This window comes from Hyphomicrobium sp. 99 (assembly GCF_000384335.2).
Taxonomy (GTDB): Bacteria; Pseudomonadota; Alphaproteobacteria; order Rhizobiales; family Hyphomicrobiaceae; genus Hyphomicrobium_B.
Window position 1 is genome coordinate 173014 of record NZ_KQ031382.1, and the last position, 55647, is coordinate 228660.

60 protein-coding genes and 1 tRNA gene (2 of these 61 cut by a window edge) are annotated in these 55647 nt (G+C 60.6%); 20 read left to right on the forward strand and 41 right to left on the reverse strand.

Annotated features, from left to right (window positions below; translation table 11 throughout):
* The 3 genes from truB to pnp all read left to right on the forward strand — a co-directional run.
* A protein-coding gene (gene truB / locus G359_RS01080) for a tRNA pseudouridine(55) synthase TruB (protein WP_045834619.1) crosses the window boundary here: on the forward strand, positions 1-594 show its 3' portion. 330 nt of this gene lie to the left of the window's left edge; only the last 594 of its 924 coding nucleotides appear in the window; the start codon falls outside the window, past its left edge; it ends in the stop codon at positions 592-594.
* A gap of 198 nt (positions 595-792) precedes the next feature.
* Entirely contained in the window at positions 793-1074 is a 282-nt protein-coding gene (gene rpsO, locus G359_RS01085; protein WP_045834620.1) for a 30S ribosomal protein S15, read from the forward strand.
* Positions 1075-1246: 172 nt separating this feature from the next.
* Positions 1247-3454: a polyribonucleotide nucleotidyltransferase gene (gene pnp / locus G359_RS01090; RefSeq protein ID WP_045834621.1), complete on the forward strand. Its 2208-nt coding sequence runs from the start codon at positions 1247-1249 to the stop codon at positions 3452-3454.
* A gap of 108 nt (positions 3455-3562) precedes the next feature.
* Here pnp and G359_RS01095 read toward each other — a convergent pair whose 3' ends face one another.
* The 5 genes from G359_RS01095 to fabA all read right to left on the reverse strand — a co-directional run bounded on the left by G359_RS01095 (position 3563) and on the right by fabA (position 7684).
* A complete protein-coding gene (locus G359_RS01095; RefSeq protein ID WP_045834622.1) occupies positions 3563-3823 on the reverse strand; it encodes a hypothetical protein in 261 nt (86 codons plus the stop codon).
* A 136-nt stretch (positions 3824-3959) separates the two neighbouring features.
* Entirely contained in the window at positions 3960-4805 is an 846-nt protein-coding gene (locus tag G359_RS01100) for a glutamate racemase (RefSeq protein ID WP_045834623.1), read from the reverse strand.
* Positions 4806-4855: 50 nt separating this feature from the next.
* Positions 4856-5725 carry an enoyl-ACP reductase FabI gene (gene fabI, locus G359_RS01105; protein WP_045834624.1) on the reverse strand — a complete coding sequence of 290 codons (870 nt, stop codon included), beginning with the start codon at positions 5723-5725 and terminating at the stop codon, positions 4856-4858.
* Between the two features lie 134 nt (positions 5726-5859).
* Positions 5860-7092, reverse strand: coding sequence for a beta-ketoacyl-ACP synthase I (fabB, locus tag G359_RS01110; protein WP_045837506.1), 1233 nt, complete (start codon positions 7090-7092; stop codon positions 5860-5862).
* A gap of 67 nt (positions 7093-7159) precedes the next feature.
* Positions 7160-7684, reverse strand: coding sequence for a 3-hydroxyacyl-[acyl-carrier-protein] dehydratase FabA (gene fabA / locus G359_RS01115; RefSeq protein WP_045837507.1), 525 nt, complete (start codon positions 7682-7684; stop codon positions 7160-7162).
* A 272-nt stretch (positions 7685-7956) separates the two neighbouring features.
* On the opposite strand from fabA, the gene irrA reads away from it, so the two are divergent.
* Positions 7957-8394 (forward strand): iron response transcriptional regulator IrrA, encoded by a 438-nt coding sequence (gene irrA, locus G359_RS01120; RefSeq protein WP_082073033.1) that lies wholly within the window; start codon positions 7957-7959, stop codon positions 8392-8394.
* Positions 8395-8431: 37 nt separating this feature from the next.
* Here the strand turns inward: irrA and G359_RS01125 are convergent, their stop codons facing one another.
* A complete protein-coding gene (locus G359_RS01125; protein ID WP_045834626.1) occupies positions 8432-9034 on the reverse strand; it encodes an SH3 domain-containing protein in 603 nt (200 codons plus the stop codon).
* A gap of 184 nt (positions 9035-9218) precedes the next feature.
* On the opposite strand from G359_RS01125, the gene G359_RS01130 reads away from it, so the two are divergent.
* On the forward strand, positions 9219-10217 hold the full coding sequence (locus G359_RS01130; RefSeq protein WP_045834627.1) for a 2-hydroxyacid dehydrogenase: 999 nt from the start codon (positions 9219-9221) through the stop codon (positions 10215-10217).
* 15 nt (positions 10218-10232) lie between these two features.
* Here G359_RS01130 and G359_RS01135 read toward each other — a convergent pair whose 3' ends face one another.
* From G359_RS01135 to coaBC, 4 genes are all read right to left on the reverse strand, one after another.
* A complete protein-coding gene (locus G359_RS01135) occupies positions 10233-11069 on the reverse strand; it encodes a HesA/MoeB/ThiF family protein (protein WP_045834628.1) in 837 nt (278 codons plus the stop codon).
* 30 nt (positions 11070-11099) lie between these two features.
* Entirely contained in the window at positions 11100-12101 is a 1002-nt protein-coding gene (cysK, locus tag G359_RS01140) for a cysteine synthase A (RefSeq protein WP_045834629.1), read from the reverse strand.
* Positions 12102-12251: 150 nt separating this feature from the next.
* Positions 12252-12782, reverse strand: a complete 531-nt coding sequence (dut, locus tag G359_RS01145; RefSeq protein WP_045834630.1) for a dUTP diphosphatase — start codon at positions 12780-12782, stop codon at positions 12252-12254.
* Positions 12783-12792: 10 nt separating this feature from the next.
* Entirely contained in the window at positions 12793-14052 is a 1260-nt protein-coding gene (gene coaBC, locus G359_RS01150; protein ID WP_371198984.1) for a bifunctional phosphopantothenoylcysteine decarboxylase/phosphopantothenate--cysteine ligase CoaBC, read from the reverse strand.
* 146 nt (positions 14053-14198) lie between these two features.
* Here coaBC and G359_RS01155 point away from each other — a divergent pair, with 146 nt between their 5' ends.
* The 3 genes from G359_RS01155 (at position 14199) to glpD (ending at position 18656) form a co-directional block, all read left to right on the forward strand.
* Positions 14199-14720, forward strand: coding sequence for a copper chaperone PCu(A)C (locus G359_RS01155; protein WP_045834631.1), 522 nt, complete (start codon positions 14199-14201; stop codon positions 14718-14720).
* A 420-nt stretch (positions 14721-15140) separates the two neighbouring features.
* Complete coding sequence (locus G359_RS01160) at positions 15141-17072, forward strand: sodium:solute symporter family transporter (protein ID WP_045834632.1); 1932 nt, start codon at positions 15141-15143, stop codon at positions 17070-17072.
* A gap of 69 nt (positions 17073-17141) precedes the next feature.
* Positions 17142-18656 (forward strand): glycerol-3-phosphate dehydrogenase, encoded by a 1515-nt coding sequence (gene glpD, locus G359_RS01165; RefSeq protein ID WP_371198985.1) that lies wholly within the window; start codon positions 17142-17144, stop codon positions 18654-18656.
* An 18-nt stretch (positions 18657-18674) separates the two neighbouring features.
* Here glpD and G359_RS01170 read toward each other — a convergent pair whose 3' ends face one another.
* The 3 genes from G359_RS01170 to G359_RS01180 all read right to left on the reverse strand — a co-directional run bounded on the left by G359_RS01170 (position 18675) and on the right by G359_RS01180 (position 21085).
* On the reverse strand, positions 18675-19190 hold the full coding sequence (locus G359_RS01170; RefSeq protein ID WP_045834634.1) for a hypothetical protein: 516 nt from the start codon (positions 19188-19190) through the stop codon (positions 18675-18677).
* A 302-nt stretch (positions 19191-19492) separates the two neighbouring features.
* Positions 19493-20701, reverse strand: coding sequence for a sensor histidine kinase (locus G359_RS01175; RefSeq protein WP_245279890.1), 1209 nt, complete (start codon positions 20699-20701; stop codon positions 19493-19495).
* A gap of 189 nt (positions 20702-20890) precedes the next feature.
* Positions 20891-21085, reverse strand: a complete 195-nt coding sequence (locus tag G359_RS01180) for a hypothetical protein (RefSeq protein WP_052699136.1) — start codon at positions 21083-21085, stop codon at positions 20891-20893.
* A gap of 304 nt (positions 21086-21389) precedes the next feature.
* On the opposite strand from G359_RS01180, the gene G359_RS01185 reads away from it, so the two are divergent.
* The 3 genes from G359_RS01185 (at position 21390) to G359_RS01195 (ending at position 22749) form a co-directional block, all read left to right on the forward strand.
* Positions 21390-21466: transfer RNA gene (locus tag G359_RS01185), tRNA-His, on the forward strand.
* A 245-nt stretch (positions 21467-21711) separates the two neighbouring features.
* On the forward strand, positions 21712-22434 hold the full coding sequence (locus G359_RS01190) for a hypothetical protein (protein ID WP_045834636.1): 723 nt from the start codon (positions 21712-21714) through the stop codon (positions 22432-22434).
* 48 nt (positions 22435-22482) lie between these two features.
* A complete protein-coding gene (locus tag G359_RS01195; RefSeq protein WP_197077514.1) occupies positions 22483-22749 on the forward strand; it encodes a hypothetical protein in 267 nt (88 codons plus the stop codon).
* A 44-nt stretch (positions 22750-22793) separates the two neighbouring features.
* Here G359_RS01195 and G359_RS01200 read toward each other — a convergent pair whose 3' ends face one another.
* The 20 genes from G359_RS01200 to G359_RS01295 form a co-directional block, all read right to left on the reverse strand.
* Positions 22794-23327 carry a response regulator transcription factor gene (locus G359_RS01200; RefSeq protein WP_045834637.1) on the reverse strand — a complete coding sequence of 178 codons (534 nt, stop codon included), beginning with the start codon at positions 23325-23327 and terminating at the stop codon, positions 22794-22796.
* Entirely contained in the window at positions 23317-24663 is a 1347-nt protein-coding gene (locus G359_RS01205) for an ATP-binding protein (RefSeq protein ID WP_045834638.1), read from the reverse strand. Before G359_RS01205 ends, G359_RS01200 begins: the two co-directional genes overlap by 11 nt.
* A 45-nt stretch (positions 24664-24708) precedes the next feature.
* On the reverse strand, positions 24709-25530 hold the full coding sequence (locus tag G359_RS01210) for an SURF1 family protein (protein WP_045834639.1): 822 nt from the start codon (positions 25528-25530) through the stop codon (positions 24709-24711).
* Complete coding sequence (gene cyoD / locus G359_RS01215) at positions 25527-25919, reverse strand: cytochrome o ubiquinol oxidase subunit IV (protein ID WP_045834640.1); 393 nt, start codon at positions 25917-25919, stop codon at positions 25527-25529. Before cyoD ends, G359_RS01210 begins: the two co-directional genes overlap by 4 nt.
* A complete protein-coding gene (gene cyoC, locus G359_RS01220) occupies positions 25916-26560 on the reverse strand; it encodes a cytochrome o ubiquinol oxidase subunit III (RefSeq protein WP_045834641.1) in 645 nt (214 codons plus the stop codon). Before cyoC ends, cyoD begins: the two co-directional genes overlap by 4 nt.
* Before the next feature lie 3 nt (positions 26561-26563).
* The gene (gene cyoB, locus G359_RS01225; protein WP_045834642.1) at positions 26564-28570 is read right to left on the reverse strand and encodes a cytochrome o ubiquinol oxidase subunit I; all 2007 of its coding nucleotides are present in this window, start codon (positions 28568-28570) and stop codon (positions 26564-26566) included.
* Positions 28571-28587: 17 nt separating this feature from the next.
* Entirely contained in the window at positions 28588-29730 is a 1143-nt protein-coding gene (cyoA, locus tag G359_RS01230; protein WP_045837511.1) for a ubiquinol oxidase subunit II, read from the reverse strand.
* A gap of 316 nt (positions 29731-30046) precedes the next feature.
* Positions 30047-30310 (reverse strand): hypothetical protein, encoded by a 264-nt coding sequence (locus G359_RS01235; protein WP_045834643.1) that lies wholly within the window; start codon positions 30308-30310, stop codon positions 30047-30049.
* A 230-nt stretch (positions 30311-30540) separates the two neighbouring features.
* Positions 30541-30939, reverse strand: coding sequence for a F0F1 ATP synthase subunit epsilon (locus tag G359_RS01240; RefSeq protein WP_045834644.1), 399 nt, complete (start codon positions 30937-30939; stop codon positions 30541-30543).
* 35 nt (positions 30940-30974) lie between these two features.
* A complete protein-coding gene (locus G359_RS01245) occupies positions 30975-31247 on the reverse strand; it encodes a hypothetical protein (protein ID WP_045834645.1) in 273 nt (90 codons plus the stop codon).
* A gap of 63 nt (positions 31248-31310) precedes the next feature.
* Positions 31311-32744 carry a F0F1 ATP synthase subunit beta gene (gene atpD, locus G359_RS01250; protein ID WP_045834646.1) on the reverse strand — a complete coding sequence of 478 codons (1434 nt, stop codon included), beginning with the start codon at positions 32742-32744 and terminating at the stop codon, positions 31311-31313.
* 21 nt (positions 32745-32765) lie between these two features.
* Entirely contained in the window at positions 32766-33170 is a 405-nt protein-coding gene (locus tag G359_RS01255; protein ID WP_045834647.1) for an organic hydroperoxide resistance protein, read from the reverse strand.
* Positions 33171-33185: 15 nt separating this feature from the next.
* Positions 33186-34073, reverse strand: coding sequence for a F0F1 ATP synthase subunit gamma (locus G359_RS01260; protein ID WP_045834648.1), 888 nt, complete (start codon positions 34071-34073; stop codon positions 33186-33188).
* Between the two features lie 25 nt (positions 34074-34098).
* Entirely contained in the window at positions 34099-35628 is a 1530-nt protein-coding gene (gene atpA, locus G359_RS01265) for a F0F1 ATP synthase subunit alpha (protein WP_045837512.1), read from the reverse strand.
* A gap of 102 nt (positions 35629-35730) precedes the next feature.
* A complete protein-coding gene (locus G359_RS01270; RefSeq protein ID WP_045837513.1) occupies positions 35731-36294 on the reverse strand; it encodes a F0F1 ATP synthase subunit delta in 564 nt (187 codons plus the stop codon).
* Positions 36295-36715: 421 nt separating this feature from the next.
* The gene (locus G359_RS01275) at positions 36716-37099 is read right to left on the reverse strand and encodes a YraN family protein (protein ID WP_045834649.1); all 384 of its coding nucleotides are present in this window, start codon (positions 37097-37099) and stop codon (positions 36716-36718) included.
* Positions 37096-38028, reverse strand: a complete 933-nt coding sequence (gene rsmI, locus G359_RS01280; RefSeq protein ID WP_082072753.1) for a 16S rRNA (cytidine(1402)-2'-O)-methyltransferase — start codon at positions 38026-38028, stop codon at positions 37096-37098. The genes G359_RS01275 and rsmI overlap by 4 nt, the downstream gene beginning before the upstream one ends.
* Before the next feature lie 197 nt (positions 38029-38225).
* Complete coding sequence (locus tag G359_RS01285; protein ID WP_245279891.1) at positions 38226-38636, reverse strand: hypothetical protein; 411 nt, start codon at positions 38634-38636, stop codon at positions 38226-38228.
* A gap of 218 nt (positions 38637-38854) precedes the next feature.
* The gene (gluQRS, locus tag G359_RS01290; protein ID WP_045834650.1) at positions 38855-39715 is read right to left on the reverse strand and encodes a tRNA glutamyl-Q(34) synthetase GluQRS; all 861 of its coding nucleotides are present in this window, start codon (positions 39713-39715) and stop codon (positions 38855-38857) included.
* Entirely contained in the window at positions 39715-40239 is a 525-nt protein-coding gene (locus G359_RS01295) for a hypothetical protein (RefSeq protein ID WP_156150638.1), read from the reverse strand. The genes gluQRS and G359_RS01295 overlap by 1 nt, the downstream gene beginning before the upstream one ends.
* A gap of 72 nt (positions 40240-40311) precedes the next feature.
* Between G359_RS01295 and G359_RS01300 the strand changes: the two genes are divergently transcribed.
* Together G359_RS01300 and G359_RS01305 are read left to right on the forward strand one after the other, a co-directional pair.
* On the forward strand, positions 40312-41007 hold the full coding sequence (locus G359_RS01300; RefSeq protein ID WP_052699137.1) for a DNA-3-methyladenine glycosylase family protein: 696 nt from the start codon (positions 40312-40314) through the stop codon (positions 41005-41007).
* 132 nt (positions 41008-41139) lie between these two features.
* The gene (locus tag G359_RS01305) at positions 41140-41700 is read left to right on the forward strand and encodes an HNH endonuclease (RefSeq protein WP_371198986.1); all 561 of its coding nucleotides are present in this window, start codon (positions 41140-41142) and stop codon (positions 41698-41700) included.
* A gap of 4 nt (positions 41701-41704) precedes the next feature.
* Here G359_RS01305 and G359_RS01310 read toward each other — a convergent pair whose 3' ends face one another.
* The 8 genes from G359_RS01310 to rph form a co-directional block, all read right to left on the reverse strand.
* Entirely contained in the window at positions 41705-41923 is a 219-nt protein-coding gene (locus tag G359_RS01310; protein ID WP_045837517.1) for a hypothetical protein, read from the reverse strand.
* 847 nt (positions 41924-42770) lie between these two features.
* Positions 42771-43313, reverse strand: a complete 543-nt coding sequence (locus G359_RS01320) for a disulfide bond formation protein B (RefSeq protein WP_045834654.1) — start codon at positions 43311-43313, stop codon at positions 42771-42773.
* 14 nt (positions 43314-43327) lie between these two features.
* Positions 43328-43909, reverse strand: coding sequence for a YqaA family protein (locus G359_RS01325; protein ID WP_045834655.1), 582 nt, complete (start codon positions 43907-43909; stop codon positions 43328-43330).
* A 9-nt stretch (positions 43910-43918) separates the two neighbouring features.
* The gene (gene hemW / locus G359_RS01330) at positions 43919-45217 is read right to left on the reverse strand and encodes a radical SAM family heme chaperone HemW (protein ID WP_045834656.1); all 1299 of its coding nucleotides are present in this window, start codon (positions 45215-45217) and stop codon (positions 43919-43921) included.
* A complete protein-coding gene (rdgB, locus tag G359_RS01335; RefSeq protein ID WP_245279892.1) occupies positions 45210-46091 on the reverse strand; it encodes an RdgB/HAM1 family non-canonical purine NTP pyrophosphatase in 882 nt (293 codons plus the stop codon). Before rdgB ends, hemW begins: the two co-directional genes overlap by 8 nt.
* Positions 46091-46525, reverse strand: a complete 435-nt coding sequence (locus G359_RS01340) for a VOC family protein (protein ID WP_045834658.1) — start codon at positions 46523-46525, stop codon at positions 46091-46093. The genes rdgB and G359_RS01340 overlap by 1 nt, the downstream gene beginning before the upstream one ends.
* Entirely contained in the window at positions 46510-46935 is a 426-nt protein-coding gene (locus G359_RS01345; protein ID WP_045834659.1) for an anthrone oxygenase family protein, read from the reverse strand. Before G359_RS01345 ends, G359_RS01340 begins: the two co-directional genes overlap by 16 nt.
* 21 nt (positions 46936-46956) lie before the next feature.
* The gene (gene rph / locus G359_RS01350) at positions 46957-47670 is read right to left on the reverse strand and encodes a ribonuclease PH (RefSeq protein WP_045834660.1); all 714 of its coding nucleotides are present in this window, start codon (positions 47668-47670) and stop codon (positions 46957-46959) included.
* A 154-nt stretch (positions 47671-47824) separates the two neighbouring features.
* Here rph and hrcA point away from each other — a divergent pair, with 154 nt between their 5' ends.
* The 7 genes from hrcA to G359_RS01385 all read left to right on the forward strand — a co-directional run.
* On the forward strand, positions 47825-48898 hold the full coding sequence (hrcA, locus tag G359_RS01355) for a heat-inducible transcriptional repressor HrcA (RefSeq protein ID WP_045834661.1): 1074 nt from the start codon (positions 47825-47827) through the stop codon (positions 48896-48898).
* Positions 48899-49026: 128 nt separating this feature from the next.
* Positions 49027-49671: a nucleotide exchange factor GrpE gene (grpE, locus tag G359_RS01360; RefSeq protein ID WP_045834662.1), complete on the forward strand. Its 645-nt coding sequence runs from the start codon at positions 49027-49029 to the stop codon at positions 49669-49671.
* 355 nt (positions 49672-50026) lie between these two features.
* Positions 50027-51955 carry a molecular chaperone DnaK gene (gene dnaK, locus G359_RS01365; RefSeq protein ID WP_045834663.1) on the forward strand — a complete coding sequence of 643 codons (1929 nt, stop codon included), beginning with the start codon at positions 50027-50029 and terminating at the stop codon, positions 51953-51955.
* A 160-nt stretch (positions 51956-52115) separates the two neighbouring features.
* Complete coding sequence (gene dnaJ, locus G359_RS01370; RefSeq protein ID WP_045834664.1) at positions 52116-53270, forward strand: molecular chaperone DnaJ; 1155 nt, start codon at positions 52116-52118, stop codon at positions 53268-53270.
* 109 nt (positions 53271-53379) lie between these two features.
* Positions 53380-53979: an NADPH-dependent FMN reductase gene (locus G359_RS01375; RefSeq protein WP_045834665.1), complete on the forward strand. Its 600-nt coding sequence runs from the start codon at positions 53380-53382 to the stop codon at positions 53977-53979.
* 8 nt (positions 53980-53987) lie between these two features.
* Positions 53988-54689: an orotidine-5'-phosphate decarboxylase gene (gene pyrF, locus G359_RS01380; RefSeq protein WP_045834666.1), complete on the forward strand. Its 702-nt coding sequence runs from the start codon at positions 53988-53990 to the stop codon at positions 54687-54689.
* A 171-nt stretch (positions 54690-54860) separates the two neighbouring features.
* Positions 54861-55647, forward strand: the 5' portion of a protein-coding gene (locus G359_RS01385) for a L,D-transpeptidase family protein (RefSeq protein ID WP_045834667.1). It continues 230 nt past the right edge of the window; the window shows 787 of its 1017 coding nt (coding positions 1-787); its start codon is at positions 54861-54863; its stop codon lies beyond the right edge, outside the window.

Below are 55647 nucleotides of genomic sequence, written 5' to 3' on the forward strand. Positions count from 1 at the left end.
TTGCCGCGCTTCCACGGCGAGATCATGCAGACGCCGCCCGCATACTCGGCGATCAAGATCGCCGGCGAGCGCGCCTACGATCTTGCGCGCAGCGGCGAGACGGTCGTGATCGAGCCGCGTCCCGTGTTCATCGAGAGCCTGTCTCTCGTCGACATGCCCGATGAGGCGACGAGCGTCTTCGAAGCCCGCTGCGGCAAAGGCACATATGTGCGCGCGCTCGCGCGTGACATGGGACGCATCCTGGGTTGCTACGGCCACGTGATCGCGCTTCGCCGCACACAGGTGGGCCCCTTCGACGAAAGCCGCGCTGTGGCGCTGGAGACGCTCCTTGCGGCAGCCGAGTCGGGCGATCCCGATGAGGTGGCGAAATACCTTTTGCCCGTCGAGTCGGCGCTCGCCGATTTGCCGGAGCTGCTCGTCTCGCAAAGCGACGCCGCGACCCTTGCACGGGGTCAGACCGTGTTGATCCGCGGTCGCGATGCTCCGGTTTTGACAGGGCCCGCCTATGCGACCTCCAAGGGCCGGCTTGTCGCGCTCGGCGAACTCGCCAAGGGCGCGCTTCACCCGACCCGCGTCTTCAATCTCGGCAGCTAAACGGCGATTCGCCTTAACGCTCTGAAGAGTAAGAAGTATTTCGCCTTGAATCTAAACTCGCCTTTGGCGGGCATTCGTGTATAAGTAGCCCGTCCGCGCGGGCCTCGGGTTTCCGCGCGGCTTTCGTTTGCGACCCAGCTGGACGACATCCCGGCTGGCGCCGCTTGATCCAAACTCCAAATCTGAAAGGAGAATTCGATGTCGCAGGTAGCACCGCACAGGCGTGTGGCGAAGACGGCCGTCATCAAAGACAGCGCAACCAAGGCCAACGACACTGGCTCGCCGGAAGTTCAGATCGCCGTGCTCACGCATCGCATCAACGAGCTGACCGAGCACTTCAAGCTGCACAAGAAAGACAACCACTCGCGCCGCGGCCTTCTCAAGATGGTCAGCCAGCGCCGGCAGTTGCTCGACTACGTGAAGGCCAAGGACAACGCTCGTTATCAGAAGATTATCGAGAAGAACGGCATCCGCCGTTAATTCGCGCGCTCATTTCAGCGCTTCAGTCAGGACAGGCCGATGGCCAGTCACACGAATCGATAAACAAGAAAAGCCGCCGGCGCTTGCCTAGCGCCGGCGCCAATAGCGCTCGCCCGGCATGAGGCCGGCGGGCTGACCGACCGAACAGAAAAGCGAAAACGAAAGATTGAACATGTTTGACATCCATCGCGTCGAAATTGATTGGGGTGGCCGAAAGCTGAAGCTCGAGACCGGCCACTATGCCCGCCAGGCGGATGCTGCCGTCATGGCGCAGTACGGCGACACCACAGTGCTCGCGACCGTCGTCGGCGCCCGCTCTGCCAAGCCCGGCATCGATTTCTTCCCGCTGACCGTGAATTATCAGGAACGCACGTACGCCGCCGGCAAGATCCCTGGCGGATATTTCAAGCGCGAAGGCCGTCCGAGCGAGAAAGAGACGCTGACGTCTCGCCTGATCGACCGTCCGATCCGCCCCTTGTTCGTCGATGGCTTCAAGAACGAGACGCAGGTTGTCGTAACCGTCCTCTCGCACGATCTCGAAAACGATCCCGACATCCTCGGCATGGTCGCGGCTTCCGCGGCGCTGACGCTTTCGGGCCTGCCGTTCCTCGGACCGATTGCTGGCGCGCGCGTCGGCCTCATCAACAACGAGTTCGTGCTGAACCCGATGGTCGATGAGATGAAGGACAGCAAGCTTGATCTCGTCGTCGCCGGCACGAATGACGCCGTGATGATGGTCGAATCGGAAGCCCAGGAATTGCCCGAGTCGCAGATGCTCGAAGCCGTCATGTTCGGCCACAAGCACATGCAGCCCGTCATCCAGGCGATCATCAAGCTCGCCGAGAAGGCCGCCAAGGAACCGTGGGATATCAAGATCCCCGACAAGGCGAAGTACGCTGCCGACGTCAAGAAAATCGCCGAGGCGACCCTCAAGGAAGCATTCTCGACGAAGGAAAAGGGCAAGCGCCAGGACCTCGTCTCTGCAGCCAAGAAGGCCATCAGCGAAGGCATCGCCATTCCGGCCGACAATCCCGACGAGAAGGTTCTTCTCAGCGACGCATTCAAGTCGCTCGAGATGGACATCATGCGTGGCGACGTCTTGAAGACGAAGCGGCGCATCGACGGACGCGACCTGAGAACGGTCCGTCCGATCCTCTCGGAAGTTCACGTCCTGCCGCGCACGCACGGCTCGGCCCTCTTCACGCGTGGCGAAACGCAGGCGCTCGTCGTCGCGACGCTCGGCACCGGTGAAGACGAGCAGTTCGTCGACAGCCTCGAAGGCACGAAGAAAGAGCGCTTCCTGCTGCATTACAACTTCCCGCCATACTCGGTCGGTGAAGTTGGCCGCATGGGTTCGCCCGGGCGCCGCGAAATCGGTCACGGGAAGCTCGCCTGGCGCGCGATCCATCCGATGCTGCCGTCGCAGGAAGAGTTCCCCTACACGCTCCGCGTCGTCTCTGAGATCACCGAGTCGAATGGTTCCTCGTCGATGGCGACGGTCTGCGGTTCCTCTCTCGCTCTGATGGACGCGGGCGTACCGTTGAAGTCGCCGGTCGCCGGTATCGCGATGGGTCTGATCAAGGAAGGCGACGAGTTCGTCGTGCTCTCCGACATCCTCGGCGATGAAGATCACCTCGGCGACATGGACTTCAAGGTGGCCGGCACCGACAAGGGTGTCACGTCGCTGCAGATGGACATCAAGATCACCGGCATCACCGAAGAGATCATGCGCATCGCTCTCGATCAGGCGCAGGAGGGTCGTCTCCACATCCTCGGCGAAATGTCGAAGGCGCTGACGGGTGCCCGCACCGAGCTCGGCGAGTACGCGCCGCGCATCGAAACGATCAAGATCCCGGTCGACAAGATCCGCGAAGTCATCGGCTCCGGCGGCTCTGTCATCCGCGAGATCGTTGCCGAATCCGGCGCCAAGATCGACATCGAGGACGACGGCACGGTGAAGATCGCGTCGGCAAATCGCGAGTCGATCGAAAAGGCACTCGCCCGCATCCGCGGTATCACGTCCGAGCCTGAGGTCGGCCAGATCTACAAGGGCAAGGTCGTGAAGATCATGGAGTTCGGCGCATTCGTGAACTTCTTCGGCTCGAAGGACGGCCTCGTTCACATTTCGCAGCTGTCCCAGGGACGTCCTGAGACCGTCGGCGAAGTCGTGAAGGAAGGTCAGGAAGTATACGTCAAGCTTCTGGGCTTCGATGATCGCGGCAAGACGCGCCTGTCGATGAAGATCGTCGATCAGACGACCGGCCAGGAAATTCCGCGCGCCGAAGGCGAGCCGGAAGAAGTCTTCGAAAGCCGTCCGCCACGCCGTGAGGGTAACCGCGGTGGTGATCGCTCGCGTGGCCCGCGTCGCGAACGCAACTAAGGCGTCGCACGTCAAGAATTGCGAAAGCCGCCGGATCATCGATCCGGCGGCTTTTTTTATTGGCACTCACATCAATCGCTCATCGCGTCTCGACCGAGACGAGTGCGATCAATACCACCAGCACTTGCCGTGCTTGCAGACATGGTTCGTGCATTGCACACGGCCGATGCCGGGAACATGCTTGTGGTAGCCGTGCAGTCCCTTGCGGCAGGTCCGGTGCCAGAAGTGCGCTTGTTCAATGCTGGACTGAGCTGTCCCGACGCCCTTCAGCGCGCCAAGAGATCCGCCCGTCGCGGCCATGCCCTGTGTCGCCGCGCACAACACGCCAGCCGCAATTGTCACCGCTACGAGCGAAAACTTTCGAGCCATTCGGCTACTCCTCTCCCCTGGAGGCAAAAGCCTCCTGCCAACTTCTAAGACGTGAAAGCTAGCAGGCGAGGATAAAGGCCGCCATCGGATCAGTTATGACAGAGGTGCTATCGTCGGCGCGCGTTGCAGCTAGGCGTCAGGCCTTGGCGAAGTGCGGAACATCAGGCCAGAAAACGCGAGCTTTTTCGCTCACCTCATCTGGATCTCCGGTCGTGAGCAACGTCAGCGTGCCGCCCTCACCGCCCGCCACATAATTCGCGCGGCGCGCGAGATAGTCTTCGAAACTGTCTGCCACCACCTCGGGCTGAGACAAAATCCGTGTGAACGGCGGGAGATATTTCCTGAAAAGAGGCTCGACGAGGGGAAAATGCGTGCAGCCGAGAATAGCCCGGTGCGGCGGCAGGTTGCCTGTCTGCAAGAGCAGGCTCTCGACGCCCTGCCGGACAAGAGCATCGAGCTCCGCCTCCGGACGTTTATTCTCAATTGCCCCTGCCAACTCCGAGCAGATCTGCTGAACGACAGTCACCTTCGGACAGCGCTTACGGATCTCTTCCGCATAGACGCCCGATGTGATTGTGCGCGTCGTACCGAACACGCCGATGGTATCGGTATTGTACTTCTGCGGATATTGCGGCGACGTCACTGCCCACGGTGTCTGCGTGGCTGCCTCAACCGTCGGCGCGACGATGCCGAGTACGTTATGCGCGCCAACCCACTTGCTCTCAGGCAGCCACTGCTGCTGCAGGCGCCGGAGCGCCACAGCCGTCGCCGTATTGCAGCCGAGGAGCGCGAGCTTCGCACCTCGGGCAAACAGCTCCTCGACGGAGCCACGCGTAAAATCGACGATGTCTTCCGAAGGCCTGTCGCCGTACGGCACGTGCGCGTGATCGGCGAGATAGACGAAATCGACGGCCTTGAATCGCTCGACGAGCGCGCGAAGGACGGTCAGCCCGCCGAGACCTGAATCAAATACCCCGATCATGAGCGGAGTGTTTGCGACGGCCGACGGCGAACGTCAACGGCCTCCAAATGTCACTCCGCAGCAGCCGACGGCGAGCGGCTCGCCGTCTTGGCTTCGCTGTCGTGCTCTTTCAGGCCTTCGAGCGACGGCATCGACACGGTGTTATAGCCGCAATCGACGAAATGAACTTCGCCGGTAACGGCGCCCGACATCGGCGACAACAGATAGAGCGCCGAGCCCGCGACCTCGTCCAGTGTGGGCGTGCGTTGCAGCGGCGAGTTATCGCGCTGGAAATTGAAGATCACGCGCGCGTCCGAAACGCCAGCGCCGGAAAGCGTGCGCATCGGACCAGCCGAGAGCGCGTTGACGCGAACGCCCTGCGGCCCGAGATCGGCAGCGAGATAACGAACGGAAGCTTCAAGCGCCGCTTTCGCAACGCCCATGACGTTGTAGGATGGTACCCAGCGCGTCGCGCCGCCATAGGACAGCGTGATGAGCGATCCGCCGTTCGGCATCAGTGCCGAAGCCCGCTTCGCAATTTCAGTGAACGAGAAGCACGAGATCACCATCGAGTTGATGAAGTTCTCGCGGGTCGTATCGGCGTAGCGTCCGGCAAGCTCTTTCGGATCGGAATAGGCGAGAGCGTGAACCACGAAGTCGAGGCCGCCCCACTCTTCCTTGATCCGCGCGAAGACATTGTCGACACTCGCAAGATCGAGAACGTTGCATTCCTCGATGATCTTCGAGCCGAGCGATTGCGCGAGAGGAAGCGCGCGGCGGCCGAATGCGCCACCCTGATAGGTGAATGCGAGTTCGGCACCTTGTCCTGCAAGAGCGCGCGCAATTCCCCAAGCGATCGACCGATCATTGGCGACCCCCATTACAAGACCGCGCTTACCCGCCATCAGAGGGCCTGGCTTTGCGATATCGAAGTCGGTCATAGGAAGCCTCGTTTTGTCACCAAAGGAACGCCCGCGAACGTCAAACCAGCCGGCGCCACGTTTATATACTCTCATCGCTCTCAACCGTCCGCCGCGTCGCAATTCCTAGCGGCGGCCAGGAAAGCTTTGGTTACTCAGGCATCATGCCGGCAGAAGATCAGAGTGGCATTAGTGCCGCCAAAACCGAAGCTGTTCGACATCACACAGTTAAGGTCTGCGTTGTCTATACGCTTGAGTGCGATTGGCATATCGGCGAACGCAGGGTCAAGTTCGTCAATGTTCGCACTCTCGCAGATGAAACCGTTATTCATCATCAGCAGCGAGAAAATCGCCTCTTGAACACCGATGGCGCCAAGCGAATGTCCCGTTAACGATTTGGTAGCCGAGATGACGGGCGCATTGGCTCCGAACACCGCACGAACGGCCTCGATCTCTTTCGCATCGCCGACTGGCGTGCCCGTCCCATGCGGATTGAGATAGTCGATCTTCGGCAAGCCCTTGCCGTCAAAACCCTTGAGAGCCAGACGCATGCAGCGCTCGGCGCCCTCGCCCGAGGGTGCAACCATATCGAAACCGTCGGATGTCGCGGCATAGCCCGTAAGCTCGCCGTAAATCTTGGCGCCACGGGCCTTCGCGTGCTCCAGTTCCTCGAGCACGACGACGCCTGCGCCGCCCGCGATAACGAAGCCATCGCGGTTCTTGTCGTAGGCGCGGCTCGCCCGCGCCGGAGTATCGTTAAAGTGGGTGGACATCGCGCCCATGGCATCGAAGAGGTTCGACAAAGTCCAGTCGAGCTCTTCGCAACCGCCGGCAAACATCACGTCCTGCTTGCCCCACTGGATCAACTCGGCCGCGTTGCCGATGCAGTGCGAGCTTGTCGCGCAAGCCGATGAAATCGAATAATTGACGCCTTTGATCTGGAAGGCCGTGGCAAGCGCCGCCGAGGGACCCGAGCACATGCCTTTCGGAACCTCGAACGGCCCGATTTTCTTTGGGCTACCGGATTCGAGCGTCACTTCGGCTGCTTCGACGATCGCGCGGGTCGAAGGGCCGCCCGAACCGACGATGATGCCGGTGCGCTCGTTGACGACATCGGTCGCCTCGAGGCCCGCATCGCGGATGGCTTGATCCATCGCGATCCAGTTCCAGCCGACACCAGGCCCCATGAAGCGCTTCGGCTTCCGGGGAACCATAGCCTCCCACTCGATGTGTGGGGCTCCGTGGACTTGGCATTTGAAGCCCAACTCAGCGTATTTCTCTGCGCGAGAAATGCCGGACTTTGCCTCTCTCAACGAAGCAAGAACTTCTTGGGTGTTGTTCCCGATCGAGGACACCACACCCATGCCAGTCACAACTACGCGCCGCATGCGCTCCTTCACTCCTGCGGTTCCTGCTGCCGCCCGCTTTGACAGCCGGGCCCTCTGCGCCAAACGCTTAAGGACCTTCGCTCGACTTGAGTAGGACCCTCAGGTCCTTGGCTGTGTATATCACCTCGCCATCGGCTTTCAGGACCCCGTCCGCCTCTGCGAGTTTCAGTTTCCGGGCGATGACCCGCTTAATGTCTATGACATATTCAAGCAGTTTTACGTCAGGCGTGACTTCGCGCGTGAATTTGACCTCGCCGACGCCGGAAGCCCGGCCCTGCCCCGTAAGGCCGAGCCAGCCCAGATAAAATCCCGTCAATTGCCAGAGCGCATCGAGGCCGAGGCAGCCGGGCATCACCGGATCGCCCTTGAAATGGCAGGCGAATAGCCAATCGAGGCGCTCGTTGCCTGCAACCTTAAGCTCGGCAACGATGAGGCCCTTGCCATGTGCACCGCCATTTTCGGAGATCTCCGAAATGCGATCGACCATTAACATTGGCGGCAGCGGCAATTGAGCATTGCCCGGACCGAACAGCTCGCCGCGCCCGCAGGCCAGCAAATCCTCAAACTCGAAGCTCGAACGGCGTTCCGCCACGGGTCCCCTCGCTTCATGGCTGACTATGCGGTGTTCGTTCACATTATGCTCCGGGTAGGTCAAGATAACGGGGTCGTAACACACGCATGCCGCTGCGCCTAGCAGGCTGGCCGCTGCGTGTAACAGGGCGTTGACCTGTCTTAAAGACCGATTCTCGCCGTAAGTTGCGGCTTTTAAGGCAAGTGACTATACTTATGTAACTGGCGCGTTTCGTAAGAGCTGATATCTTGTCGGTTCAAGGTGGGGACGCAAGCACGGTTCTGCAAACGGAAATGACTGAGAAATCTCCGCTAGGTACGGCAACAGAAGTGCCGATGACGACGTCCGAGATCCTGCGAAAGTCGGGTCTCCGGCCCACGCGTCAGCGTATGACGCTCGGTCGGCTTCTCTTTGAAGGCGGCGATCGCCACGTGACGGCAGAACAGCTTCATGCTGAAGTCGCGGGGCTTGGCGAGCATGTTTCGCTCGCGACCGTTTACAACACGCTCCACCAGTTCAAGCGCGCCGGCCTTCTGCGCGAACTGGCGATCGAAGGCTCAAAAGCCTACTTCGACACCAACACGTCCAACCACAATCACTTCCTGCTCGAGCCGAACGGCGAGCTGATGGATATCCCGGGCGATGCCATTACCGTCGCTGGGCTCCCCGAACCGCCCGAGGGCCTGAAAATCACGCACGTCGATGTTGTCGTGCGCCTGACGAAAGCTTGAGACCAAACGTCAAGCTCGCCAACGAGAGGCATCAGCCTCACTTGAACGTCTCGCCCTCGTAGACGCCCCACAGCTTCTTTTGCTCGATGTAGCCGCTGTATTGGTCAACCGTGACGCGGCACCAGCGTCCGTCGCACATGTGCAAGTCGGCGATGACGCCCGCTTCGACGTTCGCCACCACATTCGTGTGCTCGCTATCGCTTGCCATGATCGGCACCAGCGGCGGCGACGTCCCGGTCTTCCGTTCCCAAGGCAGAACGAGGCCTGTTCTCCGGCCTGACAGCAACGACTGCAGAACCCAGCCCGTGGCGCCTTCCGCGTCGCGAACCTGCCGCCAAGCTTCGAATTCCTTGATGACCTCGACCGGCAGACCGGCGCGCCGATAGATCCAGGAGGTCGGATAATCGGTCCCTGGCCCGTTCCGAAGGTTGACCCTGTCCGACTTGAGGCTGACGAAGCGCGGCACCGGCAAGCCGCTTCCAGTGAGCGCAGGCGCGTCATCGGCGACGGCAGCAGGCGCACCTGCAGGCAGAATCACCGCGATCGCGGCAGCTGCAAGAATGGCCCTGACGCTCGAAAGCGCCAGCCGCAGCCCCGCCCCCGGCCGGGCGCGTCTATGGTTTAGGATCGTTATTGTCATGGAAGCGGTCTCAAACCCCGCGCTCGGCAACAAAATCGGTTAGCGTGCCCTTATCTTAGGCGTCCGCAACTGATTTCAGGACTTTGTCTTCGCGAAGACCATCTGATAGACACGGGGCCGCACTTTCTCAAGCGGCGCCGCAAGGGACATGCGAACGCCGCGATTTTCTTGCAACGGGAAGCGAATGCCCACCCCTCATAAGAAACCTGTCGTCGTTGTCACCCGCAAACTCCCCGATGTCGTCGAGACTCGGATGTGCGAGCTTTTCGACACGCGTCTCAACATCGAAGACAAGCCACTCAATCAGGCTCAGCTGATCGAGGCTGTCAAAACCGCTGACGTGCTCGTGCCGACGGTCACCGATCGCATCGATCGCGCCGTACTGACGCAAGCCAGCCCCAAGCTTCGCCTCATCGCGAACTTCGGAACGGGTGTCGATAACGTCGATCTCGATACCGCGCGCAACCGCGGCATTCTGGTGACCAACACCCCCGGCGTGCTGACCGAAGACACCGCCGATATGACGATGGCGCTCATTCTCGCTGTGCCGCGCCGCCTCGCCGAAGGCGCAGCCTACATGCGCAATCCGGAAACGAAGTGGTCCGGCTGGTCGCCGACCTGGATGCTCGGCCACCGCATCTACGGCAAACGGCTCGGCATCATTGGCATGGGCCGCATCGGCCAGGCGGTCGCACACCGCGCCAAGGCGTTTGGCTTGCAGATCCACTACCACAACCGCCGTCGCGCGGCCGAAGAGGTGGAGGAGGAACTCGAGGCAACCTTCTGGGAAAGCCTCGATCAGATGCTGACGCGCGTCGACATTGTCTCGATCAACTGTCCGCACACGCCCGGAACCTATCACCTGTTGTCGGCGCGCCGGCTGAAGTTGCTGAAGCCGTCGGCTTACATCGTCAACACCGCGCGCGGCGAGGTCGTGGACGAGAACGAGCTGGTTCGCCTCCTCGAAGCCGGCGCGATCGCAGGCGCCGGTCTCGACGTGTTCGAGCACGAGCCGGCCGTCAATCCGCGGCTCTTGGCGTCCGAGCGCGTCGTCGCTCTGCCGCACATGAGTTCGGCGACGATCGAGGGCCGCATCGACATGGGCGAAAAGGTCATCATCAACATCAAGGCATTCGCCGACGGGCACGCACCGCCCGACCGCGTTCACCCGGCAATGCTCTGAGCAGAACTTTACGAACTATTCGGCAGCGCAAGCGGGGTTGGTAACCGCTTGCGCTGATTTGAGGTCCGTAATCGTCGGATTGCGCCCTGAGAGCGGATTGTCCGGATCCCAGGAGATTGTCACGACCTCGAATCGCGTCGCGAGCGCGTCATAGATCAGCAGGCGTCCCGCGAGACTTTCGCCGAGACCGAGAATTTCTTTCACGACTTCGGTCGCCTGCAATGTCCCGACGACACCGGCGACAGGGCCCAACACGCCGACCTCTTCGCAATTGGCGACAAGCCCTGCGGGAGGCGCTTCCGGAAAAACACAACGCAGCGTCGGGTAGGGATTTCCTTGCGCGTCGGTCGCGTGCGGCTTGAAGAGCGAGATATAGCCGTCGAACGATCCGAGCGCCGCATAGGCAAGCGGCCGCTTCGCGAAATAGCACGCGTCCGAGACGAGATAGCGCGTCGCGAAATTGTCCGAGCCATCCGCAACGATGTCGTAGCGCGAAATAATATCGAGGGCGTTCGTCGCGTCGATGCGCTCAGCGTACGTCTCGACGGTCACGAGCGGATTGATGCGAAGGATCGTATCCCGCGCACTCTCGACCTTCAGCCTGCCCGCATCTTCGGTGCGATGCGCGATCTGGCGCTGCAGGTTGTCGATCGAGACGCGATCGTCATCGATGATGCCGATCGTGCCGATGCCGGCCGCTGCCAAGTAGGTGACGACCGGCGAACCAAGTCCGCCGGCGCCAATAACGAGAACGCGTGCCGCCTTGAGCTTTTGCTGTCCGGGCGCTCCGACGTCACGCAGCACGAGGTGGCGCTTGTAGCGCTGAACCTCGTCTGCCGTGAGCGTAGCCATTGGACCTCAAAAGTTTAGGGCGTCGAAGCCTCAGCCCTTCGGCTGCGGATCGACGAAAAGTTCACTCGAATAATAACGCTCGGCCGACGAAGGCGCGAACGTGACGATCGTTTTACCCGCAAACTCGGGCCTTTCGGCGACGGAGATCGCAGCAGCCACGTTGGCGCCCGTCGAGATGCCGCCGGGAATGCCTTCGGCCTTCGCAACAGTGCGCGAAACCTCAAATGCGGTATCGCTCGCAACGGTCACAACCTCATCGATCAGACCGCGGTCGAGAATGCTCGGAATGAATCCCGCGCCGATGCCCTGAATTTTGTGGGGACCGCGCGGCTGGCCGGAGAGGATCGCGCTGGTCGTCGGTTCCACGGCAATCACCTTGAGCCCCGGAATACGCTTTTTCAGAGCGCGGCCGACGCCCGTCAACGTGCCGCCGGTGCCGACGCCGATCACGAGTGCATCCACCTTGCCGTTCGTGTCGTTGTAGATTTCTTCCGCCGTCGTCTTTTCGTGAACGAGCGGGTTGGCCGGATTGTCGAACTGGCCCGGGATCACGGCATCGGGAAGCGTCTTCGCAAGCTCTTCAGCGCGCGCGACGGCTGCCGGCATGCCGCCTGCTCCGGGCGTCAGTTCAAGTTCGGCGCCGAGGTGGCTCAAAATCTTGCGGCGTTCGATCGACATCGTCTCGGGCATGACGAGGATGAGGCGATAGCCACGCGCCGCCGCGACGAATGCGAGACCGATGCCGGTGTTGCCGGACGTTGGCTCGATCAGAACCGTCTTGCCGGGCTTGATGCGGCCTTCGGCTTCGAGCGCGTCGATCATCGCGACGCCGATGCGGTCCTTGACCGACGACAGCGGATTGAAGAATTCGAGCTTCAGCAAAATGTCGGCTTTGAGGTTCGCTGCCGCCTTGATGTTCTTTAGGCGGACGAGCGGCGTGTGCCCGATCGTTTCCGTGATGCTGTCATAAACGCGGCCGCGCCCCCAGCTCTTCGTGGCTTCGAGTGTTTTGATCTCAATAGTTTCTGCCATGACCTGTCCTGATCTGTCTCGTTATGACGCGCTCACCGAGCACAAACGTGAGACCGGTTCTCGCAGGTTCGAGAGGGACGCTCAAGAGGTGAGAAAGCGCATATCTCCCCATAAGCATTACACTTTTTATGATTTGCGCGCCCGTTGAAATCACGAACGAGATTTTGTTTGCTCTCCGGCCGGTCCTTTAGCAACCGCTTTCCTCTTCGCGGGGCGGTCATGGGATGGAGCCGCGCCAACGCCCGTAGAGCCGAAACCACCCGCGCCCCTTTTTGTTGCCTTGAGCTTTTTACTTTCGCGAAGTTTTACACGGGTTACCGGCGCGACGATCATTTGGGCGATGCGCTCGCCGCGCGCCACGGCAAACGGCTCCGTTCCGAGGTTGATCAAGATTACTGCAACCTCGCCGCGATAGTCGGCGTCGATCGTGCCAGGGCTATTGAGAACTGTAACGCCGTGCTTCACGGCGAGGCCTGATCGCGGACGAACCTGTGCCTCCGTCCCGCGCGGAAGCTCGAAGATCAACCCCGTCGGAATGAGCGCACGCGCGCCCGGCGCGATGGTAACAGGAGTACCCTCAGAGACAGCCGCCACAAGATCGAATCCTGCTGCGTCGGCCGTCTGATAATCTGGAAGCGGTAATCCCTCGGCATGCTCGAGACGCCTGACTTTGACCTTCATTCGGCGTCCTTCATTCCGCAGCCGTCCTTTTTGTGTGCAGCTGTTCCGCTGCGCGCTCCATAATTTTCCGCGCGACCGTGGCTTTGCTCATTTCGGGCCAGCTCTCGACACCGCTCGCAGTAATCAGATGCACCGTATTGTTCTCGCCGCCCATGACGCCCGACGAGGGCGAAACGTCATTGGCGACGATCCAATCGGCGCGCTTGGATTTCAGTTTCGACTTCGCATAGTCCAAAACATTCTGCGTTTCAGCCGCGAAACCGATGACGAGACGCGGCCGTTCCGGACCGGGCCGCGCGATCATTTTCAGGATATCCGGGTTTTCGGTGAGCGTTAGCGTCGGCGCACCCGTCTTATCGGTCTTCTTGATCTTCTCGGTTTGAATGGTCTCGACGCGCCAATCAGCAACGGCCGCCGCGAAGACGGCGATATCGGCCGGCAGCGCCGCCTTCACCGCCTCCAGCATTTCCGCCGCCGTCTTGATGCGAATGATGTCGACGCCGGCCGGTTCGGGAAGCGAAACCGGACCCGTGATCAGCGTCACCCGCGCACCGAGATCGGCCGCAGCGGTCGCGAGTTCGAAACCCTGCTTGCCCGACGAACGGTTCGCCAGATAGCGGATCGGATCGATGGGCTCGTGCGTCGGCCCGCTTGTGATGAGGACATGCCGGCCCTCGAGAACGCCGCCGTGTCGCGGCTGGCCCGGCTCAAAAACCCCCTCGATGGCCGCGACAAGTTCGGGAACTTCGACGAGGCGGCCGAGCCCAGCTTCGCCGCGCTCCGCCATTTCACCGGCGGCAGGCCCGATAAGCCGGATGCCGTCGGCCTTGAGCTGCTCAACGTTCCGGCGCGTCGCCGGATGATGCCACATCGCGGGGTTCATGGCAGGTGCGACGAGGACGGGCTTATCGGTGGCAAGCAGAACGGCGGTCGCGAGGTCGTCGGCGTGCCCGCCGGCCATTTTCGCGATGAGATCGGCCGTCGCGGGCGCAACGACGATCAGATCGCTGTCACGTGCCAGCCGGATGTGTCCGATCTCGCGTTCGTCGTCGAGATCGAAGAGGTTTGTCAGCACCCTTTCGTTGGTCAGTGCGCCAACGGAAAGCGGCGTCACGAAATGGTGGGCGGCCTTCGTCATCACAGCCCGGACGCTGTGCCCGCGCTCCCTCAGCCGCCGGATCAGCTCCAAGCACTTATAGGCCGCGATGCCGCCGCCGATGATCAGAAGGATACGCTTGGGCGATGACAATTCGTTAAGTCCCGTTTCCACTCGGTACACGCCTTGGCTCTTTAGCACATTCCCGGAAGCCTTAGGTTAAGTCCCGGCCAAGACCACAAATTTCAGCCCTTGGACCCATGCCATTTTCTGGGATCTGGCCTATATCCGCCCTGGAATGTCTCTCTGGAGGAACTGCCATGCGTCTGATAATCCCGGCCTTCGCCGTGCTGGCCGCGCTAGCGCCCGCCCTGGCCGACGCCCACGAAGTGACCGTCAAAGGCGTAACGGTTGCACATCCCTGGGCACGCGCCACGCCGGAAGGCGCAAAGGTCGGCTCGGCCTTCGCCGAGATCAAGACTGACAAGGATACCTCCGACCGGCTGATCAGCGTCTCGTCCCCCGTCGCCGGCCGGGCTGAAATTCATTCGATGACCATGGAGGGCGACGTCATGAAGATGCGCCGTCTCGACGGCATCGACCTGAAGCCCGGCGAATCCGTCGTCCTGAAGCCGATGGCCGATCACATGATGCTGTTCGATTTGAAAGAGCCGCTCAAGGAGGGCGATCTGGTGAAGCTCACGCTGACCTTCGCCAAGGCCGGCCCCATAGAGGTTGAAGGAACGATCGAACCGCCCGGCGCAAAGGGACCTCATGGGTTTGACTCGCAGCCGGTTGATGATTCTATGGGCGCCATGCACCATGAGATGCACCACGACTGAAATTAAAGCCCCAGCGCAGCTCCGTTGGCCCCTCGCGTGATCATCTTTCAGGCATACTGAAAGCGTAAATTATTTATGTCGCGCGGTGACTTGACGCAGAAGATTGTTTGGTACATGTTGCCGCCACTTGCGATGGCCGGGACCGGTCGCAAGACAAAAAAAACGAATAAAGGTCCAAGTCTAGGGACGATACCATCGGGGTGGTTCGGTAATTCGAGCCACCCCATTGCCGTTTTATGGCCGACCCTCACTCACGCTCATAAGCAATCCTAGAGTGGCCGAGATCGCCATCGGCGAACCGCTTTCCACGCTTCCTGAGTCGCGTCTTGGCAGTATTGCCTTGGCTGCCTTGATCGTAACGCCTTTCTGACGCCAATAGCGCGCTCAGGATCCTGTGTCGGGGACGCAGAGAGGGTGAAGATGAGTTTGGGGGATATTGCTGGCGCCAGCCGGCCTTCAGGTCGCCTGCTTCTGGCGAGCTTGCTGATTTGGCTGATCCTGTCGGTCGCGCTGCCGCTGTCGGCGCTGACGCTCAATTTTGTTCGTATCGGCGGTTTCCCACTCGGCTTCTGGATTGCCGCGCAAGGCGCAATCATCGGTCTCGTTGCGTTGGTCGCCTTCTACGCTTGGAGAGCTGGCGGTGTGCCGGTTCGCGAAGGCATTCGCCCTGCCCTCATATTCGCTGGCGAGATCGTCGGCGCCGTCGCGCTTCTTGGCTTCACCGGTTATATCGCAGCGATGGGCTATGACGGCTTGGCCCTGCCGCTCGGTCTCGTCGCCGGCGTCGCCCTGCTTGCGATCCTCGTAGCGCCGCGCTTCGTTCTCTACCCCGTGCAATCGATCAGCGGATTTTTTGCGATCCGTTACGGCGGAAGCCTGACGCGCCGCTTGGCATTCCTCATCGCATTGGCGGCGACAGGTCTGCTCCTGGCCGCCGACATCAGGGCAGGTTCGCTTGGCCTTCAGAGCCTCACCGGAATTCCCCTCCACCAAGCGATACTCGGCCTCGCGCTCGCAGTAGCCGCGACTTGGCTTGCAGGCACATTTCTCTCGCCAGCGAAAATGAGCGGCGGTCTCGGCTTCGTCGCCGTCTTCGTCGGATTGCTCGCGACGTTGATCGCGCTCGCGGTGTTTTCGACCGGCTCGCCCCTGCCGCACTTTTCGCTCGGGTCCGCGCTTGAAAGTCACGCCAACCTCAATCAGGCACTTGTCGTCAATCGCCTGTCGGACGTGAAATCGTTGACGCCGATGACGTCGCCGTTCCTGCAGCTATCGATGCGAAATTTTGCGGGGCTCTTGCTCGCGGTCGCGCTCGGCGTGGTCGCGGCTCCCCATCTTCTCGGGCGGCACGTGTCGCAATCGGCGGTCGCGCCGGGCGGCGCGGTGAAGCGCACGGCCCTGGCGCTCGTCGGCGTCGCGATCCTCATCGCCAGCCTTCCGCCGCTGGCGCTCTACAGCCGCATCGGCTTCGAAGAAGCGATGTCGAAAGGCATAGAAATTGCGGCTATCCCGCAATCCTTCGCCGAAGCGAGCGCGCGCGGCTGGGTGAAAGTTTGCGATCAGACGTCGCCCGCGACAGCCGATCTCGCCGCCGCCTGCGCCAAAGCCTCCGGACAGCGCGGCTTCCTGAGACTTCAGGATCTCGCATTCACGACGGACGGATTCGTCGTCGCGGCGCCGATGATTTCGGGTCTCGATCCCATGCTGGAATATCCGCTCTTGCTCGGCGTCATCCTGGCGTCGGTGCTCGTCGGCAATGCGCTTATATCGAGCATCGTCGTCGCAGACGGTGAGATCAGAACGAAGCGCGATGAGCGCGCGCCGGGCCTTGATTTTCGTTCGGTGTCGATCGGCGGAACTCTGCTCGTCGGAGCGGCTGTGTTGGCGCTCTATTCGGCCATAGGTACCGCGCTTCTCGCGGCGGAAGGCTTCGCATTATTGGCCGCCGGCATTTTCCCCTCGCTCGTTCTTGGCCTGCACTGGCGCCATATGAACGCCGCGGGCGCCATCGCCGCGATGCTTGTCGGAACGCTGATCACCGCTGCTTACCTGCTGGGCGTTCACCTGTGGCCAGTCGAGCTATTCAGTATCACCGGCGGCCTTTCCGATGCGCCGCCAATGGCGGCAAAGCGCTTCGCTGAACTCCAAGCCGCACTTGCTGCTGCGACGACACCCGAAGCGGAAGCGCTCGCCCGCTCAGCGCTCGTCAAGCACGTGACCACGATTGCAAACTGGGGCGGACTGAAGCCGGCCGCCATCACGCTCGTCGCGGTCCCCGCGAGCTTCGTTGCGGGTCTCTTGGTCAGCCTGCTGCTCCGGCCGCAGAAAAAGAAAGAAGAAGCGCCCGCCTGAAACCTTCGCGGGCGCGAACGAGTCGCCTAGAGTTGGACGCGGCACGACGTTCTGAAGCTGCACCAACGCATGGCGGCACCAACCATGGCGGACGAGATTTACGATCTCCTCGTGATCGGCGGCGGCATCAACGGTGCCGGTATCGCAGCCGATGCCGCGATGCGTGGACTGACTGTTTTCCTCGCCGAGGCGGATGACCTCGCGGGGGCAACGTCGTCGGCAAGCTCCAAGCTGATCCACGGCGGCCTCCGATACCTCGAGCATTTTGAATTCCGCCTCGTTCGTGAAGCCCTCGCCGAGCGCGAAGTCCTTCTTGCGAAGGCACCGCATATCATCCATCCGATGCGCTTCGTACTTCCGCAGGCGCCCGGCATGCGCAGCGAACTGATGATGCGCGCCGGACTGTTTCTCTACGATCATCTGGCGACCCGGAAATCCCTCGGCGCGTCGCACGCGATTGATCTGCGACGCGATCCGGCGGGCGCACCTCTGATGCCGGAATTGACGCGCGGCTTCACGTACTGGGACTGTGCCGTCGACGATTCCCGGCTTGTCGTTCTGAATGCAATTGCCGCGCGCGAAGCCGGAGCGAGCATCGAAACGCGAACGCCCGTCACCGGATTGAACATCGAAGATGGCTTCTGGACTGCAACACTCGGTAACGCGGGCCGTCGCGTTGCTGCTCGCGCCGTCATCAACGCTGCGGGACCGTGGGTTGCAAAAGTGGCAGCGCTTGCAAACAGCCCGCAACACATTCGACCTCCGACCGTGAGGCTCGTCAAAGGCAGCCACATCACCGTACCGCGCGTTGCAGGCGCCGATGACGCGTACACGTTCCAAAACAGCGACGGCCGGATCGTGTTCGCGTTGCCGTTCGAAGAAACGTTCACGATGATCGGCACGACGGAGGAAGCATTCGCCGGCGACCCGCGCCACGCAAACCCCTCGCGCGAAGAACAAGACTACTTGCTCGATGCCGCCAATCGCTTTTTTCGAAAGCCACTCACCCATCGCGACATTGTCTGGAGTTTCGCCGGCGTTCGTCCGCTCGATGAAGACGGCAGCGAAACCGCGTCTGCCGTGAGCCGCGATTACCGTCTCGAACTCGACGCAACCGATACGCCGCCGATACTTCACGTCGTCGGCGGAAAGATCACGACCTACCGCAAGCTCGCCGAAGCGGCGTTGAAATTTATGAACCCCTATTTTCCGAAAATGCAGCCCGGACGTACGCGAACGGTGCCTCTGCCGGGCGGCGATCTGGGCGGCCGGTCGTTCGATCAATGGTTTGAAGAATTCGCTCGGGAGAACTCAGGCTTCGAGACAGCTTTCCTTCGCCAGCTGGCACGCCGCCATGGCACGCGGGCCCGCAAGATCATCGACGGCGCCGCGTCCGAAAAAGACCTCGGCGAAAATTTCGGCGGCAGTCTAACCGAGCGCGAGGTCGCTTATCTCAAATCGGAAGAGTGGGCGGAAACTGCGACCGACGTTCTCTGGCGGCGAACCAAGGCAGGCTTGCATCTGAGAGCGGACGATATTGCGCGCGCCGCCGATCGCATCCAAGCCTGTCTCGACAAATCCTGACGAAAGAGCAGAAGCGCTTTACATCAAACGCCGGCGCGAAGCGCGAAGCGCGCACGTCGCGGGGCAAACGGAATCCGCACACAGCATCTGATTGGTGCTGCTGAGAGCATCCGCAAGCGCCAGCGCACCGTTCAATGTGTCGCCGATATCTTCCGAGCCGATCAGCGCCGAAACCGATGCCTTCAGCGCTTGCCGCTCGCCATGCTGACAGGCCGCGATGATCGAGATCGCCAGACACTCGTCACGGCAGAAACTGCGGCAGCCGGCCGGCGAGATTTCGATGTCGCGCTGCGCGTTCGCTTTCACTGCGCGAACGAACTTCGAGAGATCGAGAAGCAGCGTCTTCGCCTTTTCAGGCCCGAGCATGCCTGAAAACGTGTTCCAGGCATCTTCCCAGCACTTGATGTCGCCAGTCGACAAGCCCGCGAGCCAGCACCGGAAGCCAACGCCAACCAACCGCTCCGGAGCGCGCGCGGGAAGCGGCACGACCTTGGCCGAGCGGGCGACATGTCCGATGGATGCCGAATTAGCCATTGTTGCAGACCTCCGCTGGGACGCGCGCGATTGCGGCGAATGAGCTGAAGGACCAACGGGCGTAAGAGGAATTGGCGCTGCGGAGCGCCTGCAGAACAATAATCATTTCGACTCCAATAATCAGGGTTCAAGGCCCCGGTATCGGTTGGCGCCAAGCCAATGGCGCGGCCGTCGCGATGACGACCTGACTTGAGCTAGCGCGAGGATGGCCGCCCGGTCAACCATTTGTAAGCCGCTGGCTTCACATTAGAATTTTTATAATTTTCAACTGGCTACCGTCAGTGATCGGAGAGCCTGGCCGGTCACTCGAAGCGGCGCGTGAAGTCGCCGAAAATGATCAATGCCGCGGTCCCGCCCTCCGCCGCGCTCTCGATCTCGAACTCCGCACCCATATCGCGAACAAGCCGTTCGACGAGCGGCAGCCCGATGCCGGTGCTGTGAGCCCAGGGCGGCTGCAGCGATGCGGCGGAAGCCTTGTAGGATGGCGACTGCGTTCCGCTCATCCCGCGGCCGGTATCGCTCACGACGAGGAATACGCGGCCATCGCCGACATAACCGGTCGCGACGCGAACATCCCCGCCGCGCGGCGTGAACTTGATCGCATTCGTCAGCAGGTTCAGCAGGATTTGCCGAAGCGCCGTCGGATTGGCGACGACATGCGGACGCGCCCCGTCGCTCTCGAAGACGAGGTTCAATCCGCACGATTCCGCCAGCGCCTGCACGCTTGACACCGTCCGCTCTACGATCGCATTGAGATCGAGCGCGATGAGCCGCGCGACCGGTACGCTCGTCGTCCGCGTGCCGTCCGAAAGCAACGCCGTGATGACGTCGAGCGCGTGCGTCGCGCTTTCGTGAATATCGGCCGCGTAGCTCAGATACCGCTCGTTCTTCATCTCGCCGAGCCGCTCGTCACGCATGATCTCGGAAGCGGCAGCGATGGCCGTCAGCGGCGTCTTGAGTTCGTGCGCGAGCTTGGCGAGATGATCGGCATCCAGAACGATCATCGGCTTCGGCGCGGCGGCCTCGGCTTCGGCAACGCCCGCAGCGCCCAACGCTTGGATTTCGGCCCCGATAGCCGCATAAACCGGCGTCAAAGCGCGCGCATCAAACGACGGCGCTTCCGACGGCGCTTCACCCTCATCGACGTGAAGCAGCAGAACCTTCGAGCCCTTCTTGCCCGGCCTCGTGACGCGGCATGTCAAACGCTTCAGCCGGCCATTGCTCCAGAACACCAGCGTCTCGAAACCGCCTTTGCGGAAATCGTTCTCGCCCGCGATCTGACGCAGCCGTTCCAGCGCCGGCGTTTTGGGATCGATGGCGATTGGAAACGTCGCATAGGGAAAAAGCCCGAGAGCCGCAGCGCCCGATGCCGTCGCACCGAGAATTTCCGCCGCCTCCGGATCGATCGTGATGACCGCCTGCGAGCTGACAGCTTCCGTCGCGGGCGCGGCTTCGTGCGCCGCGAGATTGTCGCGGCGGCCGGGCATTGCGGGTTTAGCGGAGACCGCCATGGTCAAAAGCGCCCGTTCCATAGGCTCATGCGCAACGCATCACGATGATCTACGTGATTTGCGAGCCTTCAGAACGGCAAACGGGCGATTTTCCACTGTCTTACGCGGCGGCGCAGCACGCAGGAGGAGCACTACGCCCGGCGAATATCCCGGACCACAATCTCGGGTAGTGATAAAGCCGGGTTGCCCTTAGGCAGCCTTGCTCAGGACGGCCGCGCGAAGCTTTTCCGGGTCGCGCTCGCCGTGATCGGCCAGATCGAACAGCTTCTCGATAATATCGTCGTCGGCAATATTGAGCGACCGCGCATGAGCCTCATCGATGATGCTCTTGAGCAGCCGGTGCAGGTCTTTAAGCTCATCCGAGCTATATGGGCATAGCGTCATTGATCTCTGAATCCCCCCGGATACAGGTTGGTGAACATCCCCGCCACGCCCGTGAACGCAACCGAACCGCACGGGTTCCCCGCGTTGCGTCTACGATGTGAAGGACACCCAAAAACGGGTAAACTCAAGGCAAGCGCATACGTCGCTCTTGACCCTTGGCTCTCGCTGTGTTGGAACCAGCGTCGCGTGCGATCCCCTCGGGATCGACCGGCAATAGGGATTCTTCAAAGCGCGACGACGCGGTGATTTGCACGTGCAATGCCCCGCCAGATCGCACTAAAGTCATCCCAGGCCATTTTGGTATGCCGCCTTAGCTCAGTTGGTTAGAGCGCTAGATTGTGGATCTAGAGGTCCCCGGTTCAAATCTGGGAGGCGGTACCATTCCCATCCGACATCGTTGATGTGAATTCGGTGGCGCGTCGTTTTCGACGGCTAACCCATTTTACTTGCCCGCCATTCATCGTCCGTCGCCGCCGCTTTGCTGAGCACTGCAACATCGAATTCCGTGCACAAAACTTCCGAAGCGAGACTCAAAAGTTGAAACCGGCTAATGGTCATTCCGACCACTGACAATCAGAGCGCAGAAGCCGGGGGGCAACATGCGTCTAATTCCATCGATAACAGCATTGGCGCCAGTACTTTTTCTGGCCGCATGCGCTTCGCAGAAGATCCAACTTTCCGCAGCACCGGGCCAAGAGTCGATCGTCAGAGACGGAATTCCGTCTCTGATTTCGAAGAAAAAGAACTTGGTTATGCTACGGCCAAATAATCAGCTTTTGAAAGGCAATGCGCGACCAGCATTCACCGTAGCCGTGCGAAACCTCGAAAATAAACCCCAGACCTTAATGGAGGCGAATATAAACGCGCGCCAGACGGTCGATGGCAAACAAACTGCGCTGCGCGTCTATCGATACGACGAGCTGGTACGGGAAGAACAGACACGCCAAACTATACAAGCCGTCGGCGCGGTGCTCTCGGCCACCGCACGTGGGATCAATGCGGCCAATGCAGGTTACGTCAACACGACGGGAACCGTCCACGCGAATGGGAACTATGGAACTTACACGGCAACGACCTATGACCCGCTAAGGGCGCAAATCGCGCAGCAAAATGCGAATTACGAAACGCGCGAAGACATTGCTGCGCTTCAGGCGCAGGGCGAGCAAAATTTATCTCAGCTTCAGCAAACCATTCTGAAAGACAACACCGTGATGCCAGGAGAGTGGGTCGGAGGCACGATTGTGCTTGATCAACCGGCATATTCCGGCAGCGCACCCAAATCCTACGCAATCACCGTAGACTTTGCCGGAGAACAGCACGAGTTCTTGGTTTCACAAACCACAAACTAGACAGCCTTTTTCACTATCAAATTTCGAGGAGAATGAACGATGAAATGGATGCTTGCTGTTTCAGCAATTATTTTGCCGGTTTGTGCCGCGAACGCGGATGATTACGTACATGGCTACACTCGGAGCAATGGAACTTACGTCGAGCCCTATTACAAATCCTCACCAAACAATTCGACGTTCGACAACTATTCAACGAAGGGTAACGTGAACCCGTACACGGGCCAGGAAGGCACAAAGAATCCGTACGGTTCAACGAATTCGACTTATGGACTTTATGGTTCTCAGCAGCAGGGTTATGGCAGCAAACGCTGGTAGCAGATCGTGGCGGAGGGCTGCAGAATCTCTCCGCTTCTCCCCCCTCACTTCACCTGCCGCTTCTCCAACTTCCGCGCTAGCGTCCGCCGATGCATCCCAAGCCTTCTTGCGGCTTCTGAGATGTTGAAATCGGTATCCACCAGCGTCTGGTGAATGTGCTCCCACTCGAGCGTCTTGATCGATGTCGGCCGCTCGGTCAGCGCGATGCCGCTGTCGCCCTCGGCCTTGCCGAACGCTTCCTCGATGTCGTCCGAACTCGACGGCTTCACGAGGTAATGCCGCGCGCCGAGCTTGATCGCCTCGACCGCCGTCGCGATGCTCGCAAATCCCGTCAGCACGACGATCACCGTCGACGGATCGTGCGCGTGCAAAGCCTCGACGCACGCGAGACCGGATTCACCATTGAGTTTCAAATCGACGACCGCGTAGCCCGGCGTCCGCGCCTCTAAAATCGCGCTCAAGGCTTCTCTCCCAGGCGCAACATCGACAACGTAATCACGCCGCTCGAACGAGCGCCTCAACGTGTTCGCGAAGGCGGCATCGTCTTCGACGATCACGAGCGTGCGTTTAGTTTCCATGCGAACGTGCTCCCAGTGCCAAGGCAGCAAGCGGCAGCTTCAGCGTCACGGATGCGCCGCCGAGCGGACGATTGGCGGCCGAGACGCTCCCTCCAAGCTTTCGTACCACATTCACGACGAGGAAAAGCCCGAGCCCGCCGCCCGGCTTCCCCTTGCTCGATTGATAGGGCTTGCCGAACTGCGCCAGCATCTGCGGCTGGAAGCCCGGTCCCCGATCCGAAACGCGCATGACGAGCGTGTCGCCGTCGCGCTCGACGGTGACGCCGACCCAGGCGGGCGAAGAATCGTAAGCGTTGTCGAGCACGTTGAAGACGACCTGCTTCAGCGTCGAATCCGAGACGATCGGAAGATCCGCACCGAACGCATTGGTGAACTCCAACGACGACGGCGAGCGCGCGGCGCGCCACTCTTCGACAAGCTCGTTGACGAACGTATTGACCGTCGTCACGCGCGGCGCCTCTCCGCGCGCTTCACCAGCCGACAACAAAACACCAGTGAGGATCGACTTGCAGCGCTTCACCGCGGCCTGCATCTCCGCCACCTCTTGCAGCAGCTCGGGATTGGAAGCGATCGCCGGAACGCGCGGCCAATCTCCGAGAATGACCGAGAGCGACGCGAGCGGCGTCCCAAGCTCATGCGCCGCGCCCGACGCGAGAAGGCCCATCCGAACGATGTGGTCTTCCTCGACCGCGTGCTGCTTTAACGCCGCGAGGCGCGCGTCGCGTTCGCGAAGGTTGCGCGTGATGCGCGTCACGAATGCGAACAGCAAGATCGCGACAAGCGCGAAGCAGACGAGCATTCCGATGATGTGCAGCTTGAAGAGATCGCCGAAGCCCTCCGGCACTGCGAGCGGACGGTAATCGAAGGTGAGAGCCGCGAAGCTCAGGCAGGTCGCCGCGACGACGGCCCCCGTCGCGAGCCGGTCGAGCAGCACGGCAGCGAGCGTCACCTGCAAGAGATAGAGAAACGTGAAGGGGTTCGTCGCGCCGCCGCTGAAGTAGAGCTGCGCCGTCAAAGCCGCGACGTCGAACAGCAACGCGCCGAGGAGTGCCGCGTCGCTTACGTCCCGGCCCGTCCTCAGCCAAGCCAGGCTTCCGAGATTGAGCGCGATCAAGGCGGCGATGACGACAGCCATCGGCAAAAGCGGCAGGCCGATGCCGAGAGCGAATTCGACGAAGACGATGGTTGCAATCTGCCCGGCAACCGCGATCCAGCGAAGCTGGATCAAAAGCAGCATGTTCTTCGTGCCGGCGGGATCGCGGGTCAGCTGAACGCCCACATCGTCCAGCCGGTTCTCGTCTCCGGAGCCGGGGACTGTCTCAGTGCGGCTCAGCATGACGGATGGTCCTGTGAAGCTCCGACAGTGGCCAAGACCCGTTGGTTATCGAAGCGCGGGTTTGCCGGACGCGCGGGACGCCCTGCGAATGCGAATTTCCTCGCGCCCCACACGGATCGCGGCCACGGCGAGCATCAACGCCAGCGTGAACCAAGTCAACGCGTAGACGAGATGGTTGTTATGGAAGGCAACCACCGTCAGGCCGCCGATGGGAAAGCCGCCGGGATTCGACGTTGCATCGGCATCGATGAAATAGGGCGCCACGTTGGAAACGCCGCGCGCATCCGCAATCGCTTGCACGTCTCGGGAGAACCAGCGGTTCGCAACGGGATCGTTGGTTCTGAGAAATGCGCCCTTGGGCTCGGTCAGGCGCAGGAGCCCCGTCACGGAAGCCTCGCCGTCTGTCTGGCCCGCGGCGCGCGATGCAGGGTCCCGCTTGTCGGGCGGCACGAAACCGCGATTGACGAGAACCGTGAAGCCGTCATTCGTCTCAAGCGGCGTCACGACCCAATAACCAGCGCCGTCGTTTGTCACCGCGGTGACGAGCGTTTCGCGATCATTGCGGAAATGTCCGCTCGCAGTGACACGGAGGTATTCGTCGGTCTTGGCGTTGATGGTTGGCCAGTCGGCCGGGCCGGGCGCCGCCTGAGGCGGCGCATGAACGCGCTGCTCGACGCGTTCGATCAGATCGAGCTTCCAAGCGCGTCGCTCGATCTGCCAGACGCCGAGCGATAGGAGGCCGATGATGCCCGCAAACCCAAGGAGAGCCAGCGCACCGAGAGAAAAGGCGGAACGTGGCCGCTTCGCGCGCCCACTGTCCGCCTCTTGAACGTTCGATCCCTCGCGCCCTTGGGCGTCGGCGGTCACGGCAGCTGGCTCGGATCCATGCCGGGCATCATGTTCGCATTCATGTGATACATGACCCACAGCGAGCCGGAGAGCGTGATCACCACCATGACGATGGTGAAGATCAGCGCCATCATCGTCCAGCCGCCTTCAGAGCTCGGCGTCATGTGCAGGAAGTAGATCATGTGCACGACGATCTGTATCGCGGCCAGAACCAGGATCGCGATGGTCGTCAGATCGTTGCTGCCGAGCTTGCCCGTCATGACGAGCCAGAATGGAATGGCCGTCAGCACGACCGAAAGGCCAAAGCCAATCAGATAGCCGCGAAGGGTCGACTCGGGATGCCCGCTGTCGTGACCGTGCGCGTCGTGGCCACCGTGCCCGTGATCGCTGTGCGTACCCGTGCTCATCGGAGCACTCCCATCAAATAGACGAATGTGAAAACGCCGATCCAGACGACGTCGAGGAAGTGCCAGAACATGCTGAGGCACAGAAGGCGGCGCTGGTTGGCTTCGATCAGGCCGAACTTCCACACCTGAACGATCAGCGTGATCATCCAGATGATGCCGAAAGTGACGTGAAGGCCGTGCGTTCCGACAAGCGTGAAGAACGACGACAGGAACGCACTACGCTGAGGCGTCGCGCCCTCGTGGATCATATGCGCGAACTCGTAGAGCTCGATGCCGAGAAACGCGGCGCCGAAGAGGCCCGTCACCACGAGCCAGACCAGCATCCCGTTCACGTTCTTCTTCTGCATCTCGAGCACCGCGAAACCGTAGGTGATCGACGACAGGAGAAGCATCGACGTGTTCACCGCAACGAGCGGCAAATCGAAAAGCTCCTTCGGCGAAGGCCCGGCAGCATAGTTGCCGCCGAGAACGCCGAAAGTCGCGAAGAGCACTGCGAAGACGAGACAGTCGCTCATCAGGTAGAGCCAAAAGCCGAGCATGGTGCTCGCGCCTTCGGGATGGTCGTGCTCATCGGCGACGTAGAAGACGGGTGTCTCTTTCGCCTTGGTGAGACTTGCGCTCGCTGTTGTTGTCGTCGTCATCGGTTATGCCCGTGCGGTCTGAAGGAGCTTCGTACGTTCGCGCTCGGTTTCAACGACTTGCTCACGCGGAATGTAGAAGTTGCGATGGTAGTTGAACGTGTGACCGATCGCAGTTCCGACGAGCGCCACGAACCCGACGATCACCAGCCACCAGATCTGCCAGATCAGGGCGAATGCCGTTACCGCACTGAGGCCAGCGAGAATGATGCCCGCGCTCGTGTTGCTCGGCATGTGGATCGCCTTGAAGCCCTCGGCCGGCCGCTGATAACCGCGGTGCTTCATATCCCACCACGCATCGTTGTCGTGGACCACAGGAGTGAAGGCGAAGTTGTAGACCGGCGGCGGCGAAGACGTCGACCACTCGAGCGTGCGGCCGTTCCACGGATCGCCCGTCCAGTCGCGAAGCTTCTCGCGGTTCTTGATGCTGACCGCGATCTGGATCAGGAAGCAGGCGATGCCGATGGCGATCATGACCGCGCCAAGCGCCGCGATGATGAACCAGATCTGCAGCGACGGATCGTCGAACACCCGGAGGCGGCGGGTAACGCCCATCAGGCCGAGGACGTAAAGCGGCGTGAAGGCAAACCAGAACCCAACGACCCAGAACCAGAACGACATCTTGCCCCAGAATGGATCGAGCCTGAAGCCGAACGCCTTCGGGAACCAGAAGGTAATACCGGCGAACATGCCGAACACGACGCCACCGATAATGACGTTATGGAAGTGCGCGATCAGGAACAGACTGTTGTGAAGCACGAAGTCGGCCGGCGGAACGGCGAGAAGCACGCCCGTCATGCCGCCGACAACGAACGTCAGCATGAACGCGACCGTCCACATCATCGGCACTTCGAAGCGGATTCGGCCCCGGTACATCGTGAACAGCCAGTTGAACATCTTCGCGCCCGTCGGGATCGAGATGATCATCGTCGTGATGCCGAAGAACGAGTTGACGCTCGCGCCAGAGCCCATCGTGAAGAAGTGGTGCAGCCAGACGAGGTACGACAGGATGGTGATGACCACCGTGGCGTAAACCATCGACGTATAGCCGAAGAGCCGCTTGCCGCTGAAGGTGGAGACAACCTCAGAGAAGATGCCGAACGCCGGCAGGATGAGGATGTAAACCTCCGGGTGACCCCAGATCCAGATGAGGTTCACGTACATCATGGCGTTGCCGCCGAAGTCGCTCGTGAAGAAGTTCGTGCCGGCGTAACGGTCAAGCGAAAGCAGCGCGAGAACGCCGGTCAGAACCGGGAACGCAGCGACGATGAGGACGTTGGTGCAGAGAGCCGTCCACGTGAAGACCGGCATCTTCATCAGCGTCATGCCGGGAGCGCGCATCTTCACGATGGTGGCGATGAGGTTCACACCCGATAGCAGCGTCCCGACGCCCGCGACCTGTAGAGACCATATGTAATAATCGACACCGACATCCGGACTGTAAGCGATGTTCGAAAGCGGCGGATAAGCAAGCCAGCCAGTGCGCGCGAACTCACCGATGAACAACGAAGCCATCACCAGAGCGGCGCCGGCGGCGGTCATCCAGAAGCTGAAGTTATTGAGGAACGGAAAGGCGACGTCGCGCGCGCCGATCTGGAGAGGCACGACGTAGTTCATCAAACCCGTGACGAGCGGCATCGCCACGAAGAAGATCATGATCACGCCGTGCGCAGTGAAGATCTGATCGTAGTGGTGGGCGGGCAGGTAGCCTTCCGAACCGTTGAAGGCGATGGCCTGCTGGGCGCGCATCATGACGGCATCGGCGAAGCCGCGAAGCAGCATCACGAGTCCGAGCACGACGTACATGACGCCGATGCGCTTGTGATCAATGCTCGTGAACCAGTCGTGCCAGAGGTAGCCCCAAAGCTTGAAGTAGGTGATGGCGCCGACGACGGCCGCGCCGCCGATGACGACAGCAATGAACGTTACGAGGAGGATCGGCTCATGAAACGGCAGGGCGTCGAGCGACAGCCGACCGAAGATGGCCTTCATGAGTTCAGGGTTATCAAACATCTTTGAATTCGTCCCGGTCAGGAGTTGGACGGCCGCGGTGCGAAGGATTGGAACATCGTGCCGGGACGCGGCAGGCCCGCACCCTGAAGGGGTGTTGAGCTTACCGGCATCGGTTGCACCTCGGTCAATTCCGCGCCCATCGGTGCGCTTGTGGTGCAGACGCTTGCGACGTAGGCCTTCGCCAGGATCGGCGCCGAACCGCGTCGGGCGGACTTATCGTATTCAATTCTCTGAACCAGATCGGCGCCCGCAAGACCGAGACCGCCCTTGGCGTCGATCGCGGCCATCTCGTGCATGCACATTTTGCCGGGCTGGACGCAAAGGTTCACGATCAGATGGAAGAGATTCGGGTCGACACTGGCCCACTTCTGAACGGGAACGCCTTTGCTCGGGCGTTCGAGTTCCAGATATTCATTGCGGCCGAGATTTCCGCCGCCCGCTTTGGCGTCCGAAATCCACTTGTCGAAATCAGCATCGTTCCGGCCCAGGAACTTGAAGCGCATCTCCGAGAAGCCTTCGCCGCTGTAGTTCGCGGAAAAGCCTTCGAAGTCACCGGGCTTGTTGATGACGGCATGAAGCTGCGTCTGCATCGCAGGCATCGCATAGATCATGCCCGCAAGCGCCGGAACGTAGAAAGCGTTCATTACCGACGACGCCGAGACGCGGAAGTGGATCGGTCGTCCGACGGGCGCCGCCATCTCGTTGACGGTCGCAACACCGTAGTCGGGGTAGATGAAGAGCCACTTCCAATCGAGCGCAACCACATCGACGTTCAAGGGCTTCGTCTCGTGAGTCACGGCCTGGCCCGGAGCGGTACGCTCTATCGGGCGGAAGGGATCGAGCAAGTGCGTCGCCATCCACGTGATGGCGCCAAGGCAGATGATGATGAGCAGCGGAGCCGCCCAGATCACAAGCTCGAGATGGGTGGAGTGATCCCACTCGGGATCGTAAGGCGCAGACTTGTTCGACTGGCGATAACGCCAAGCAAAAAATACCGTCAGCGCCATGACCGGGATGATGATGAGCAGCATCAACACGGTTGAAATGATGACAAGATCGCGCTGCTGAATGGCGACGTCGCCGGCGGGGTTCAAAACGATAGCGTTGCAGCCGCCCAGCAAAAGGAGCGGCAACAGAGCGATAATCCGATATGGCTTCAAGGCGATCCGCGTCCCATCGACAGTGGCTTCCTCGGTCAATCCGCTAAACTTGCGGAGCATCGAGCGACATTGGACAATTTGCCCAACGCCAGTTGGCCGCAGCGATAAACGCGGTCCAAAACCCTTGGTCGAAGCGGGAATTTCGCCAGCCTAGGCTAGGGATTTGCTGCACTGAGCTTCTGGTCCGATTCGCGGCTGATGGACCGTGCGAGCAACGACCTTATGCTTGGGCTACGCGAATTTTCTCCTCGAAAAAGGCACCGCATGGCCAAGTCAGGCAGAACGCTGACATATGATGGCGGCAGCGCTCTCGAAATTACTTCTCGATGATCTTCTCGGCCGACCTGTCGGTGGCATTCTTCAAAGCGTTATCGCGAGCCCGCTCGTTGAATTCGGGATGCTTCGCGACCGACGAACGCAGCGTCTTCCACGCTTTGAGCAGTCGCTCAGCGAGCGAGACGTCTTCGTCGCTGACAGCAGACGGACGAAACTGAGCTGCGTGCTTGAGAGCGTTGGTCTGACGCTCCATCTCAGCGATATGTTTTTCGGAAAGAGCCAGCTTCTTATCGATTTCTGACATGGGAGGACACTCCTCAGTGGCCTCAATGCAACCGCCGAGGACACCTCAGGGTTGCATGTCGCAAACGGATTGTGGGTGCCAGGAAGAAGCGCACAGCCATGACCGAACGATCCGGCATGCCTGTAGCCAATAAAACGATCAAAAACGCAGAAGCGCCCGGCCTTCGATGAAAGCCGGGCGCTTCGGAATTTAATCAAAAGTCTCGATTTGGATGCGTGCGGTGGAGCCCGTTAGGCTGCCCGCGCGGACAACCGGCGAAGCTCGCTGACGAGCGTGTCCGCCATCCGCTTCGCAGAATCGTCCTTCGCCGCAGCGAGTTCCGCTTCCGCCGCTTTGAGCTCTTCAGCAAGCGATGCCGCCGAAAGCTCTTCGACGTCATAAGCCCGCTCAGCGAGGATCGTAAGCCGGGAAGGATCGACTTCCGCAAAGCCCGACTTGACGAACAAACGCTTGCGCACGCTACCCGCCGTCACATCGAGTACCCCCGGACGGAGGGTCGAGATGACCGGCGCGTGGCCCGCGAGAACCGCAAAATCACCCTCTGCGCCCGGAACGACAACCTGATCGGCGTCGACCGAGAGCAATACCCGCTCGGGCGAGACGAGTTCAAACCTGAATGTGCCTGCCATTTTAGTTCGTCACCCTTCGAACGCTTTCGAGCTGCTCAAGCCTGAGGCGGTTGATCTTCGCCGTCGCCATCGGCGCCGGCCTTAGCCCTGACTTCTTCCGGCGTCTGCAGCTTGGTGCCGCAGAACGGACAGAAGAACAACGGATGGTCGACGAGACCCGGCTCGTCTTCCTCGAGGTCGACGAGCCCGACGGTCATGTAGATGACCTCATCCGGCCCGACAGTGATCAGAGGCTCAAAGTCGCCGCCTTCGAGAGCTTCTTTCAGCTCCTCGCAGCAACTTCCAAATGCTTTACCGGCTTCCGCCATGAATTTTTTTCTCCTGGCGGCGCGTTCGCGCGGCGTGTCCCGCGCGAAACCGCTTGGCCTGTGTTACGCCGCTTCCGCGAGCTTTTCTGCCTTGGCGATCGCTTCGTCGATCGATCCGACCATGTAGAATGCCGGCTCCGGCAGATGATCGTATTCGCCGTCGCAGAGGCCCTTGAAAGCCTTGATCGTATCCTCGAGCGAAACGAGCTTGCCGGGCGAACCCGTGAACACTTCCGCGACGTGGAACGGCTGCGACATGAAACGCTCGATCTTACGAGCGCGGGCGACCGTCAGCTTATCTTCTTCGCTCAGTTCGTCCATGCCGAGGATGGCGATGATGTCCTGAAGCGACTTGTACTTCTGCAGGATCGCCTGCACGCGGCGAGCGACCTGATAGTGCTCTTCACCGACGATGCGCGGGTCGAGCATGCGCGAGGTCGAGTCGAGCGGATCGACGGCCGGATAGATGCCTTTTTCAGCGATCGAGCGCGAAAGAACGGTCGTCGCATCAAGATGCGCGAACGAAGCAGCAGGCGCCGGGTCGGTCAAGTCGTCGGCCGGAACGTAAATGGCCTGAACCGAGGTGATCGAACCCTTCTGCGTCGTGGTGATGCGTTCCTGCAGAGCGCCCATGTCTGTCGCAAGCGTCGGCTGATAGCCCACAGCCGAAGGAATACGGCCAAGAAGCGCCGACACTTCCGAACCCGCCTGCGTGAAGCGGAAGATGTTGTCGACGAAGAACAGAACGTCCTGGCCCTGATCGCGGAAATGCTCGGCAACCGTCAGACCCGACAGCGCGACGCGAGCGCGAGCGCCCGGCGGCTCGTTCATCTGACCGTACACGAGTGCGCACTTCGAGCCAGCCGAAGAACCGTTGTTCTTCTTCGGGTCGATGTTCACCTTCGACTCGATCATTTCGTAATAGAGGTCGTTGCCCTCACGCGTACGCTCGCCGACGCCAGCGAACACCGAGTAGCCGCCGTGAGCCTTGGCGACGTTGTTGATCAATTCCATGATCAAAACCGTCTTGCCGACGCCGGCGCCGCCGAAGAGGCCGATCTTGCCGCCCTTGGCGTAAGGCGCGAGAAGATCGACGACCTTGATGCCCGTTACGAGAATTTCTGCTTCCGTCGCCTGATCTTCGAAGGTCGGCGAAGGCTGGTGGATGGCGCGGAGCGCCTTCGTCTTGATCGGGCCAGCTTCGTCAACCGGCTCGCCGATGACGTTCATGATGCGGCCGAGCGTTTCGTCGCCCACCGGCACCGAGATCGGCGAACCCGTGTCGGTGACTTCCTGACCGCGAACGAGACCTTCCGTCGAGTCCATGGCGACGGTGCGAACCGTGTTCTCGCCCAAGTGCTGCGCGACTTCGAGAACGAGGCGGTTGCCGTGGTTCGTCGTCTCGAGTGCGTTCAGAATTTCCGGCAGCTGCCCGTCGAAGTGCACGTCAACGACGGCACCCGTCACTTGGTGAATCTTCCCTACGTTTTTAGCCATTTTTTTCTCCAACGGAATTGATCAGGCGACGGACAGTGTCACCGGGATGTTGTTGCGTGTCGCCTTTGAATAGGGGCAGATCTGATGAGCTTCTTCGATCAGCGCCTGCAGCTTGTCTTTCTCCGCGCCGGGTATCGCGAGCGTCAGATGCGCCTTGAGAGCAAAGCTCGTCGCATCCTTATCGAGTGTCACTTCGCACGTGACCTTCGCCGCCTGACCGTCGAGCCCGTGCTTTTTGGCGAGCAATAGAACCGCTTGGCCGAAGCACGAAGACCACCCGAGAGCGAAAAGTTGCTCCGGATTGTGACCTTCGCCTGAGCCGCCCAGGTCCTTCGGTAGCGCCATCGCGAGCGCCAGCTTGCCGTCTTCGACAACAGCGCGTCCGTCTCGGCCGCCCTTCGTCGTTGCACGTGTCACGTACGCCATCGCCCAACCTCCGGATTAGACCGCTTCCGCGCCCGAAATGATCTCGATCAGTTCCTTGGTGATGTTCGCCTGACGCTGACGGTTGTACTTGATCGTCAGCTTGTTGATCATGTCGCCGGCGTTGCGTGTCGCGTTGTCCATCGCGGTCATCTGCGAACCGTAGAACGATGCCGAGTTCTCGAGCAGCCCGCGGAAAATTTGGGTCGAAATGTTCCGCGAGAGCAGGAAGCCAAGAACTTCTTCTTCGCTCGGCTCGTACTCGTGCACCGCCGCTCCGCCGCCCTTGGCTGCGTCGCCCGCCGTCTCGGCAACAGTTGCCGGGATGAGCTGCAAAGCCGTGGGCTTCTGCGCGATGACCGATTTGAATTCCGAGAAGAAGAGCGTCGCAACGTCGAATTCGCCCGCCTCGAACATCTCGAGGACGCGATTGGCAACGCCTTCCGCGTGCGTGAACGTCAATTGACGCACGCCCTGGAAATCCTTGCGCTCGATGATGTTGCGACCGAGATCGCGGCGCAGGTTCTCCGCACCCTTCCGGCCGACGGTCAAGATCTTGACCGTCTTGCCTTCCGCAATCAGTCGGTTTGCGTGCGCCCGTGCTAGCTTCGCAATGTTCGAGTTGAAGCCGCCGCAAAGACCGCGCTCTGCCGTCATGACGATCAGCAGGTGAACCTGGTCTTTGCCTGTGCCGATGAGCAGCGGCGAAGCGCCGTTCTTGTCGGCAACCTTCGAAGCGAGGCTGCCGAGAACCTCAGCCATCCGCTCTGCATAAGGGCGGGCGGCCGTCGCGGCTTCCTGCGCGCGGCGCAGCTTCGCCGCGGCGACCATCTGCATCGCCTTCGTGATCTTCCGCGTCGCCTTCACCGAGGCGATGCGGTTGCGCATGTCTTTTAAGCTCGCCATCGGGCGTTCTCCTCAAGGAACCCGATTAAGCTGCAAAACCCTTGGCAAACTTGTCGAGGAACTCGACCAGTTTCTTCTCGGTGTCAGCCGACAGCGCCTTCTCTTTGGCGACCGTATCGAGGATCGTCTTCTCCGACCGGAGGCCGGCGAGGACGCCCTGCTCGAACTTGCCGACTGCCGAGACCGGAATGCTGTCGAGGTAACCGCGCGTACCCGCGAAGATCACCGCAACCTGCTCTTCCATCTTCAGCGGCGAGAACTGCGGCTGCTTCAGAAGCTCTGTGAGACGTGCGCCGCGAGCAAGCAAACGCTGCGTGGCGGCATCGAGGTCCGAACCGAACTGAGCGAAGGCCGCCATTTCGCGGTACTGCGCGAGCTCGCCCTTGATCTTACCGGCAACCTGCTTCATCGCCTTCGTCTGCGCCGACGAACCGACGCGCGACACCGAAAGACCGACGTTCACGGCCGGACGGATGCCCTGATAGAAGAGATCCGACTCAAGGAAGATCTGCCCGTCGGTGATCGAGATGACGTTCGTCGGAATGTAGGCCGACACGTCGTTCGCCTGCGTTTCGATGACCGGAAGAGCCGTCAGCGAGCCGTTGCCGGCCTTGTCGCCGAGCTTGGCAGCGCGCTCGAGAAGACGAGAGTGGAGATAGAAAACGTCGCCCGGATAGGCTTCACGGCCCGGAGGACGGCGAAGCAAGAGCGACATCTGACGATAAGCGACGGCCTGCTTCGAAAGATCGTCATACGCGATAACCGCGTGCATGCCGTTGTCGCGGAAGTATTCGCCCATCGTGCAGCCGGTGAACGGCGCGAGGTACTGCATCGGAGCCGGGTCGGATGCGGTTGCCGCGACGACGATGGAATATTCAAGAGCGCCGCGCTCCTCGAGAACCTTGACGAACTGAGCGACGGTCGAGCGCTTCTGACCGACAGCGACGTAGACGCAATAGAGCTTGGCGCTCTCGTCGTTGCCCTGGTTCAGCGGCTTCTGGTTGAGGAAGGTGTCGAGAATGACGGCGGTCTTGCCGGTCTGACGGTCGCCGATGACGAGCTCGCGCTGGCCGCGGCCGATCGGGATCAGCGAGTCGATGGCCTTGAGGCCGGTTGCCATCGGTTCGTGAACCGATTTGCGGGGGAGAATGCCCGGCGCCTTGACGTCGACGCGCATGAACTTCTCAGACTTGATCGGGCCCTTGCCGTCGATCGGGTTGCCGAGACCGTCGACGACGCGGCCGAGAAGGCCCTTGCCGACCGGAACTTCAACGATGGCGCCCGTACGCTTGACGGTGTCGCCTTCCTTGATCGTGCGGTCATCGCCGAAAATAACGACGCCGACGTTATCGGCTTCGAGGTTCAGCGCCATGCCGCGAATGCCGCCTGGGAACTCGACCATTTCGCCGGCCTGGACGTTGTCGAGGCCATAGACGCGCGCGATGCCGTCACCGACCGACAGCACGGTGCCGATTTCGGAGACCTCGGCGTCCTTGCCGAAGTTTTTGATCTGATCCTTGAGGATCGAAGAAATTTCTGCGGCCCGGATTTCCATTGAGACCTCTTCCCTGGTCGTTTCCATTGACGGAGCCTGGTCCGGCCCCTTGTTCCAAATTTCTTAATTCTCGGTCGCCCGCTTGCACCGTTTGGTGCTCGCTTAGGCTCCGGCTCCGTTCAAAGCCAGCTTCAGGTTCTGAAGCTTGGTTTTGAGCGATGAATCGATCATGCGGCTGCCGACCTTGACGATCAGACCGCCAAGAATGCTCGGATCGACGCGCGTCTGCAGTGTCACGTCCTTGCCGACCGAAGCCTTCAGCGTTTCCTTCAAGGACGCGACCTGGGCATCGTTGAGAGCGAACGCGCTCGTCACCTCAGCGCTGACCTCGCCGCGAGCTTTCGCTGCGAGCGCGCGGAATGCCTTGATGATGTCTTGAATGACAAACAGACGGCGATTGGCCGTCACGAGTTTGATGAAGTTGCCCGTCAGGCCGCTGATGCCGACCTTCTCGAGGATCGCGCCGATGGCCCGGCTCTGGTCATCTGCAGCGATGACTGGGCTGCGCACGAGGCGCACGAGATCGGAGCTTTCATCCAAGAGCGCCTGGAACTTTACAAGGTCGCTCTCAATTTCATTAATCTTGGAGCTTTCGTTCGCAAGATCGAACAGTGCGGACGCGTAGCGCCCGGCCACTCCTTCAACGATTGTGTCGTTCGTCGCCACGTCGCTCTCACCGTCGCGCCTAAGGCGCATAGAGGGCAGGGCACGAAAAGCCCGGAATTCCGCCCGCTCCAAGGAAAGGCTTTTGACAAAAAAGAGCGTACGGGGCCGGAACCCACCAGCCGCCCCCCTTCAAAGCCGGGCTGTCCTTAACATGCACTCCCGAACGCTTCAACCGTGCGCCAAGAGGGCGCGTTGCCGCATAACAGAGCTGCGAGGGACCAAAATCTAAGCGTTTGGGGGCCTTCGCTGCGCGAGCGCTTCGGGATCAGCGAAGGGAATTTTCTGCGCCGTTCAAACTGCGTTCAGCCAGGACCGAATATTGAGGAGGAACAAGCCGCGCGCCAAAGCGGCCGCGCTTTGCAAGTTTGCGTCCTGGACCTCACATCCCGACACCTTGAGCCCGCTCCGGCGGGCTCATTTTTTACAGGGCGTCCCTCATGATGATTGGGAAGCGCCACGGCACTACGAAAACCAGATCAAAACCAATGTCGTACGTCTGATACTGCGGATTGCGTGCCAACCAAAGGTCGGCCGCCCGCCGCACCCTCCGGCGCATCGTCAGCGTTATCGCGTCTTCCGCGTCCTCGGTCGTCGGACGCCGCTTGACCTCGATGAACGCCACCCGGTTTTTTCGGATCGCGATAAGGTCGATCTCCCCGACCGGCGTCTTGAACCGCCTACCCAGGATCCGATGCCCGGTCGCCAGATAGACCGCCGCGACGATCGTTTCCGCCCTGAGCCCGCTGTGATGCCGCCTGCGGCGCTCCCACCTCTGCCGGAATTCGTCGTTGACGTTCGAGCTCATCCCTGTTCGCCCTTCGACTTGATGCCGAGCCCGTAGACCCGCGCCTTAGGAACTCCGAACTCGTCTGCGAGAGCCCGCGCAGCATCTTTCAGGCTCATCACTTCGAGGGCGGCGGCGAGACGAGCGCCGAGCGCCTCATCGGTGATGACCTGCGCCTGCACGGGGCCGACGACGATCACGACCTCACCTTTCATATCCTCCGTTGCCGTCCCGGCAAGCTCCGCGAGACTTCCACGAGCGATCTCCTCGTGCAATTTCGTCAGTTCGCGGGCAACGACCGCCTGCCGCTCGCCGAGCAGGCCCGCCATGTCACCGAGCGTTTCCGCGACCCGGTGCGGCGCCTCGTAGAAAACGAGACTGCCCGGTATCGGCGATAATTCCGCCAATCGCGCCCGCCTCGAAGCCTTCTTCGGCGGCAAGAACCCCGCAAAAAAGAAAGCATCCGTCGGCAAGCCACTTGCCGTTAAAGCCGCCAAAAGCGCGGATGCGCCGGGAATGGGAACGACGGGAACACCGGCCGCAGCAGCAGCGCGGACAAGCTTGAATCCCGGATCCGACAGCAGCGGCGTTCCTGCGTCCGAAATGATGGCGATGCGCTTGCCCGACTCGAGATCGCCAATCGCCCGCTCGATTTCGCGATCTTCGTTATGATCGTGAAACGGCCGCGTCCGCGCCGTGATCGAATAATGCTGCAGGAGCTTCGCGGAATGGCGCGTGTCCTCGCAATAAATAATGTCGGCGCGCGCCAGCACGCCAAGCGCCCTCAGCGTGATATCGCCAAGATTGCCGATCGGCGTTGCAACGAGATAAAGCCCAGCCTCCAACGGCTCCGACAAAAGCCGGGCGATCGCCTCCTGCGCGCGGGCACCCGGACGTGAAGCGGGAAGGGCGTCAATCTCAGACTGAGAGGATCGTTGTTCGTCAGACACGAATGCTGTCCTGTTTCCCGGCCGATTTCGAAGTGAGACCGGAAACCTATCAATACCAATATGCAGCGAGCGTCAAAAGCTCGGCCGGAAGGCCATAAAGGAATCAGGGTGAAATATGCTGCCCCTGAGCCTGCCTGAAAGCCTCAAAGGACGACAAGAGCTTTTGTGCTGAACGAATAACGCGAGTGCCCGAGGCCCTACGCGGCGATCGCGTTGCCCATCGTCGGACGCGGCTGCGACGGAGGCGCAACTCCGAGCACATGGACCGTCGCTCTACGGCGGCGGCCGCCGACATCCATCACCGCCGACAACTCATCGACGAGCGAGATCAAAGCATATTGGGCAAGATCGAGCTGCAAGGTTGCTGAGGCATGGCAACGCGTCGCCTCCTCGGCGCGAGACGCGGCACCCGTGATGATGCCGGAGATTTGGTTCCATTGCTCCGACAGCGAAAGCCGCCGGGGCTCACTCTGGCGAGGCATTTCTTTCGCCGGGTAACGGACCATCTGAGAGCGAACAAAATCAAAAACCGAAGCCGAAGCGCCGGAAATAGCGGCGTGAATGGCCTCAAAGGCGCTGGCGATCCGAATTTTCGATGTATCTGCCATAGACACAGAATCCAGAGAATTGAGAGAATAATTAAAGCTGGGATGATTTGGGGAAAGTTACAAGGATTAGTCTCGTTAAATATGTATTTATTTTATCGACGAGGAGAATAAATCCCGAAATATGCGCTCAATTACGCAAGTGCGAATTGGTAAAAGTTAAATTAGCCCCCATTGCTCATCCCCAAATTCCGGCGGGTGAATGAGCCCCAGTCCGATCGTCAGCTGAATATAACGCGACGGATATCGTCCGCCGTCGCTCCTTCCTCTCGCAGCGCCCTGAGCCCCATGTCTTGATTTGACTTCGAGAGCTTCTGCCCGTTCGACCACTTGATGAGCCGATGATGCGAATAAACGGGCTCCGGCAGATCCAGGAGTTCCTGCAGCAGGCGCTGCAAATCGGTCGCCGCCAAAAGATCCTGCCCGCGCGTCACGTGCGTCACGCCCTGACGGGCATCGTCAACGACGACGGAAAGATGATAGCTCGCAGGCACATCCTTGCGCACGATAACAGCATCGCCCCAACGCTCTGGCTCCGCTGTTCGCGTTTCAGGCGTGCCGTCTTCGGCAACCTCGACGAAAGTCAGCGGCTTCTCCCCGCGCTTCGCCTTGAGTGCTTTTAGCGCGCCGTCCATATTAAGACGCAGTGCTGGCGAATCCCCCGCGGCCATGCGCTGACCGACATCTTCGGCTGATGCTCCGCGCCAAAGCCCGGGATAAAGCGCCGCTCCGTCAGGATCTGTTTTTTCCGGATCGGCCGCCGCCGCAATCTCACTGCGCGTCGCAAAGCAGGGATAGAGAAGACCCATTTGAATGAGCCGATCCGCTGCCGCGAGATATTCCGAAAAATGTTCCGACTGCACGAGCACCGGCTCTTCCCATGAAAGGCCGAGCCAATTCAGATCTTCAAAAATTGCCGCCACGAATTCCGGACGCCGTCGCGCGACATCGATATCCTCAATGCGCAACAGAAAGCGGCCGCCATTCTTGCGAGCGACATCATGGGCGATGATGGCTGAGAGCGCGTGACCAATGTGCAAAAGCCCGTTGGGCGATGGCGCGAAACGCGTGACGGAGGACATCAGTCGCAAGAGCCCGTTCGGCCCGCACCCGGCGTGTACGTCCGCGCGATCGCCTCGACGACGCGGTCATAGGTCTTTCGTTCACTGGTCGGATAAAGCATCGCCCAACTATTTATGAGTTTGCCGCCACACGTAAAGCTGACGCGTTGATAAAATGTTTCGCCATTGCGATCGCCCGATAGAACGAACCAACGCGCCTTGATGGGCGCATAGTCGATCTTTGCGTTCGCATACTGATCGGAGATCAAGAATTTGCGATAGTCCTCCAAAGACTGGTTATCTGCATTTTCAAAAGCACCTACGAGCAATTTTGCTCTGCCGTCCTTCGATAGATAGAGACCACCTTCGTCCGTCTTCGGTTGATCGCTCTTGCGTGTGAAAATGTTGTCGGGGTAGGCAATGGCAAAACCGTGACGCTCATTGATGACGGTCGCCCAGCTGTCTTGCCAAGAACGCGCACCAGCTTGCGAAATACTGCATGCACACAAAATTGCAGCGGTTGTAATTCCAGCTATTCTCGACATTCCACGCTCTCCCACCACGCGCGAGACCACAAACCGATTTCCCTCTTTAGAGCTTCACCTCGGAGCAAAGATTTGGCCGAGCAAAGATATCCGACCGTGACGACAGAGCGCCAGCTCAAAGCTGCAGCCGCCCAGCTCGCGCAGCAATGCAAAGTCATGTCGCAGATATTCAAACGCACCGGCGCGCCCCTGATACGAAAATATCCGCCCGATTTTTCAGGCCTCGCGAAAATCGTTGTCGGTCAGCAACTCTCCGCCCAAAGCTCGGCGGCAATCTGGTTGCGCGTCGAGGCGGCACTGCTGCCGTTCACGCCTAAAACGATGATGGCGCAAAGTGACGACTCGCTGAAAGCCCTTGGCCTGTCGAACGGCAAAATACGAACGCTCAAAGCGCTGTCCCGCGCCGTGCTCGAAGACGAGTTGAACTTCGAAAGGCTGAATACTTCCGCCGAGCCCATGATCGTCGAGCGGCTGACCGCAATTCACGGCATCGGTCCGTGGACCGCCGATATCTATCTTCTCTTTGCGCTGGCGCGCCGGGATGCCTTCGCCCCGGGCGATCTCGCCCTCCAGCTCGCCGTTCAGCACCATTTCAAGCTCGAACGCCGGCCAACCGCGGAAGAATTGGAAGAAATTGCTGAACGCTGGCGTCCCGCACGCGCCGTCGCCGCCCGCCTTTTATGGGCCGATTATGCCTTCGCGCGCCGCGCTCTCCTGGGGAAAGCCGCAAAGCCGATCGTCACGAAAACGTACAAGACCTTGAAATAGAGTTCGAAAACGCCCGCCGCGACACATCGGTCCCAATGCTTCACAGAATTGATATGCGCGGCTAGTATCCCCGCGTTCAAGTGGGGCCAAAAACGCGATTCGGCGGATCATAACCGCGAGGTTTGCGCGACAGTGAATGCTCACGTGACAATACCGGATAATTGTCCGGCCCTTGTGCTGAACGCTGACTTCCGTCCGCTCAGCTACTATCCCCTGTCGCTCTGGAGCTGGCAGGACACGGTGAAGGCGGTCTTTCTCGACCGCGTGAACATCGTCTCCGAATACGAGCGCTATGTCAGAAGCCCATCATTCGAGCTGAAGCTGCCGAGTGTCGTATCGCTGAAGACGTATGTGAAGCCGGCGTTGTACCCCGCGTTCACACGGTTCAACGTTTTCCTGCGCGATCGCTTCAGCTGTCAGTATTGCGGCGACAAGAGCGATCTGACGTTCGATCACTTGATCCCGCGGTCCCGCGGTGGGCTAACGCGATGGGACAACGTCGTCACAGCATGTGCCCCGTGCAATCTGAAGAAGGGTGGCTTGATGCCGAGGGCTGCGGGCATGTTCCCAGCCCACGAACCCTATCGGCCGACCGTATTCGAACTGCACCGCAACGGCCGGCTATTCCCGCCAAACTATCTGCACGAAAGCTGGCTCGATTATCTCTACTGGGATACCGAACTCGAACCCTAGTGCATCAAGCGGCGCGCTTGATCGGATGCGCGCAGATCTCTGCGGCGATGACATCGACGACGCGCTCCCAATTCGCGCCCGCTTCGGCGTTGAGCCCGAATGCGAGAAGCGCATCGGCCGGCGTCCCTCCATCCCGAAAAATTCGCGCGCACTGCTCGCGGCTGACAGCCACGGCTTGATGCCACTGAATGGGGCTGAGATAATCTGGAACCGACGGGGTCATCTGGGCGAACTCCGCAAATAAAAACGTTCTTCGAGGAACGATTTCCGAAGCTTGGCCGTTCCAAACGATGGCGGCAGACACACAGAGCGCCTTGACATCACTACGCGAGACCTTGTCACATGATGTCTGGATTGAGGGCTAACTCGATCACGCTCCGTGCGTCTGCCAGCTCGTTGGAAAGCCGGCTGCTTTCCGAAATCCTTTTGTCCAACGCCTTACAATTTGATACGCACGCGAACGCAACGGTGACGCTACTGGGGCAATCGCAACTTCGCGACGGCGGCTGAAAGAGCGGCGCTCCGCATGACGGTTAGCGCGACATCTCCAATCGGACGCCAAGCCCAATCCTCTGTCTTCGCACCAATCCACGGATCGACACGCCGATCTTCGTGGGCAGTGCGGGCGAACCGCCGGGACATACGCATCGACAAATTTGTCGAGGCGGCTCGCCTGAGTTTTGTGAACGCACCGGACAGAACCTTTTTCGGGGTCTGGCCGTACTCGGACTCAACGCTACGCAACGAACGCTTACTGAACGCAACAACGCCACGCGTACTCAAATTTGGGGCGGAAACGGCCTTAGTCGAACGGGTGAAAACTGCTCCGAGCTTTGCTCTCGGAGAACGCAACGCATACGCCACTGGGAAGGCTCCCTACGCTTGAACGATATCCACACATTCCGACTACTCTCGTGTCCCGCGAACGAAGCAAGAATAGCCGTCACATTCAGGCAACGGGAAGGCGCGATTCTGTCTCTGGGATGAAATTCGAAGTCGCGAACGCTTGACAGTATCGATCAAGCAACAAAATCAACGTTTTTCCGCGAAACGACAATTGTGGACAAGCATCAAAAATTGGGAGCTGTCGTCTCTTCGCTCTGCTCGCGCGCAGCCAAAGCGGCTGCGAATGAGATCGTCATGAGGAAAAACGACGCGATCGCATTCCACCCTGCGAACGAAATGCCGAGGAAGCGCAAAGAGGCTTCATCGCACTTGATGACGTGGATGTTCTGAATTTCACTCAAAAGACTGCCGGCCGACGTCGTGAGAGATTGGCCGCCGCCGCACGCGGCCGGACCCGGCCAGAATTTCCACTCCGCGCCCGCGTGGTAGATGCCGAGCACCGTGTTCGCCAGAAACGCAAGGCCGACGATCAGAAAGATCGCTGTGGCGGAACCGCGATGACCGCCGACGGTCAGCACCAATGCAATGAACAGCAAGGGAATAGCGGCGTAGTAGGCGTACCGCTCCCAGAGGCAGAGCATGCAGGGCACGTAGCCGCCGATGTATTGAAATCCGAGGGCCGTCACGATCGTCAAGGTCGATAGGAACAGAGCCAGCGCCCCAAGCTGGTAATCCGTTCCGCGCTGTACGCCCTCGCCAAATTTCATGATCGAGACCCGAGCTAGAAGATGTACCGCACCGCCACGAAGCCGCCAACGAGCAAAACGAGAAACGCCGTGGTCACGAGCGCGAGCCTGCCCTCGATGAAGGATCGGATAGGCTCACCAAAGAAATATAAGAGACCGGCGACGAGATAGAAGCGCATGGCACGGGCGACGACGCTGGCACCCATGAACGCCAGCAGGTTCATCTTGCCGACGCCAGCCGCGATGGTCACGACCTTGTAGGGGATCGGCGTCATGCCTTTGATGATGACGGCAGCGACTCCGTATTCCTGTACGAAGGTCTCGAAGCCGTCCAGCGCGTGCTCGCGTCCGTAGAATTTCAAAATGGGCGCGCCGATGGCATCATAAAGATAATAGCCGATCGCGTAGCCGAGCAGTCCGCCGAGAACGGAGGCGACGGTCGCGATGGTCGCGTACCACCACGCCTTGCGCGGCTGACTGAGCACCATGGGGATCAGCATGATGTCGGGAGGAATGGGGAAAAACGAGCTTTCCGCGAACGAAACAGCCGCAAGCGCCCACGGCGCCCTATCGCTGGCCGCCATCCGCATCGTCCAATTGTAAATTCCCCGAAGCATCCGCGCTGATTAACTGGCGGCTCGGAGCTTGTCCATGCGTTCCGCCGGCTGAAAACATTTTGAAAGCTTGGCAACGACCGCGTTAAGCACCAGACGACCCTCGGGCGTCACCCGGATTCTGTCCGGACCGAGCACAATCTTTTCGGGCGCCAATCCGGGGCCCGCGCATAGGACAATGTCGTCGAGTTCGTTTCTCCGCCAATCTCCCGGCGTTGCCGACGATTGACGGGCAGACTGCAGCAATCCGAGGCTTTCGAGTTCCGCGATAGCTGCCGCCGAAGGGCGGGCGCCCCCAAGCTCAGCAAGCTGCCCGAGATCGATGCCTTCGCTGAGACGAAGCCCCATCAAAAGCATTTCGTCGGCTTGCTCGGCGCGGGCAAGCTTCGTCATTTCCGTGAAGCCGTGACCGGCCTCCTCGACACGGGCGGCCCATTCCTCCGGATTGCGCTCGGCGACCGTCGCCGTTCGGCTCTTCTCGATCAAAATGCGGCCATGCGCGCCGGGACCAATTCCGGCGTACTCGCCGTAGCGCCAATAGAGAAGATTGTGCCGGCTTTCCGAACCCGGACGCGCGTAGTTTGAAACTTCGTAAGCAGCTAAACCCCGCTTGCCCGTCATCTCTTCCGTAATCTCGTAAAGCGCGCTCGCATCGTGATCGTCCGGAATGACGAGCTTGCCTGCCGCGTGGAGCGCGGCATAGGGCGTGTCGGGTTCAATCGTCAGCTGATAGAGCGAAAGATGATCGCCCGCGAGATCGAGCGCTTCGGCAAGCTCCACACGCCAATCGTCCGCGGTCTGTCCGGGACGCGCATAAATGAGATCGAACGAAAACCGCTCGAACGTGCCGCGCGCGATTTCGAGCGCCGCCTTCGCCTCAGCGACGCTGTGAATGCGCCCGAGCTTGCGAAGCTCTTCATCTCGGAGCGACTGCACGCCGATCGACACGCGATTGACGCCCGCTTCGCGAAACCCGCGAAAACGTCCGGCTTCGACGCTTCCGGGATTGGCTTCGAGCGTAATCTCGGCTTGGCCTGCGATGCCCCAGCGCTTCCCGATGTGCTCGATGATCGCAGCCACCGTATCGGCTTGCATCAGCGACGGCGTGCCCCCGCCGAAGAAGATGCTCGTGACGGTCCGCGGGCCGATGTGCTCGGCGACCCAATCGATCTCACGTTTATACGCCGCGAGAAACCGCGCCTCATCCCAGCCTTTGAAACGCACATGACTATTGAAGTCGCAGTACGGGCATTTCTGCGCGCAGAACGGCCAGTGGATATAGACGCCGAATGTCGTGTCGCGGTCAGACATCGTTGCTCGCCGCCAGCATGGCCTTCGCCAACTGTCGCCATGCCGGTTCATTGCTATCCGTCATCGTGCCGAGCTGCCGCTCCAAGGCAACGAGATACGATTCAAGCGTCACGTTCTTCCACTGGTCCCGATGCGCGGCGAGATCGTCCTTCAGGCGGCCGATAAACGCCGCTGCCTCGACGCGCGTCGAAAGACTGGCGGCGGCAGCCGAGAACGCAACAATATCCCGGCCTTCAGGTTCCGCTTCCCCAGCGCCCGGCGATATTTCGTCGAGCATCGCCGCTTTGAAAGCTGCGAATGCACGCGTTCGGTGCGAGATCGCATATTTCTCGTGCGGCTCCATCTCGCCGAACGTCCGTACATCGCCTTTCGGCACGAACATCGGATCGTAGCCGAAGCCGTTGCCACCGCGCGGTGGCCAGACGAGATTTCCGAAAACCTTGCCCTCGAATGTTTTGACGTCGCCGTTGGGCCACGCAAGGCAGAGCACCGAGATGAAGTTGGCGCGCGGACCGGCACCATTCCAGCCGTCGCGGCGCGCAATCTCCTCGGCGACTTTCTTCATCGCCAGGCCGAAGTCTTTGCCGGGACCGGCCCAGCGCGCCGAATAGATACCCGGAGCACCATCGAGACAATCGACTTCAAGACCTGAATCGTCAGCCAACGCCGGCAGCCCCGATCCCTTAGCCGCCGCGACGGCCTTGAGCCGCGCATTGCCTTCGAACGTCGTCTCGGTTTCTTCAGGCTCCGCAAGACCAAGATCGCCCGCCGATACGGCATCAAGCCCATAGGGATGAATGAGCTGATTGATTTCCCACACCTTGCCCGGATTGTGGCTCGCAACGACGACGCGCGTACCTTTCGAAAGACGCATCACGCAATGCCCCAGATACGCGGCTCGGCGATCTCGAGGCAGTTGCCCGCCGGATCGCGGAAGTAGATTGATCTTCCTCCGCGCGGCCATTCGAAGTCAGCCTCGATCGGCACGCCGAGGCTTTTCAGTTTCGTCAGCCACTGATCGATGTCTTCGCCCGACACGCCAAAGCAAATGTGTCCCTCGCCCTCCGCACCATGCGGCGGCACCGAAATCGATGCCTCCGCGTTACGAAATTGCGTTGTGTCGGGATTGAAAATCAGCAGCATCTGGTCTCCGCAGCGATAAAATATATGGCGCCCCGGTTCGACCGCGAACGGCTCCAATCCAAGGGCGCGGCGATAGAAATCCTCGATCCGCGCGAGATCGGGAGCGTAAAGAACCGTTTCAAGAATTCTCAGTGGCGCGGGGGCTGAGTTCAGATCGACGCCCATAGAAATAATCCAACGCTGAGCGCTCCGAGCGCGCTTCGAACACCGTGCAGCGTCCCCCACCTCTCGACGAGCGCGCGCGTGGTTTCGTCTGCGCTCTCGAGAGCCGTCGCTTCTAGCTTCTTATTAACGGGCATGATCACAAAAAGCGTAAACGGCCAATTGGCGACAAGGGCCACAGCACCTGCGAGCCAAAACCACTGGCCGGTAACCAACCATTCGAGCGTGCCGAGGATGAACCCGATTGAGGCAAGCGAGGCCTGCATCTGCAGACCTCGCGCATAGCTCGGCTTCCATTCAGCGAGCATCGCCCGGTTATCGAGTTCGAGCCGCGCTGGCTGTTCCGCCCAACTGACGTAGACAGCCGCGCCCGTAAAGAGCGCGGCGACAACGAGAGTGAACTCTCCAAACATGGCCCTTACCCCTGCAAAGCGCTAGGCGACCGTCAGCTTCTGAAGTTGCACCAACTCCCCAATGCCCTTCTTCGCGAGGTGCATAAGCTCCGTGAACCGTTCCTCGCTGAAGGGCGTCGTCTCGGCCGTTCCCTGGATTTCGACGATGCCGCCCGTACCGGTCATCACGAAATTGGAATCGGCGTCCGCGTTGCTGTCTTCGGCATAGTCGAGGTCGAGCACCGGCTCGCCCTTGTAAAGCCCGCAGGAAACCGCCGCCACGTGATCGCGCAGGACGTTTTCCTTCACCATGTCACGCATTTTCATCCATTGGATGCAATCATGAAGAGCAACCCAGGCTCCCGTGATCGACGCCGTGCGCGTACCGCCGTCGGCCTGGATGACGTCGCAATCGACCGTGATCTGGCGTTCACCAAGCTTGGTCAGATCGACAACGGCCCGGAGCGCCCGGCCGACAAGTCGTTGAATTTCCTGGGTTCGGCCCGAGGGATGGCCGCTCGTCACCTCGCGCCGGGTGCGCTCATGCGTGGCGCGCGGCAGCATGGCGTATTCGGCGGTAACCCAGCCCCGGCCCTGGCCCTTGAGCCACTGTGGCAGGCGCTCTTCCAAGCTGGCCGTGCAAAGGACATGCGTATCGCCGAACTTGATGAGGCAAGACCCCTCGGCGTGTTTGGAGACGGCGCGCTCGATCGATACCCGGCGCAGCTCGTCCGGCTTGCGTTTAGAAGGTCGCATGATTTCCCTGAATGTTAACGTTGCGGCCGCGACCCTAAAGAAGGGCCTAGGGTCCATCAACCGGAAACAAGGCTAACTTTACCTCGTGACGCGCGCGGCATTTGACGCCGGGCCCTGCGGTTCATAGGTTTAAAAGAAGAGAATTGAGGACCCTATGGCGAGTGCGACGCTGCTCGACGGCAAAACCCAGCTCCAGAAGCTAGACGAGCGGTCACGGACTATTCTTCGAAGGATTGTCGAAAGTTACCTTGCAACCGGGGAGCCGGTGGGGTCGCGCAACTTGTCGCGCGCCCTGCCCATCGCCCTGTCACCGGCCTCGATCCGCAACGTCATGTCGGATCTGGAGCAGCTCGGCCTTATCATTTCACCCCACACGTCGGCCGGACGCCTGCCGACACAGCTCGGCCTGCGCCTCTTTGTCGATGGCCTGCTCGAAGTCGGCGACGTGTCGATGGACGAGCGCCGTCAGATCGAGACGCAGATCGCCTACCGGCGCGACAAGTCCGTCGATCAGCTTTTGAGCGAGGCCGGAGATCTGATCTCGGGCCTTTCCCACTGTGCGGGCGTCGTGCTCGCCGAAAAGCAGGTCGCCCGGCTGCGGCACATCGAATTCGTGCCATTGGAACCGGCGCGCGGATTGGTGATCCTTGTCGACGAGGATCAGAACGTCGAGAACCGCATCATCGACCTGCCCGAAGGTCTGCCGCCTTCCGCGCTGCAGGAGGCCTCGAACTATCTCAACACCCACCTGCGCGGCATGACGCTGACGGAAGCCAAAGCCGAAATCGAAAAGTCATTGAGCGCGGCCAAGGCCGAACTCGACCATCTAACCCAGAAAGTCATCAAGGCAGGCCTCGCCGAGTGGTCGGGCGTCTCCGACGACCGCAAAAGCCTCATCGTGCGCGGCCAGAGCAATCTTTTGAAAGATGTCACGGCAGCGGAAGATCTCGAGCGCATCCGTCAACTCTTCGATGCATTCGAATCGAAGCAGGACATCGTGGAGCTGTTGGGCGCCTCCGAGACAGCCGAAGGCGTTCGCATTTTTATCGGCTCGGAAAACAAATTGTTCTCCCTTTCGGGCTCATCCTTGATCGTTGCGCCCTTCAGGGATCAGACGCGCCACGTCGTCGGCGTCCTGGGAGTCATCGGCCCGACACGGCTCAATTATGCCCGCATTATTCCGATGGTGGATTATACGGCGAAGCTCGTAAGCCGCCTCATCGGCTGAGATTTTAGAGGCAGCTCTTTGCACCGCCGGATGGTGTGCATTTTGAACCGCCTTGATTTTTCCCGTGTAGCGGCCGATATCCCGGCTCCCCTCGAAATTCACCATTGGCATTTTCAGCGAAGAGAAAAATGAGCGACGAAAAGAAGCCAGTCGACGAACCCGTCCAATCGCCCACATCGGCGGCATCGACCTCAACTCCGGAAGAAATCGGCGTGGAGCAGCTCAAATCCATGATCGGCGCCCTCCAGAGCGACCTCGACAAGAGGTTGGAAGAACTGGCGGGCAAACAGGATCAATTCCTTCGCGCCGTCGCCGAAACCGAAAACGTCCGGCGCCGCCTCGAAAAGGAAAAGGAAGAGACGGCCAAGTACGCGATCGCAAAGTTTGCGAAAGACATCTTGTCGGTGGGCGACAATTTCCAGCGCGCGATAGCCGCGGTTCCGAAAGATGCGGTCGAAACCGATCCGGCACTGAAGACCTTGCTCGACGGCGTCGTTCTGGCAGAACGTGACTATAAGACAGCCCTTGAGCGGCACGGCGTCCGTGTCGTTGATCCGGCGGGTCAGCCCTTCAACCCGCATCACCATCAGGCCGTAATGGAGCAGGAAGACGCGAGCGTCCCGGCCGGTACGGTGCTGCAGGTCTATCAGGTTGGTTATCTTCTTGATGATCGTTGCTTGCGCCCGGCCATGGTTGTTGTGTCCCGCGGCGGCCCGAAAGCCGCAAAGAACGGAGAACAACCCGCGCCGGAAACTCCGCAGCCCGACGCATAGGCCGCGGACGTTTCGCTTCCTCTGGTTTGCAGACAAACCTTAGGAATTTTAAGATATGAGCCCCGCATGAAGGGGGCTTGTATTGTCCCCCAGCGCTTCCGATGCCCATCGAAAGCCTTGAAAATTGGTGTGTTTTACAAGACGAGTGCCGACCGCTGTCGTGTAATCGAAAAGGCTAGAAAGTGATCTGTCGGGGACAGAAGAAGCGTTGCACCCCGAAAACAGGCCCCTATATAACCGTCGGTTACACAATTGAAATCCTGGGGACCGGTGCCTCTAACCTCTCGTTGGGGGGCACGTCGGATGCCAAAACAGGGTCCACCCGGTCTGCCGCAACTGAGAAGGATTGACACGTATGGCTAAAGTAATCGGTATCGACCTCGGCACGACCAACTCGTGCGTCGCCGTCATGGAAGGCGGCAAACCGAAGGTCCTGGAAAACTCCGAGGGCGCGAACACCACGCCGTCGATTGTTGCATTTACCTCCGATGACGAACGCCTCGTCGGGCTGCCCGCCAAGCGCCAGGCAGTGACGAACCCGACGAATACCTTTTTCGCGATCAAGCGCCTGATCGGCCGTCGCTTTGACGACCCTGAGGTGCAGAAGGACGTGAAGCTCGTTCCCTTTCATATCGTGAAGGGCCCGAACGGCGACGCCTGGGTCGAAAGCCACGGCAAGCAGTACTCGCCTCAGCAGATCTCCGCTTTCATTCTTCAGAAGATGAAAGAAACCGCCGAAGCCAAGCTCGGCGAGAAGGTCACGCAGGCGGTCATCACCGTTCCGGCCTACTTCAACGACGCACAGCGCCAGGCAACGAAAGACGCCGGCCGCATCGCGGGCCTTGAAGTTCTCCGCATCATCAACGAGCCGACGGCAGCCGCACTCGCCTATGGCCTCGACAAGAAGAAGGAAGCCAAGACGATCGCGGTCTACGACCTCGGCGGCGGCACCTTCGACGTCTCCATTCTCGAAATCGGCGACGGCGTCTTCGAAGTGAAGTCGACGAACGGCGACACGCATCTCGGCGGCGAAGACTTCGACATGCTGCTCGTTTCCTATCTGGCCGACGAGTTCAAGAAGGAGCAGGGCATCGACCTTCGCTCCGACAAGCTCGCGCTTCAGCGCCTGAAGGAAGCTGCTGAAAAGGCCAAGATCGAACTTTCCAGCGCCCCGCAGACCGAAATCAACCTGCCCTTTATTACGGCCGATGCCTCGGGTCCGAAGCATCTGACGATGAAGCTGACGCGCGCCAAGCTGGAAAGCCTTGTCGACGGTCTCATCAACCGCACGAAGGCGCCTTGCGAAAAAGCATTGAAGGACGCTGGCCTCAAAGCAGCCGAGATCGACGAAGTCGTTCTCGTCGGCGGCATGACCCGCATGCCGAAGGTCCAGGAAGTCGTGAAGCAGCTCTTTGGCAAGGAACCCCACAAGGGCGTCAACCCGGATGAAGTCGTCGCCATCGGCGCTGCGATCCAGGGCGGCGTTCTGCAGGGCGAGGTCAAGGACGTCCTGTTGCTCGACGTCACCCCGCTGTCGCTCGGTATCGAAACATTGGGCGGCGTCTTCACGCGTCTGATCGATCGCAACACGACGATCCCGACGAAGAAGAGCCAGACCTTCTCGACGGCCGAAGACAGCCAGGGCGCTGTGACCATTCGCGTGTTCCAGGGCGAACGCGAGATGGCAGCGGACAACAAGCTGCTCGGCCAGTTCGATCTCGTCGGCATTCCTCCGGCGCCGCGCGGCGTGCCGCAGATCGAAGTCACCTTCGATATCGACGCCAACGGCATTGTTCATGTTTCGGCAAAGGACAAGGCGACCGGCAAGGAACAGTCGATCCGTATCCAGGCCTCGGGCGGTCTGTCGGATGCTGACATCGACAAGATGGTCAAGGACGCCGAAGCTCACGCTGCCGAAGACAAGCAGCGCCGCGAGCTCGTCGAACTTCGCAACCAGACGGAAGCGCTCATCCACGGCACCGAGAAGTCGTTGTCTGAGAACTCTTCGATCCCGGCCGTCGCCGCGATCAAGGGCGACGTCGAATCCGCGATTGCCGCCGCCAAGACGGCGATTGCCGGTGAAGACGCCGAAGCGATCCGCACGGCATCGACCAACCTTACCCAGGTCGCGATGAAGATCGGCGAAGCCGTCTACACCGCCAAGGGTGGCGCGGAAGGCGTGGGCGGTGGCGAAGCCTCGGCCGAGAAGAAGTCGGAAAGCGGCGACGATGTCGTCGACGCCGATTTTGAAGAAGTCAAAGACGACAAGAAGAAATCGGCTTAAGAGTCGAACTCAGAATCGCCCTCGGACCTCCCGGTCCGCTCCGCGAATGGAGCGCCCGGGCTGGCCTGAGGGCGAAAATTTGAGTTAAAATCGCTAGTTATCGTTGCGACCATTCGCAGACCAGCAACTTTTCACCCAACGGGTCATAGAACAGCGCATCATGGCTAAGCGCGATTATTATGAAATTCTCGGCGTCAAGCGAAGCGCCACCGATATTGAGCTCAAATCCTCCTATCGAACCCTCGCCAAGGAATGTCATCCCGACCGCAATGCGGGAGACAAAGAGGCGGAGCGCCGGTTCAAGGAGCTGAACGAGGCCTACGAGGCCCTCAAGGATCCTCAGAAACGCGCCGCCTACGACCAGTTCGGTCATGCAGCGTTCGAAGGCGGCATGGGAGCACGCGGCGGCCCGGGCTTTGGTCCCGACTTCGCCTCCTCGATGTCGGACATCTTCGACGATCTGTTCGGCGAGTTCATGGGCGGACGCCGTGGCCAGGGCGGCGGCGGCCGGTCGCGGACGGGCCGCGAAGCCGGCGCCGATCTTCGCTACAATCTCGAGATAACGCTTGGCGATGCCTATACCGGCAAGACCGCACAAATCCGCGTACCGGCGAGCGTCAAGTGCGAGACTTGCTCAGGCTCCGGCGCCAAACCCGGAACGAAGGCCAAAACCTGCACGACCTGCGGCGGCGTCGGTAAAGTCCGCGCGAGCCAAGGTTTCTTCACGATCGAACGCACCTGCCCCCACTGCCAGGGCCGCGGCGAGATGATCGATGATCCGTGCAGCGATTGCTCCGGCTCCGGCCGCGTGCAGAAGGAACGCACGTTGTCGGTGAACATTCCGGCCGGCGTCGAAGACGGCACGCGTATCCGGCTCGCAGGCGAAGGTGAAGCAGGCCTCAGAGGCGGCGCGCCGGGCGACCTTTACATCTTCCTGTCGATCAAGCCGCACGAGTTCTTCCAGCGCGACGGCGCCGACATTTTCTGCAAGGTGCCGATCTCGATGACGACGGCCGCTCTTGGCGGCCAGATCGACGTGCCGACGCTCGAAGGCACGACCACGCGCGTCAAGATCCCCGAAGGCACCGAAAGCCGCAAGCAGTTCCGTCTGCGCAGCAAGGGCATGCCCGTGCTCCGCGCCAAAGTCTCCGGCGACATGTACATCGAGGTCGAGGTCGAGACGCCGAAAAACCTGACGCGCAGGCAGCGCGAACTCCTCGAGGAATTCGAGCGGGCGAGCCACAAAGAAACAAGCCCCGAGAGCGCCGGTTTCTTTTCGCGGGTTAAGGAATTTTTCGAAGGCAAGACCGGCTGATCGATCTCTCGATGCTCGGACGCGCTGGCCAATCCTTGCCAAAGGTTTGAAAGGCGCTAGGGTCCGGCCTCAGAAACCCCTCTCTTTTGACCCCTGACGTCCGAGTCCCATGACAGCCGCAACCTCATCTGATCCGCGTCTGCTTTTCTTTGCGGGCAGCGCCCGTCAGGACTCGTACAACAAGCGCTTGGCGAAACTCGGCGCCATGATCGCCGAAGCCAACAGCATCCCCTCGACGTTCGTCGATCTCGCCGACTATCCAATGCCGATCTATCACGGCGACCTCGAAGCGGAGCAGGGCCAACCCGATAATGCGCACAAGCTCAAGAATTTGATGAAGGCCCATACCGGCATCTTCATCGTCAGCCCTGAGTACAACGCGTCGTTCTCGCCCCTCCTCAAGAATGCCATCGACTGGGTCAGCCACATCCGCGATGACGGAGAGGCGCCCCTCGAAGTCTTCAGAACGCGCGTCTTTGCGCTTGCATCAGCTTCAGGCGGTGGCCTCGGCGGCCTTCGCGGTCTCATCCAAATTCGCGCCGTTCTCGAACTTGGCACCGGCGCCCTGGTGCTGCCTGAGCAGTTCGCGCTCCCCCGCGCGCGCGACGCCTTCGACGACAATGGTCACTTGAAAAACAAGGATCAGACGGAGCAACTGAAAGCCGTCATCCAGAAACTCGCACGCGCAGCCCGCGTGCTCCACGGCTGAGCGGACACATGATCGATCGCGCCACACGGGACAAACTGATCGTCGCTCTCGACTTGCCGACCTACGACGAGGCGCGCGCCCTGGTCGATCGCCTGGGTGACACCGTCAGTTTCTACAAGATCGGACTTGAGCTTCTGTTCGCCGACGGCCTGTCGCTGGCTCAGGAATTAAAGCGTGAAGGCAAACGCGTCTTTCTCGATCTGAAGTTTCTCGACATCGGCAATACGGTCGAACATGCTGTCCGCGCAGCCGCGAAACTCGGCGTCGATTTCATCACCGTGCACGGCCACGACACGAAGACGCTGACAGCCGCGCTCCGCGGACGTAGCGGCTCGGATCTGAAGCTGCTCGCCGTCACCGTTCTGACAAACCTCGATCAGACAGACCTCGACGAGCAGGGCATCGCGGCGACGCCGTCCGGACTCGTCATTGGCCGCGCCCGCATGGCGGAGAAGGCAGGCTTCGACGGCGTGATCGCGTCGGGCCAGGAAGCCGCCGCCGTCCGCGCCGAAACGGATCCGCAGTTCCTGATCGTCACTCCCGGCATTCGTCTCCCCGGTGCGGAGACCGGCGATCAGACCCGCATCACCACGCCCGAAGACGCGCTGCGCTTCGGCGCCAATCACATCGTCGTCGGCCGGCCGATAAACGCGGCTCCCGATCCGAAGGCCGCAGCCGAGACGTTCCTGGCGCATATCGCCAAGGCCTGAGCGGTCTCTCGAATACCAGCCTCAATTCCCTTGGCCAATCATGGCCTTGCCACATCATCGCCCACCTGTGACCACTCCGAACCCACACTTCGTATTTACCCCGCCTTAACCGTCTCGAACGTTACCTGAGGCGGCCCGGGGGTTGAGAGTAAGCGGGGTTTCACGAGCGTGATGCGTTGGCTTTGGCGTTTGACCACGCAAGCAAGAGTGCTTGCCGCATTGGTCGTTGCGGCCGGATCGGCCCTGATGCTGCCCCACGCCCGAGCCGACGAAGCTGCCGCCGAAAAGCCGCTCCCGTCCGTCGTCGAAGCCGCCCTCATCATGAAAGAGATCGTGCCCGAGGCACCGGTCTATATCCGCGTCTTCAAGGAAGAGTCGGAGCTCGAAGTCTGGAAAGCGCGCCCCAACGGCCGCTATGCGCTGGTCAAGACATTCCCCGTCTGCAATTGGGGCGGAACGCTCGGACCCAAGCGCACGACCGGCGATCTGATGTCTCCCGAAGGTTTCTACGGCGTCACCCAGGATGCCCTGAAGCCCGATAGCAAATATCACCTCGCCTTCAACATCGGCTATCCGAACGCCCTCGACAGAGCGCTCGGACGGACCGGCGGTTTCATCATGGTGCACGGCGACTGCCGGAGCGTCGGCTGCTTCGCCATGTCCGATAAATACATCGAAGAAATCTACGCATTCGTGCGCGATGCGCTGAACGCGGGCGAGGCCCATGTCCCGGTCCACGTCTTCCCGTTCCGCATGTCGGCCGAGAACATGAAGCGCCACACCGATAACCCGGCGCGGGATACGTGGAAGCCGCTGAAAGAAGCCTACGACGACTTCGCGCGAACCCGCGAACCGCCGAAGATCGGCATGTGCGGCAGGCGCTACGTCGTCAATTCGCTGACGCCCGTCGGCAACGATCCGAACGCCGACTGCCCGACGCTGATCGGCAAACGCATCG

Bases quoted from the DNA above. Each gene is read 5' to 3' on its own strand.
- G359_RS01285 (WP_245279891.1), bottom strand. From the start codon at position 38,636: ATGGCAGATACATCGAAAATTCGGATCGCCAGCGCCTTTGAGGCCATT.
- atpA (WP_045837512.1), bottom strand. From the start codon at position 35,628: ATGGAAATCCGGGCCGCAGAAATTTCTTCGATCCTCAAGGATCAGATC.
- G359_RS01180 (WP_052699136.1), bottom strand. From the start codon at position 21,085: ATGACGCTATGCCCATATAGCTCGGATGAGCTTAAAGACCTGCACCGG.
- hrcA (WP_045834661.1), top strand. From the start codon at position 47,825: ATGGCGAGTGCGACGCTGCTCGACGGCAAAACCCAGCTCCAGAAGCTA.
- G359_RS01260 (WP_045834648.1), bottom strand. From the start codon at position 34,073: ATGGCGAGCTTAAAAGACATGCGCAACCGCATCGCCTCGGTGAAGGCG.
- G359_RS01170 (WP_045834634.1), bottom strand. From the start codon at position 19,190: ATGGCTAATTCGGCATCCATCGGACATGTCGCCCGCTCGGCCAAGGTC.
- cysK (WP_045834629.1), bottom strand. From the start codon at position 12,101: ATGGCAGAAACTATTGAGATCAAAACACTCGAAGCCACGAAGAGCTGG.
- G359_RS01375 (WP_045834665.1), top strand. From the start codon at position 53,380: ATGACAGCCGCAACCTCATCTGATCCGCGTCTGCTTTTCTTTGCGGGC.
- G359_RS01345 (WP_045834659.1), bottom strand. From the start codon at position 46,935: ATGTTTGGAGAGTTCACTCTCGTTGTCGCCGCGCTCTTTACGGGCGCG.
- G359_RS01135 (WP_045834628.1), bottom strand. From the start codon at position 11,069: ATGGCTACGCTCACGGCAGACGAGGTTCAGCGCTACAAGCGCCACCTC.
- G359_RS01200 (WP_045834637.1), bottom strand. From the start codon at position 23,327: ATGGAAACTAAACGCACGCTCGTGATCGTCGAAGACGATGCCGCCTTC.
- G359_RS01255 (WP_045834647.1), bottom strand. From the start codon at position 33,170: ATGGCGTACGTGACACGTGCAACGACGAAGGGCGGCCGAGACGGACGC.
- rph (WP_045834660.1), bottom strand. From the start codon at position 47,670: ATGCGACCTTCTAAACGCAAGCCGGACGAGCTGCGCCGGGTATCGATC.
- G359_RS01235 (WP_045834643.1), bottom strand. From the start codon at position 30,310: ATGTCAGAAATCGATAAGAAGCTGGCTCTTTCCGAAAAACATATCGCT.
- pnp (WP_045834621.1), top strand. From the start codon at position 1,247: ATGTTTGACATCCATCGCGTCGAAATTGATTGGGGTGGCCGAAAGCTG.
- G359_RS01295 (WP_156150638.1), bottom strand. From the start codon at position 40,239: ATGTCGAGAATAGCTGGAATTACAACCGCTGCAATTTTGTGTGCATGC.
- G359_RS01155 (WP_045834631.1), top strand. From the start codon at position 14,199: ATGCGTCTGATAATCCCGGCCTTCGCCGTGCTGGCCGCGCTAGCGCCC.
- G359_RS01100 (WP_045834623.1), bottom strand. From the start codon at position 4,805: ATGATCGGGGTATTTGATTCAGGTCTCGGCGGGCTGACCGTCCTTCGC.
- cyoD (WP_045834640.1), bottom strand. From the start codon at position 25,919: ATGAGCACGGGTACGCACAGCGATCACGGGCACGGTGGCCACGACGCG.
- G359_RS01240 (WP_045834644.1), bottom strand. From the start codon at position 30,939: ATGGCAGGCACATTCAGGTTTGAACTCGTCTCGCCCGAGCGGGTATTG.
- fabB (WP_045837506.1), bottom strand. From the start codon at position 7,092: ATGCGGCGCGTAGTTGTGACTGGCATGGGTGTGGTGTCCTCGATCGGG.
- fabI (WP_045834624.1), bottom strand. From the start codon at position 5,725: ATGACCGACTTCGATATCGCAAAGCCAGGCCCTCTGATGGCGGGTAAG.
- gluQRS (WP_045834650.1), bottom strand. From the start codon at position 39,715: ATGTCCTCCGTCACGCGTTTCGCGCCATCGCCCAACGGGCTTTTGCAC.
- G359_RS01130 (WP_045834627.1), top strand. From the start codon at position 9,219: ATGCCCACCCCTCATAAGAAACCTGTCGTCGTTGTCACCCGCAAACTC.
- G359_RS01195 (WP_197077514.1), top strand. From the start codon at position 22,483: ATGCTTGCTGTTTCAGCAATTATTTTGCCGGTTTGTGCCGCGAACGCG.
- grpE (WP_045834662.1), top strand. From the start codon at position 49,027: ATGAGCGACGAAAAGAAGCCAGTCGACGAACCCGTCCAATCGCCCACA.
- G359_RS01310 (WP_045837517.1), bottom strand. From the start codon at position 41,923: ATGACCCCGTCGGTTCCAGATTATCTCAGCCCCATTCAGTGGCATCAA.
- cyoB (WP_045834642.1), bottom strand. From the start codon at position 28,570: ATGTTTGATAACCCTGAACTCATGAAGGCCATCTTCGGTCGGCTGTCG.
- dnaJ (WP_045834664.1), top strand. From the start codon at position 52,116: ATGGCTAAGCGCGATTATTATGAAATTCTCGGCGTCAAGCGAAGCGCC.
- rdgB (WP_245279892.1), bottom strand. From the start codon at position 46,091: ATGCGTCTTTCGAAAGGTACGCGCGTCGTCGTTGCGAGCCACAATCCG.
- G359_RS01205 (WP_045834638.1), bottom strand. From the start codon at position 24,663: ATGCTGAGCCGCACTGAGACAGTCCCCGGCTCCGGAGACGAGAACCGG.
- irrA (WP_082073033.1), top strand. From the start codon at position 7,957: ATGACTGAGAAATCTCCGCTAGGTACGGCAACAGAAGTGCCGATGACG.
- dut (WP_045834630.1), bottom strand. From the start codon at position 12,782: ATGAAGGTCAAAGTCAGGCGTCTCGAGCATGCCGAGGGATTACCGCTT.
- dnaK (WP_045834663.1), top strand. From the start codon at position 50,027: ATGGCTAAAGTAATCGGTATCGACCTCGGCACGACCAACTCGTGCGTC.
- G359_RS01275 (WP_045834649.1), bottom strand. From the start codon at position 37,099: ATGAGCTCGAACGTCAACGACGAATTCCGGCAGAGGTGGGAGCGCCGC.
- G359_RS01175 (WP_245279890.1), bottom strand. From the start codon at position 20,701: ATGGCGGTCTCCGCTAAACCCGCAATGCCCGGCCGCCGCGACAATCTC.
- G359_RS01095 (WP_045834622.1), bottom strand. From the start codon at position 3,823: ATGGCTCGAAAGTTTTCGCTCGTAGCGGTGACAATTGCGGCTGGCGTG.
- G359_RS01320 (WP_045834654.1), bottom strand. From the start codon at position 43,313: ATGAAATTTGGCGAGGGCGTACAGCGCGGAACGGATTACCAGCTTGGG.
- glpD (WP_371198985.1), top strand. From the start codon at position 17,142: ATGGCGGCACCAACCATGGCGGACGAGATTTACGATCTCCTCGTGATC.
- G359_RS01125 (WP_045834626.1), bottom strand. From the start codon at position 9,034: ATGACAATAACGATCCTAAACCATAGACGCGCCCGGCCGGGGGCGGGG.
- atpD (WP_045834646.1), bottom strand. From the start codon at position 32,744: ATGGCTAAAAACGTAGGGAAGATTCACCAAGTGACGGGTGCCGTCGTT.
- cyoC (WP_045834641.1), bottom strand. From the start codon at position 26,560: ATGACGACGACAACAACAGCGAGCGCAAGTCTCACCAAGGCGAAAGAG.
- G359_RS01340 (WP_045834658.1), bottom strand. From the start codon at position 46,525: ATGGGCGTCGATCTGAACTCAGCCCCCGCGCCACTGAGAATTCTTGAA.
- rpsO (WP_045834620.1), top strand. From the start codon at position 793: ATGTCGCAGGTAGCACCGCACAGGCGTGTGGCGAAGACGGCCGTCATC.
- pyrF (WP_045834666.1), top strand. From the start codon at position 53,988: ATGATCGATCGCGCCACACGGGACAAACTGATCGTCGCTCTCGACTTG.
- hemW (WP_045834656.1), bottom strand. From the start codon at position 45,217: ATGTCTGACCGCGACACGACATTCGGCGTCTATATCCACTGGCCGTTC.
- G359_RS01245 (WP_045834645.1), bottom strand. From the start codon at position 31,247: ATGGCGGAAGCCGGTAAAGCATTTGGAAGTTGCTGCGAGGAGCTGAAA.
- G359_RS01325 (WP_045834655.1), bottom strand. From the start codon at position 43,909: ATGCTTCGGGGAATTTACAATTGGACGATGCGGATGGCGGCCAGCGAT.
- G359_RS01160 (WP_045834632.1), top strand. From the start codon at position 15,141: ATGAGTTTGGGGGATATTGCTGGCGCCAGCCGGCCTTCAGGTCGCCTG.